We start from the raw sequence: 48,745 nt of genomic DNA, 5'->3' as shown, positions 1-48,745 counted from the left end.
GGCATAACACACCCTACTGAAATATTTTCAGAAATCAAATATGATTCCTATAGTAAGGATAAGTGTATCAAGCTTTGAGCGATTTACTTAAGTGGGTAGCGAATGCCCTCAACCCTACTCCTTACTTAGATATTTAGATAAATATGTGTGACAGTTATTAAGGCGATCGCTCCAATCTTGCCATCTAGATCAGATGTTTTATAATGTTATGATATAAAGATATGTTTTTGCATAAGTTAATCACATCAGTTTTTAACCCCAAGTTAATCGTTTATTAGCTTTGCAAAAACTAAAATTGTAGTAGTGGCAATTATGCCTCATCCATAGGTTTCGATGAGATGTCGCATTTTCGAGAATTAGGTGGGACGAAACCAATTATCTAAACAAGGTGTGAGGAGTAAAGAAAAAATGTCTAATCTATTATGGAAATCCTTAGTAGTTAGCCCAGCAGTTTTGGGAGCAACGTTGTTAGTCTCGACAACAGCGATTGCGGCTCCAAACAAAACAACTGTTGTATCACCAGTCGGACAACCAGGTGTAACTGAAGTTGCCCAACAGCCAGAAATATTGGCTCAAACAACCATAGATCAAGTTAATCGCTACAGCAACGAAGGTAGCCAAAATAACTCTCAGTCTCAAGTAACATCGGTTTCTCAATTTTCCGACGTACAACCTACAGACTGGGCATTCCAAGCATTGCAGTCCTTGGTTGAGCGTTATGGTTGTATTGCAGGTTACCCAAATGCTACTTATCGCGGTAACCGTGCTTTGACCCGTTATGAATTTGCCGCTGGTTTGAATGCTTGTTTGGATCGGGTTAACGAATTGATTGCCACAGCAACAGCTGACTTGGTGACCAAACAAGATTTAGCTACCTTACAACGGTTACAAGAAGAATTTTCCGCAGAATTGGCAACCCTACGTGGTCGCGTCGATTCCTTAGAAGCACGGACTGCTGAATTGGAAGCTAATCAGTTTTCCACTACTACCAAACTAGTCGGTGAAGCCATTTTTGCCGTTACTGACGTGTTTGGGGGTGACACTGGCGACAATAACAACACTGTCTTCCAAGATAGAGTACGTTTAAACTTGCAAACTAGCTTCACTGGTAAAGACGTTTTAACTACCCGCCTAGCAGCTGGTAATGCAAATGCCTTTTCGCAAGTGGATAACAACGGTGCTCCTATCACCACTGCTGAAGGCACACAAACATTTCAAGTTGGTAGCACTGGTGACAACAGTGTTAAGATAGACCGCTTGACCTATGAAGCTCCCGTAGGCCCAGCCCAAGTTTACCTTGCAGCTAGTGGGGGACGACACAGCCATTATGCAGCCGTCAATAATCCTTACTTTTTTGACAACACTGATGGCGGTAACGGCGCTTTATCTACTTTTGCTTCTGAAAGCCCCATCTATCGGATTGGTGGTGGTGCAGGTATAGCGGTCAATTTACCTCTTGGTAGAGGTACTGGCATTCTAGGAAATAGCTCAATCACTGCGGGTTACCTGGCATCGGAAGCTAACAATCCCAGTCTTAGTTCAGGTCTGACCAACGGCGACTATGCAGCTCTTGGACAGTTGAACTTTAGTGTTGGCGATCGCTTGGCTTTAGCTGCTACCTACGTCCACGGATATAATACAAGTGGTTCTTTATTCAACTCAGGTTCCACATCAGATGCAACTACTGGAGAAGTTCTAGTAGGTACTGGACAAGCTAACACTTTATTAAATGCATCTTCCACCAACTCCTACGGTGTGTCAGCTGCATTTAGACCTAGCGACAAGCTGTCAGTTAGTGGCTTTGTCTCTTATCACGATGTCACAGGCTTTGGTATAGGTGATGATTATGAAGCTTGGAGCTATGGTTTAGGGGTAGCCTTACCTGATTTTGGTAAACAGGGCAACGTTTTAGGGATTTTTGCTGGTGCACAGCCTTATTCCTTTAACCGTGCAGGTTTTACTGGTAATGATACACCTTATCAATTTGAAGGCTTCTACAAATATCGTGTGTCAGATAACATCTCAGTAACTCCTGGTGTAATCTGGTTAACCTCTCCTGGTCAAAACAGCGATAACGACGATGCAATTATCGGTACGCTGAGAACAACTTTTACCTTCTAGAGTGTTGACTATTCATTGACAATTTTGAAATCTATTTCTCCCCGCCTGATGGCGGGGATTTTTCTTTTAACTAGGAGCAAAAAATAAACCCCAGTAGGGAACCGGAGTATAATAGAAAAGTTAGGAGTTGTGAGTTAAGAACTAAAAATTTCTAACTCACCTAATGATTACGTAAAAATTGCTAAAAAGCTTAATTGATCAGAGATAGGTAGTGGCTTGCCACGGGCTACCGCCAAGAAATTTTCTCTAGGAGACGCGTCAACACGAACGCAAAACGTCTCTTACCCCATTTTCTACATACTCTGTACAGGTTGTGCATGGCAAATCCTACCTGATGATTTTCCTAAATGGCAAACAGTGTATTACTAATATTTTCCAAACAAACATCCTCTTACTGATTGCTGCTTGTGGAACTATCGTGTAAATCGGAATACGCAATTCTAGCCTTATTAGAGATGGCCACTCATTACGAAAGTGGCGAACCACTGCAAATTCGACAAATTGCAGCACAACAAAATATCCCTGATCGTTATCTAGAACAACTACTAGCAACCTTGAGACGCGGAGGTATAGTTAAGAGCCAGCGCGGGTCAAAAGGTGGCTATCTATTAACGCGAGAACCCCGTAAAATTATCCTTTTTGAAATTTTGGAATGTTTGGAAGGCTTAGAGATGCAGGCATGTGAAGAAGAAATTAATCCCAAAAGGGTAGACAGTTCTGTTATAGAAGAAATTTGGCAAGAAGCAAGCCGCGCGGCAAATTTAGTGTTACAAAAATATACGCTCCAGGAGCTTTGTGAAAAACGAGATTCACGGCGGCAATTGGATATCATGTACTACATTTAGTCAAGAGTCATTTGTCCTTTGTTGCTTGTAACTACTAACTAATGACTAATGACTAATAATTAATAATTAAGGACTAAATTATGCGAATTGCTCGTAACATTACAGAACTGGTTGGTCGTACACCCCTAGTGCAGTTGAACCGCATTCCCCAAACAGAAGGATGTGTTGCTGAAATTTTGGTGAAACTGGAAAGTATGAACCCATCAGCATCGGTTAAAGACCGAATTGGGGTGAGTATGATTAACGCCGCCGAAGAGGAGGGGCTGATTACTCCTGGGAAGACAGTATTGGTAGAACCCACCTCTGGAAACACAGGAATTGCCCTAGCAATGGTAGCAGCAGCTAAGGGTTATCGGTTAATTTTGACAATGCCAGAGACAATGAGTGCGGAACGACGGGCAATGCTGCGGGCCTATGGAGCAGAACTGGAACTAACACCAGGTATGGAAGGTATGAGTGGGGCAATTGGGCGAGCGCAACAAATAGTTAATAGTACGCCAAATACCTATATGTTGCAGCAGTTCCGCAATCCAGCCAATGCAAAAGTGCATCGGGAAACTACAGCTCTTGAAATTTGGGAAGATACCGATGGACAAGTAGATATGATCGTGGCAGGGGTGGGCACAGGTGGTACGATCACTGGTGTAGCAGAAGTGATTAAAGCACGCAAGCCGAGTTCTAAAGCGATCGCTGTTGAACCATCCAATAGTCCAGTTTTATCTGGGGGACAACCAGGACCACACAAAATCCAAGGAATTGGCGCTGGGTTTATTCCCCAAGTTCTCAAGATAAAATTGATTGATGAAGTGATTAGCGTCACCGATGAAGAAGCGATCGCCTACAGTCGGCGTTTAGCAAAAGAAGAAGGGCTATTATCTGGTATTTCCAGTGGAGCAGCTTTATGTGCAGCAATTCGCGTTGCTCAACGTCCAGAAAATAAGGGACGTTTAATTGTGATGATTCAGCCCAGTTTTGGTGAGAGGTATTTAAGTACAACGTTGTTCCAAGACCTGGAGACAAGGTTAGCCGCTAGCATCAGCTAACGATAAATTGAATTAATGGTCAATTCTAAGCACGTTTCTAACCATTACGAAACTCTCAAAGTTAGTCCAAGTGCCACCCAAGCGGAGATTAAGCAAGCTTATCGCCGCTTGGTTAAGTTATTTCATCCTGACAGTAATCAGGAAAGTGCCGATCGCGAGCAGATAATCCGTATCAATGCAGCTTATGAAGTCTTAGGCGACAATCAAAATCGCCGCAATTATGACCAACAACTGCAAGATGACTCTCAAAAATTAAATAGCGATCGCCAACAGCGTACAGCATCAGCGCAAAAGCATTACCAGACAACACGAAAAACTGGACGCGATGTTGACGAGCAAGTTGAGGAATGGCTGCGCCAAGTTTACCAACCAGTAAATCGCTTGCTTTGTACCATTCTTTATTCGTTAGAAGAACAAATGGAGCAATTAGCTGCCGATCCTTTTGATGATGAGTTATTAGATGAATTTCAGGAATACTTAAAAATCTGTCGAGATGACCTCAAGCAGGCACAAATTACTTTTCGTTCCCTCCCGAACCCTCCTAGTTTAGCAAGAACAGCCGCTCACCTCTACTACAGCCTCGATCAAGTAGGAGATGGACTTGATGAATTATGTTATTTTCCTTTGAACTACGATGAGCGTTATTTACACACAGGTCACGAACTATTCCGCATAGCTACGAGATTACATTGCGAGGCCCAAGCATCTGTTACCTAGTTGTTATTGGGAATTGGAGATGGGGCATCCCTTCCCTACGGGACGCTACGCGAACGGCTTCTCTACGAGACGCTGCGCGTTAGCGGAGCTTTCGCTTTAGCGATACGCTCAGGGCAAGTGGGCATTGGGCATTGGGCATGGTTCAATTTCGCTGGATGTCAAAGGGCTAATGACTAAGAAATTAGTTTATGCTGGAAGCAGAGAAAGATTAAGAAATTTTAAATTCTGCTCATAGTGTACTCATGCAATGTATTGTTAACCGCCGTGCTCAGTTTTCGGCAAGTCATCGCTATTGGTTGCCAGAATTGAGTGAAGCTGAGAATATTGAGAAATTTGGTGCTTGCTCTAGATTTCCGGGACACGGACATAACTATGTCTTATTTATCTCCCTTGCCGGGGAATTGGATGAATATGGGATGGTGCTGAACTTGTCTGATGTAAAACACGTAATTAAACGGGAAGTTACCAGTCAATTGGACTTCTCTTATCTCAATGATGCGTGGGCAGAATTTGAACAAACTCTGCCTACCACTGAGAATATTGCACGGATTATTTGGCAGAGGTTAGCACCCCACTTGCCTCTAGTCCGTGTACAGTTATTTGAACATCCTGAACTTTGGGCAGATTATACAGGAAACGCAATGGAAGCCTACCTCACCATCAGTACTCACTTTAGCGCCGCCCATCGGCTAGCTCACCCTAACCTCAGTAACGAAGAAAACACTGAGATTTATGGTAAGTGTGCCCGTCCTCACGGCCACGGACACAACTATCATTTAGAAGTTACCGTGAAAGGGGAAATTGACTCACGGACTGGCATGATTGTTGATTTAGGGGCATTGAACCAAGTAATAGAAGATTATGTGGTCGAGCCATTCGATCACACCTTTTTAAACAAAGACATTTCTTACTTTGCTGAAGTTGTGCCCACTGCTGAGAATATCGCACTTTACATTAGTAATTTGCTGCGATCGCCTATTCAAGAATTGGGAGCTAAACTTTACAAAGTAAAACTGATTGAAAGTCCCAATAACTCCTGCGAAATTTACTGTACTGAATCCGAATCAAATTCAGTCAGCGCAGCCGGGAATCAGCCAGTATTGGCAAGCGTTTAGGTAATTTAAAATTTAGGCATAGGACATAGGGAATTTATATCATCCCAATGCCCAATGCCCAATGCCCAACTAAAAAAGTTTACTAACTAAGCACTTGAAACCAGGTAGCAAAGGACTTGTTAACTCATCTTGACTAAATAAAGTAGCTGCTAACTTTAATGCAGCCTGTTCACGGCGATAAAGTTCAACTTTCTTCTGTATAGAATCGCAAATCCAATATTCTTGAACACCTTGGACTGAATAAAGCTTTAGCTTTGTTTCTTTGTCACGTTTCTGGTTTTTTTCACCGGGGGATAAAACCTCTACAACTAACTCCGGTGCGCCCGTGAGATGTCCAGCTTCATCTAGCAAGTTTTTTAAGCGTTCATGACTTGCCCACACCACATCAGGGATCACATTGTCAGAATCTGAGAAAATAATTCCAGGTGCGATCGCCGCTTTACCTAAACCAGTTTCATCTGACCAATTGTTAAGAACTGTAACAATATTGCCACAACTGGATTGATGATCCCAACTAGGTGATTTGGTCACAAATAGTTCTCCATCAATAATCTCATAGCGATTTTTGCGATCGCTAGCAAATAATTCTAAATCAGCAGTCGTCCAACGCACTGGAGTTGTTTGCATAGAAACCCCCTAGCATTTTTCTAAATCATATTTTAAAAATACCGACGACGGGCGGAATGTCGCAAATAGCGATAAATGCCCCAGGCTAAAACTCCGAAAAAGAGATTTAGTAAAATGCGACTAATTATAAACCATAAAATCTCAGGATCAAAAAGCTTCGACGGACTCAAGGGACTAAGAATCCTTGCTAAGAGAAACAGCCCAAAAATAGCATTTCCACCCAGCACGAGGGCAAACAGTACTAAACTCCTTTGCCAGTAACGCTGTTGGGGTGTATAGCCTGAGATCAGTGTAATGGCGGGTTTACCTTGCACTTTTCGCAGTAATTGTTCCAGTCGCCAAAACATCCACAAGAGAAACGGAAATAAACCATAACTCAGGAAACTTAAAGGTAGTGAGTAACGCCAAGCACTAGATAAGACATTAACTAGAGCATGACAGATTACAGAATTTAGCCAAGCTCTAAAAATGAACTTTTTGTCTCGATTTAAACGAGTGTTGGAGGAAATATAGATTCCTAAGGCATATCCCCAAGGTGCAGAGAACATGGCGTGGACTGGCATACCGATAGTACGGTCTAGAATGGATGCTGTATCGTGGAAAAGGTAAATCCAATTTTCTTCGGCAGTGAATCCAAGGGCAACAGCTATGGTGAAGAGGAAAACGGTAGATGCAAGTAATCGATACTTGCGTTGCAGATAGTAGGTTGGGAGAACAACCGCTACAAACTTGCAGCCTTCTTCAATTGGGCCTACTTCCACAAGCTGCCGCAAAGCTATACCAGGAAGCGATCGCTTAATCTGATGCCAGTCTACAAACCTGTTAGCTACAACTTCAAAAATCCATTCTAGGCTAAGGGCTAAAATACCACATATTGCCCCGATGATAAAGAACATCAGCAATCTCAACAGAGGCGGGGCAAATGGTATCCGATAGTAGTAGTAGCCTAATAGCAGCAAGGGTGGTATTGCTGCCCACAACAGTAGAGATAAATCAACCACTCACCTGAGCGATCACTGTACGATGACGGTGGGTATTATTAGTGATAATGGGAATTTGGAAACCCGCCTCAACAATAGCTTGCTCAATGTCCAAAGCAAAATATTCATCCAAATACGGTTCAGTACTTTTGAGCAAAGTCAAAATGTAAGCTGGCATTTTCTGGTAAACTTCAGATTTTGGATTCATATCCATGATTGCCAAGTAGCCACCTGGACGCAGCACGCGCCGCATTTCAGCTAAAATCTGTCGGGTTGGTGCTTGGGGTAATTCATGACACATCAGAAAAATGGAAACTAAATCAAAAGAGGCATCTGGTAGCCCAGTAGATTCAGCTTGGGCATGAAGCCAGTTTATTTTAGCTTGGCGTTGTTGGGTGCGGTAATGGGCAACGGCTAAGAAGTAAGGAGATAAGTCCAAGCCTGTGATTTTTGCATGGGGATAAATTTCTTGCATCGTAAAGGTACTCAAACCCACACCGCAAGCTAAATCTAGGATGTCTTGTGGTTGATTAGGGATTTGAACTTTGAGAATGTCGTGATAACTTTGGCGCAGTTTAGCATCTCCTTGTGCTCCAGCATCCTGCCAAATTCCGGCATGGACAGTACGAGCCGCAACTTCTAACTCGCAAGCAGCTTTCCAACTGAGGTTTCCACCTTCGTAGGCATGGAATGTCCTCAAATAGTATTCTGGGTAGGAAAGCTGAGGATTTTCTACTTGAGCTAGATCAGCTTTCCAATCACGCGCTTGTAGAGTTTTGACTTCTTGCGTCCAAGGCACGCCAATTCCTTCGGCACGTTTAATCATCATTTGTCTAGCTTGGTGCTTGGCTAGGTTAGCTAAAGGTTTGATTGCCAGTACGCCATTTACCAAGCGGGAAGTGAAGCCAGGATTAGTGTTTACAGCAGCAGTCATAAATCAGTTCGCATTTAAGAGCCTTTTCTACTTATGACATACTTGTTGAACTCCAGTCTAGAAGCAAATTGAATTGTGGGAGTAGGGAGTAGGGAGTAGGGGGAGCAGGGGAGCAGAGAAGCAGGGGAGCCGAGGAGAAGTTGCAGTAAGTTTTTCAGTTTTTTCCCTCTGCCCCTCCGCACCTCTGCCCCTCTGCCTTTTATGCCCAATGCCCAATACCCCATGCCCAATGACTAATGACCAATGCCCTATTTTGCAGTCTTCGGCTTGAGAGCTAACAGCATCTCTAATTCACTAGTAGATTTATCAGGGCTATTGGCGGTAAAACCAAGACCACGAATGGAACTTAGGATGGTGATAGTATTCGCGTTAGATGAAATTAAACTATTGACTAGTGGCACAGTTTTAGTTTTATCCATATCCAGATAGAAATAGCCGCCGTTGGGCTTTTGCAAAGAACCAGTAACGGCTTTGAAAGCGTCGCTATTGTTGAGAGATGGATTTTTGCCATTCGCAAGTGCGTCAGCAACAGGGCCACCAAGAGCTACAAATACAGTATCTTGATCCAGCCAACCATGTGCCAACAAAGCTCCTTGTCGGGGAATTTGCCATTCAGTTACGTCTTTACCACCGATATTTCTGTTGGCTACGTTAATTTGTTGGGTTTTGGCAAGGGTATCTAATTTTGTTAAGGTAGCTTCAGCAGTTTTGCGATCGCTAGTATCAAATACTAAAGCACCTCCAAAACCAACACTTGCTAACACGCCTTGATTTGATGGAATACCACCAAACGCGAATTCTCCATTCATCCACCCAAAAATATCCTTATCCAGGTCAATATTGGCAATTCTCAGTTGCCCACGTACCTGTTCAAAAGCTTGCTTCATTTCTGGATAATCTTTTGATTGTTCTACTAACGTTTCCCAGCCACGACTGATGCCACTGCCGCTAATCAGAGCAAAGGTATCAGTAGGAAATTGCCCGACTATATTTCCAGGACTTGATTGATACTGGAATTTATTTAGTTGCGGATCTAAATTAGCGATCGCTTTTACCCGCACTCCTGCATCATCAACACCAACACCCGCTACCACAGATTTTATCTGCTTCAGTTGTGTCAAGGCTTGTGGAGGTAACTGCTTTGCCTGCTGACTTCCGGCTGCTAATTGCTGTACCATACCTGCATAGTCTGGTACGTAAATTTGGGCGAGGCTGTTTTTGACATCCACTCCTTTGCTGAGAATGCTGCTTGCACCTTCTTTATTGGCAAAAGAAGACTGTCCCTTAAAGGTGTCAATTACTTTTTCTACAGCTTGCTTTTCGGGAGCTAATACCAAGTGACTATTATTTAAAACTACGCTATATGTTGGTTTGCCCTTTTCTGTAGTTTCGATAATTTTTTGACCTTGGTAGTCAGATTCTTGGAATTTCACTCCTTTTTGTGACTTCAATTTATTAGCAAAATTCAAGGCACTAAGTTTGTCCTTGATTCCCACTAGTATCAGGAGATTCGGTTCCTGCCGTAAATTTGTTGGTAAGTTAGGTGCTCCAGACGGCACTTTTAACTGCGCCGATTTCACAGGATTTGGTGGGAGTACAGCAATCATTACACCACCAGCCCAAGGCTTTATGTCTTTTTCATAAGAAATATTACTGTCACTGAACACTTGCTTATTAAAATCTTCCAGACCTTTTGCCACTAACTTTTGTGCTTCTGGAGTGCCAAATTGCTGTAACTTTGCCCAGGCTTGAGAGTCAGTAGCAATATAAGTTGCCATCAATGCTGTTGAAGGTACTAATTTCGCACTACCTAGAGCATCTGAGCTACTTTCTGGTGAACCTTTAAAATACGTATAAGCTGCTATACTTCCTGCTACAACTACAGCAGCACCAATAGCTGGAATGAAAAACTTTGATTTACTTTTGGGCATTTTATTATCCTCTTTTGCTCAGATTGTCACCGAGATTTATACAAGTGTCATTGTAGAGTTTTCGGATTTATTAATAATTTCCGCTCATTGATCGGTATTTACTGATAAAATTAGTAGTCCTATAAGTTAGCAGTCTAAAATAATTACTCTAAAAATACTTCAAGGGAATGAGGAGCGAATCCGCAAATGATATGCTGTTCATCTCAAACAAAATAGCCTGCTCAACAGCAGCAAGCTATCCTAAGTTATAAGAACGATTAGGAGTATTTGTACTTAATGAGAATCTATCGAGGTGCAAGAGACTCTTGACTCGATGACAAAAAAGTGCAAAACATCAAGACAAGTAGATGCGGGAGGGATATGGAAAAAATCCAAGGATCAGCAGCCGACCTTTGGAAATTCGGGTGAGATTAATTTCAATCCCCCAATCCCAAAGAGGAGTTCTCACCTCCATAATGCCCTGTTGTGGGAAATACATTTAGACACCGCTATTTTACTTAATTACATCCAGCCAAGCCAGACTTTTCAGGATTACAAGGTCAGTAAGGATCAATGTCGAAGTCTTATTTTGATACAGATAATAACGGACACAAACCTTTTGAGTTACCGGGAGCAAGACCACACTACAACCCCGATCGCCCCGGACAAGTGGAGCATATTTTTCTCGATCTCAGCTTAGATATTCCTAAGCAAAGCTATCAGGGCAGTTGTAGCATTCGCCTCTTGCCAATCCGTAATGGCATTGACCGTTTGACTTTGGATGCTGTCAACCTGAATATCGAGTCTGTGCAGGTGGACGAGGTGCCACAAAATTTTGACTACGACGGGGAACAGCTTTCCATCCAACTTTCTGAAGCGACCCAAATTGGTAAACGCTTACTGATTGCGATCGCCTACTCAGTGGCAAAACCGCAACGTGGTATTTATTTTATTCAACCAGATAAGCATTACCCAAACAAGCCAACTCAAGTTTGGACTCAAGGAGAAGACGAAGATTCTCGCTTTTGGTTCCCTTGCTTTGACTATCCAGGACAATTGTCTACTTCAGAAATTCGCGTTCGTGTTCCCAACCCTCTCGTTGCAATTTCCAATGGCGAACTAATTGATACCACAGAAGATGGTGATTACAAAATCTACCATTGGTCACAGCAACAAGTTCATCCTACCTACTTGATGACTTTGGCAATAGGTGACTTTGCCGTAATTCAGGATGAGTGGAATGGGAAACCAGTTACCTACTACGTAGAAAAGGGACGGGAGGAAGATGCTAAACGCAGCATGGGCAAAACTCCCCGCATGATCGAATTTTTGAGCCAAAAGTATGGTTATTCATATCCTTTCCCCAAATATGCCCAGGTTTGCGTCGATGACTTCATCTTTGGCGGGATGGAAAATACCTCTACAACTCTGTTAACAGACAGATGTTTGCTGGATGAACGTGCTGCTTTAGATAATCGCAATACCGAAAGTTTAGTCGTCCATGAACTCGCACACCAGTGGTTTGGTGATTTGGTGGTGATTAAGCATTGGTCTCATGCTTGGATAAAGGAAGGGATGGCTTCCTATTCTGAAGTGATGTGGGCAGAACAAGAATATAGTCTAGAAGAAGCAGCTTACTATCGTTTATTGGAAGCTCGTCGTTACATTAGTGAAGATAGCAGCCGCTATCGTCGCCCGATGGTAACGCATGTTTACCGGGAAGCTATTGAACTTTACGATCGCCACATTTACGAAAAAGGGTCTTGTGTTTATCACATGATTCGGGCCCAATTAGGAGATGAATTATTTTGGCAGGCTATCCAAACATTTGTTCAAGATAATGCCCACAAAACTGTAGAAACAGTAGACTTACTCAGGGCTATTGAAAAGGCTACCGGGCATAATCTTTTATTCCTCTTTGACCAATATGTTTTTCGTGGTGGTCATCCCGATTTTAAAGTCGCTTACTCTTGGGATGGCGATGCTAATTTGGCGAAAGTTACAGTAACTCAAACTCAAGCTGCTGAAGGTAAAAATGGCAGTAAAGATTTGTTTGATTTAAAAATACCTATTGGTTTTGGCTATAAGCAACAGGAAGAATCGATAAAACTGAAAACTTTCACAGTGCGGGTAAATGAACGTGAACAAAGTTTCTACTTTCCCCTAGAGAATAAGCCCCAATTTATCAGCTTTGATGTTGGGAATAATTACTTGAAAACAGTAACTTTAGAGTATCCAATATCAGAGTTAAAAGCACAGCTAGAATTTGATTCCGACCCGATTTCGCGGATCTATGCAGCAGAAGCTTTAGCAAAAAAAGGCGGGTTAGAAGCAACAAAAGCACTATCTGCGGCGCTCAAAAATGACCCATTGTGGGGCGTGCGTGTGGAGGTGGCTAAACAATTAGCCCAAATCAATTTAGACCAAGCCTTTGATGGTTTAGTTCTTGGGTTAAAAGATAAAAATGCTTACGTGCGACGATCTGTAGTGGAAGCACTTGTTCAAATTAAAACTGCTGAAAGCTATAAAGTTGTGAGAGGGTTAGTACAAAAGGGCGATCCTAGCTACTACGTGGAAGCAACAGCTTCTCGTGCGATCGGGGCGATCGCATCTGCAAACTTGGAAGAAAAACCCAAGGAAGACAAAGTATTAAAGTTGTTGAAATCGGTTTTAGAAGAGAGGGTGGGTTGGAATGAAGTAGTGCGGAGTGGTGCAGTTGCTGGTTTAGCTGAATTCAAAACCTCGGAAGCAGCTTTAAATCTGCTCATTGAATACACCAAACTCGGTGTACCACAACCCCTACGTTTAGCCACAATTCGCGCTTTAGGAAAAATTTCTGTGGGTCAAAGTCCGGTTAATTTGGAACGGATTTTAGAAAAATTAACAGAACTAGCCAAAGAAACCTTCTTTTTAACGCAAGTGGCAGTAGCAGCAGCATTAGGACAAATGGAAACACCCAAAGCAGTGGGGATTTTGCGATCGCTAGCTGAACAAACAGCCGATGGGCGGGTACGTCGCTATGCTGAAGAAGAAATTTCCAAAGTGCAAAAGAATATCGGTTCAGAAAAAACGCTGCGTCAATTACGTGAGGATTTCGACCAACTCAAACAACAAAATCAGGAATTGAGAAGCCGTTTAGAAAACTTGGAGGCAAAATCTAAATAGCATTAGATGATGCTTAAAAGTAGCTAATTGGTAATTGGTAAGTGTGGCAAAATCAGTACCACTTACCAATTTTATAGCATTTGTAAATAATAATTATCTTATGAAGTCAAAGTGTAGCGCTTATGCGATATCCCGCCCAGAAATTAAGTTCTGGGCTGATAGCTCAAGTCCACTCAAGTGGACTGAGATTTTACCTTTTACACATAGCTTTTCCTAATTAAATGAGAGGTACATCAGAGCAAGCTCCTCGCTTGCTCGGAAGAGGTGGTTGGTTACTGGGTACTCAACTGAGAACCGCTATAAGACAGCCTTCTACATGGCTGAACATTTTGTTTTTAGTCCTCTTGAGTGGACTTTAGCTATTAGCATTGGAATAAATTCCAATGCGGGAATGGTAACGAAGATTAAATCCAAGACAGTAATAGTACTACTACTCCATCTAACAGTTAGTATATAAAATTACTTCTGATCCCAATTTATTTAAATCTGCATAATCAGACACAAGTCGATATTTATATTTTATAAAAAATAGTTAAGAAAAGATAAAAACATCTGAAACTTGGATAAATAGTTGTAGTTTTATAAAGTATAATTAAGAAAAAGATAAATAAATCTAGGCAGCAACAATAGGCTAAAATCACCACGAACAGTATCCCAAAAGGGTAGAGTTCTTACTGTTTTAGATAAAAGATTACTGCTATCCTGAATCTGCAACTAACTTGTGGGTTAGGAGAAAAAAATCATTGTAAATTTTTCAGTTGAAGAGGCAAATAAAGGCGTGGGTCAGCATCAACCGGCTCTGCTAAAACTCTATAATCCAGAGGCGATCGCTCGCTACTATAGTTACCGTCCCTGGCTAGCCTGGGGGCGACTTTTGAGAATTCTCTTCTCTTTTGCAGCATTTATACTCAGTCTCAAGTGGGACGAATGGCAAGATAAAGTTGAGCAGAACAAGGGTAAACGAGCTATCCAGTTGCGAGAACTACTCACCCGCCTCGGTCCGACTTTTATTAAAGTTGGTCAAGCCCTCTCCACCAGGCCTGACCTAATACGTAAGGATTTTTTAGAAGAACTGATAAAGTTACAAGACCAGTTACCACCTTTCGATAATGCGATCGCTTACCAAATTATCGAAGCTGAACTAGACCGTCCCATTCATGAAAGCTTTAGCGAACTGTCGCCTAACCCAGTAGCAGCAGCTAGCTTGGGTCAAGTATATCGTGGTCGTTTACTCAGCGGCGAAGAAGTCGCAGTGAAGGTGCAACGCCCCAACTTACGCCCGACTCTCACCCGCGACCTTTATCTATTGCGTTGGGCAGCAGGTTGGCTAGCCCCTTGGTTGCCTTTAAATCTCGGTCACGACCTAACTTTAATCGTGGACGAGTTTGGCATAAAGTTATTTGAAGAAATCGACTATATAAATGAAGGCCGCAACGCCGAAAAATTTGCTAACAACTTCCGCAACGATCCGCAAGTAAAAGTTCCAGGAATTTACTGGCGTTATACCAATACCCACGTTTTAACGCTGGAATGGATTAACGGCTTCAAGTTGACAGATACTCAACGCATTCAAGAAGCAGGTTTAGACCCAGAGGCAATCATCCAAATTGGTGTTACCTCAGGATTGCAACAACTATTGGAACACGGCTTCTTCCATGCTGACCCTCATCCCGGTAATTTGTTTGCTGTGCCCGATGGTCGCATGGCTTATATTGACTTCGGTATGATGGATCAGTTAGAGGAAACCACCAAAGAAACGCTGGTGGATGCGCTAGTGCATTTGGTGAATAAAGACTACACCGACCTAGCCGAAGATTTTGTGAAATTGGGGTTTCTAACTCCAGACACGAATATTTGTCCAATCGTGCCAGCATTAGAAGCGGTGCTAGGAAACGCCATTGGTAAAAATGTCAAAGATTTTAACTTCAAAACTATCACCGATGAATTCTCGGAACTGATGTACGAATATCCTTTCCGAGTTCCGGCAAAGTTTGCTTTGATTATCCGTTCCTTGGTGACTCAGGAAGGTATTGCCTTAAGCCTCAACCCAGATTTCAAAATTGTTGAAGTAGGTTATCCCTATATAGCACGACGGTTGCTGACAGGGGAATCGCCCGAATTACGGCGGCGATTATTGAATGTGTTATTCAAAGATGGTAAATTTCAATGGCAGCGGTTAGAAAATTTAATTGCGATCGCTCGGACTGATAACAACTTTGATGTATTACCCACAGCCCAGATGGGGTTCCAATATTTGATGTCAGAAGAAGGGAAGTTTCTCCGGCGACAGTTGGTGCTTGCTCTCACTGAAGATGACCGCCTGCACACAGAAGATGTCCAACGCCTGTGGCACCTGGTTAAAGATGACTTAAAACCGGATCGTTTACTAAATATAGCGATCGGCATTTTAACAGACTTATCCAGACAAGGTGCAGCTGCTATCCTCCCCCAAGCTACATTCCTTGCGCCTTTTAATGAGAACCAGTCAGCAAATAAAAACTAAAAACCTTTAATATAAATCAGGAGTTTTCATGTATTATTTTCCTCTGCAACCGCCTTATTTTCTGCTGCTTGTTGGCTTTTTAACAGCATTAACCTCTGGTTTGGCATTATCTGGTACTTTAAAAGTAATTATGCAGAAATGGCCAAGCGAACGCACAGAAAATACTAAACCGCGTTCTTCACTGAAAGAATTATTTGTGCCATTTCTCGGCATAACTGGCGGTACTTCTCTATTTCTGTCTTCAGGTTTAGCAATATTTGGCTTTCCCACATCTTTAGCTTTAGGAGTCGGTTTACCAATTAGTCTGTTTACTTGTTTGCTAGTTTGGTTGCAGTTGGGAAGTATGATGACCTTTATAGAACGCGAAGGTATGCAATCTTTAGATTTAGATTCTCCTTCTTAGATAGTAGGACACCTCATAAACATCCAAATTACGTTAATATTCACCTCCAGCAAGATGCTCTACTAAAAATGAGAGCATTATCTAGTGGTGAATACTTATATTTTACTTAAATTTCATCACTCCAAATATAGGAATGATATTCGACTTTTGAAAAAACTCCGTACAACTAGAAAAGGCTGATTTCTTATTCCCCCTACTCCCCACTTCCTATTTACGCAAATAAGTATGGCTACACCACGCTGCGTGAACAAAAATCAAAGCGGATTCTTATAATTGCGTTAAAATTACGTACAAAGACCGAAACTTGCATTTACAGTACCTTGACTAAAAGGATAGCAACTGTGACTCAAAATATACTCAGCTTTGTTTAAAATTTTGGCGTTGACAATAAATAAACTACATCAATAACATTCAATTCCACTTTTGCTTAATTACTTAGTCATTCTACTCTTTAAATTCCGATAGTTAAGCTTAATATTGTTTACTTTTTGATTTAAAAAACTTGTAGTAGTCTTTTGTAGACGTATTAGCGGACTCTGACGCTTAAAGCTTTTGGGCCTTTGTTCTGGTGCTTTTAAATACCTATAATGCAAAAACACATCTCGATATGGAATATCGACATCTTCACCAGTGCAAAGCCTCGCAAAATCTGAAGAAGATACACTCATATAGTGAATGTAAGTCAGAGGTTGTCCTTGGTCATAAAGAATATTATCTACAACATCAAATTTAGAAGTCCAGTGGTTACCAGTGGCTGAAACATCTGCGGCGTAATTATAGTAAGAGATTCCACTTCGTAAAACTAAATAGTTGATAACTGTTTGATCGGAATCTGCCCACGCCAGTGCATCAGCTTCACCTGCTTCTAATTTTTCTAGTAAGTTTGCTAACATTACATCGTCAAAAACGCCCTTTTTAGAAGCAAACCAACCGGAGCAAAAGACGCGCTTACTAATATTTTCTAGAGAAAAAACTTTTTCTAGCTTATCTTCTGTCCAATTAAAAATATAATTTAAATCCGATTTATATTGAAAGTCATTTGTGATCCAATCATATTCATCTAACTTATGATAAACATCATCGAGTAGTTTCATTAACAGAGTATCTCCGTCAAAGAAGATAAACTTGTTAAAAGGGCCATCCAAACAGCAAAGTTTTCGATGCCTTTCTATGCGATAGTTTTCTGGTAAGCCATATTCTTGCCACAATTTTAAAGCTCTTGGATGAGCTTTCCAGATACGAGTGCCAAAATTCTCCCAGCGCGTTATAGAAGCAGAGTCTTCAAATAAGGTGACATTATCTCTAACTGCAATCTCTGCCTTTACTTGGTCTAACCGCTCATTATATGGAATTACACAAACAGGAATTTGTCTACCAGCATTAGCTTCTATACTGTTGAGCAACGCAACTAGTTGGTCATAGACGACATCATTAGCTAGGATGTAAATACCATCAATCATTGGGATATTCCTAATATTAAGTGCGGGCAGCAACAAAGGGAAATAAACGGCGAGTTAGTTTAGGGATAAAAGCAAATTTACCCTCATGGAGATAGCGATAGTGTTCCCACAATTGCCAATAGGGACTACCAGTTTTCATCCGCGTACCAGCCCAATGAAGATATTTTAGCCGTTGTCCTCGGTCATAAAGAGCGTAGTCTTGCTGTTGGAAGTTTTGCGAACCCGCCCAACTACCAGGGCCTCCTCCAGGAATTTTAACGAGATTTCCACGTTTGGAAATTAGTTTGAGAACAAGATAATTTAAAATTGGTTGGTCTGTAACTCCTTCAGAGAAATCAAAATATTCGCGATGTGCAGCACATTCGCGCAAAGCTTCATCCATCTGTTGTTCGGTAATAACTCCTTTTCGCGAAGCCCAAAAGCCACTGTTAAAAACGTCTTCAAGTTGGGAATCTGAAAAAATTTGCTGCTCTTTGACAAATGGTGAAAAGATATTTCGCAGTTTGTCATTAGCATGATGGTAATCACAACAGAAAAAATCAACTTCTGAAAGTTTGTCTAAATTATCAGCGATTTTTTCAAAAACGACAATATCAGTATCAATATAAATAAACTCATCTAAAGGGCCAAACCACGCCACTAGTTTACGCATTTTGTTAGGTAAAGCCAGAAAATCTCTATCAAAAATTTCTCCAATGCGTTTGGTAAATTTATCAATAAGTTCTAACTCTGGGAAAATTTGCGCTTTGTGTAAGGTAGCAAGCTGTTCTGCTACCTTGTGATAATTATCATTAAAAGGAATCAGATAAATAGTTACTTCTGGATCATAGCAACGAATGCTATTGAGTAAGGCGATCGCATTATCAATAACACGATCATTGGCAACAATATAAATTCCCCGGCTCATAAATTATCCTTGTTTAATTAACTTAAATTTTCGTAAAGCTCTTGTAAGTAGATTTGGTACTGGAGCATCATTATAATTTTTAGGAGGGTTTTTAAAGGCTGGACGCTTCTCTGGTTCGTGCAGGTAGCGATAGTAGAGAAATAAATCTCGATAAGGAAACTCAATATTTTCTCCAGCACAAACTGCTTGATTGATATTAGGAGGAATTCCTATGTAATGAATGTAAGTTAGCCTATTATCTTTGTCATAGAGAATATGTTCTCTTTCCTCAAAGTGCTTTGATGTAGCAGAACATCCAGTTGTTTCATTGTCTGGCAGTTGCCGAGCAAAGTTATAAATAGAAAGATTAGACCTCATTACCATGTAGTTGATCAGTGGTTGTTCACCAGCCCCCTCATACAAAATTTCTGCGTCACCATTTTGTAAATGGGATATCAGCAAATCTCTTTGTTCTGAGTTAAATATTCCCCGTTTCGAGCCATAGAAGCCTGAACAAAATATTTCAGAGTCAATGCGTTTTTGCTCGAAAACTTTTAGTAATTTAGGAGAATTAACATTGTATATTTTACTAACGTCTTTAAATTGAAAATCATAGACAACGAAATCATAACTATCTAACTTTTCAAACACTGTCTCTAGTGAGTTCATCACTAAGGTATCTGCATCTAAATAGATAAACTTATCGAATGGGCCATCAAAAGCGCAAAAACGACGGTGAGCGCCATACAAACGGGATTTACTACGATTCAATCGTTCTGGTGCTGCTGAGAGCATAAATTGATCCCAACGGTTGATTGATTCCTGATTATCGTAAATAAATACATTAGGGCGTTTAGCTATTTCATTAGCAATTCGCTGTGTCCGATCATCAAAAGGATAAATACAAACTGGAGTTTCTGGGCCTAAGATAACATCAATACTGTTGAGCAAAGCCACCAGTTGATCAAAAACATAATCATTGCCAAGGGTACAAATACCATTCATAATTTATGAGGATTGAGCAACAAAGTTTGATAACCAGTTAAGCAAGTTTAATTTATGTAAAATAATTTGACGTGCTTCTGCGATCGCATCTTTGGCAGCATACCAAGCATCAGGTGTAGCTGTCACTTCTTGGATGTAGGCAATGCCTTTTTCATCTAAACTGGGTAATCTTAAAAAACTACCAGGCGGCAATAATTTATCAGCAGCCGGGCCACCGTAATAAATTGGTAGACACCAGGCAAGCAAAGAATCCCATAATTTTTCACTCACATACCAATTATTGTCTGCATAGTTTTCAATTGCCAGATTGTAATAGTATGGTGCCATTCCATGCCATTTGTGACCAAGTTCTCCTTTCGTTGCCGACCATTCAGGTAAGTCCCGCCCATATAAATCGAACTTAGTACCGCTGGCTTGCAATGATTTCAAAAAATCTAAACGCTGGCGATGGTTAGCTGTCCGGCTAATTCCCGAAGTAATCCAACTGCATGGGGCAATTTTTTCTGGGATTGGCATCTCATTTAAATCCTCAAATGATTTGGCATGATACCAAATAGCAGGCATATAATCGGGATTAGGCGCAAAGTCATCGGGCCCGGAAACATGACCACAATACTTTTGAGCCTCCTGATAATTCCGCTTATTTATTTCTACAATCTCATCTAAGGGCGGTTCACGGAGAAAATAAATAATCCGCTCTTTCGGCACACCACATAGTAGAGATTCTATATTTATTTCTGGTTTTTGTTGTCGTTTACGAATAATATCTAACCAAGATTGCTGTGAGGATGGTTGGGGAAAATCAAACTGATATAGCAACATAAAGTCTGGCTTTTGAGCTATTTTCAACATTTGAATATTGTCCCAAACACCAAAGTGATGCGGAGTTTGTTGCCATAACCAATCTCTGGTTTTAGCAAGACCTGAATAGCTACTAATCATGCCAACAGTTTTGATAGTCATAAATCGTATTTATTCGTAGTTAGTTTTAAGTTAATTTCTGTACCATTACGCCAGAATTGGTGGACGTTGAGCTTCTTCTATGTAGCTTAATATTTTGGTGATTCTATTTTCCCAAGAAAATTGCTGGGCAAAATCTATACTAGCTGCATAACCCTCTATTTTACGGGGATAGGTTTCTAAAGTATGTAGAATAGATTGGGCAAGTTTATGCGGGTTATCTGGTGTACACCAACTAGCAATTAAAGGTGATGCCTTGAATTCCATTAAAGGTGGAATCTCAGTTGCAACTATAGGAGTACCAGCAGCCATGTACTGAAAAAACTTAACTGGATTCGTGAAATCTGCTGATTTTCCAGCGCAGTGAGGATGAGCCAAAATATCAGCGGCTTGAAACAAGCTGACTAATCGTTCTCGTGGAAGTATCCAGCCTAAAAATTTAACGTTTTCTACATTTTTATCTCTGGCTAGCTGTTGATATGCTTGTACCTGCGCTTCTGTGCCTCCTGTGATAACAAACTGAATTTCTGGCAATTCTTTAGCAGAATCAATTAAGAGATCGACTCCTTTGAAAGGATACAAAGCGCCTGAATAGACAACTAAATGCTTACGTCCATTTGTAAGCAATTCTTGACGCCATATTTCGGCTTCTTGGGGCTGTCTGATTAAAAACGATTCATTGAATCCGTTATGTAGCCAAATGGCTTTTTCGGGTGGCATTCCATATTCTATTAGGCTTTGCCTGATGGGTTCCGATTGAGTGACAGCTATTTTAAAATACGGACTGTGGACAATTTCCGGCTCAAACTTTTGGTCTTGATAGTAGTGACGTTCATAGATAGTAGGAATTTGATTTTTGACTGCGGCTTTGACAAAGTTCCAATCTCGTGTATGAACAAGTTGAGAATTAGGGCGGATATGAATCGGTAAAAAATACTTGGTTACTACTGTACTGGAGTTAGTAAACTTACCACCTATTTGATCAATGGGCCAAGGCATTGGCAATGCAGCAATTTTGAGCTTTTCTTGAACATCATAAAATTCTATAAATTCTCTGTCAGGGCTTTTGGGTTGTTCAAGATAAAATAACGATAATATATTAATAGAAGATTTTTTATCTGGATACATTAAAACTGAGGAGTAGCCTAAGTTAGCCGCTGCGTTGGCACAAAGAACATCATGAATTTCATGTGCTGTGTCCGGTTTTAGTGATAGCTCTCTGGTGTAAAAAATATATTGATTTTTTGTTGAAAAATTTATCATTGTTTTAGAGAATAGGTTTTTCAAGATTGTGGTAAAAAGGCTTTTGTTAATTACATTAACTAAAATTAAACTTTATCCTCAAAAACCTTTAATGTCTCTAGTAGGTAAATAGCAGATTTATAAGATTCTGTAATTAATTGATTTTGTTTTTGGGGTTCGGATTCTAATTTATCGGTTAGCAAGCGTAGAGAGCTAATGAGGGGATAGAGACGTGTGCGAAACTCATCGGAGATATTAGTGAAGTTTTGATACTGCTTATTTTGATTTTGATTTATATCTATATCTGACGATAACTGTGAGTTAATTTTCAGGTTAACCATATCGTCGAAGACTTCAATGGCGTTGAGAACTCTTAAAGCTGAATTATATGATTCGTCAATTAATTCGTGCCGTTCTTGGGAATTGTCTACCAAATCATCAGCTAATAGTCCGAGGAAACCAATCATTGAGTTAAGCCTTGTCCGTAGTTCGTGAGAAATTCGGTTAAAGCTGGGATTCTTTCTGGTGGAAATTTCAGCCTGATCAGCAAATTGCATTGAGTAGAGGCGTGAGTAGTAACCACCTTTTTGTAAAAGTTCTTCATGGGTGCCGATTTCTACTACACTTCCTTGGTCTAAAACGGCGATTTGATGGGCTTTTTGGACTGTGGAAAGGCGGTGAGCGATTACTAGGGTTGTGCGATCGCGACTTAGCTCATCAAGTGCAGCTTGTACTAAGCGTTCAGAAACTGTATCCAAGGCGCTAGTGGCTTCATCTAAAATCAGAATTTCGGGATTTTGCAGCAGTGCGCGAGCGATCGCTAATCTTTGCCTTTGTCCACCTGACAACATCACACCGCGATCGCCAATCTGCGTATCAAATCCCTGAGGTAATTTGCTAATAAACTCATAGGCGTTTGCTCGCTTTGAGGCTGTGAGAATTTCGTCATCACTAGCCTCTGGTCGTCCATAAGCAATATTGTTCCGCACCGAATCATTAAAGAGAAACGTATCTTGACTGACAATTCCCATTGCCTTCCGCACAGATTTCAAATCGAAATCTCGCAAATCTATTCCGTCTAGGGTAATACAGCCAGATGTAGGGTCATAAAATCTCGGTAACAGGTCTGCCATTGTTGATTTACCAGCACCAGAACTACCTACCAAAGCTAAAGTAGTACCGCGTGGTAAATATAAATTTACGTCTTGAAGTACTATATTTTGATGATTAGGGTAGGAAAAACAGAGATGCTTAAAATGCACTCCCTCTGTTAATTTCTCGTAAGGAATTGTACCGTTTCCCATGAACGGCTTATTATCCTCCCGTAAAAAATCAGCGACAATATCCACGCTAGAAGCAGTATTAGCAAAGCTACTACGAAGAGTATTTAACTGAGAAATAAACGGCAGTAGTCGCAATAGCAACAATAAATATGTAATCAAAACGGCTGAGACTGAACTAATCTGGTCGGCAAATAAGGTGCGACCCAAAAAGACAATGAATATTAAGGCTATAATGCCTGTCACCTCGCTGACTGGTGTAATAGCCTCAGAATTGACTTGCGATTGAAAATCTGCTTTTTCTCGGTCACGAATTAGCTTTTGAATCCGTTTATATTCTCTATCTTCATTTCCAGTTGACTTTACTAGGCGAATTCCATTTAGCATTTCTAACACAGAAATGGAATAAGCTTTAGACATCTCCGAAAGCTGGGCACCAAAATCTCTTGAGCGGTAAATTGCGTACTGATTTATTAACGTCACCAAAGTTAGCAATATTGTAGTAGCAATGGTCAACTGCCAAGAAATTGACAGCAACAAAGCCACAAAAACTAAAATTGTAATTGCCAGTATGATTAATCTGATGACACTGCCTATAGCACTAGCAGCACGACTAATTTCTCCCCCAAGGCTGTTGATTAGATCACCAACTTTCATTTTGGTGTAATAATCTATATCAATATCTAGTAATAGCTTTAAGCCTGCTTCTCGCATATCGGATGTCAACGTCCGCGTTAAAGAACTTGACACTAAACTACCGATATAGCCAGCTAAATTTTTTAAAATAATTATAAATATAATTGAGCCAGCCATCACCGCAAGACGGTAATCTCCTGGAACCTGATCAAAGGGAGAGATAATGGATTTAATAATTGGCGGAGCACCTGTCAAATCTACAGGTTGACCCACTATTTGAAGAATGACTGGTACAATTAGCGTCGTACCTACACCGTTAAATAAAGCGCCAGAAAATCCGAACAATATTGTAAAAAATATCCTTGATGGATAAGGTTTAGCAAATTTTACTAGTAGCTTGCGGTTAGACATTGGGGATTTAGATTATAAATTTATAATTTTATAGTGGCAATGAAAATTACTATAGAATTTTTATCAATCTAGAGCTATTCTTACGTAGAGATATACTCGCTGGTTACGATATTTTCAATTGAGTGAAATCTAGATTAATCATAGATTTGTAACCATACACCATCCTCATAAACGCGAAATTAACTCAGATAAAGTAGATGCCATAGTTTCTAAGCTGTATTTTTCTAAACATCTTTCTCTAGCCTTTCTACCTCGCTCCTTTGCTTGTTCTAAATCCGCAAATATCAGTTGAATTTGTGCAGCAATTTGTTGGGGACAACTAGGATCAACTAAATAACCAGTTTCTGCTAAAATTTCGGGAATATCTCCCACTCTTGTGGATAACACAGGTTTAGCCATTGCCATCCCATCTGTCAACTTTAGAGGAAATTGGGCACGAGCAATCACGCTATCTCTTTGGGGAACAACTACAACGTGAGCAGCTGCTACAACCTCAGGCATAACCTCCACAGGACACTTTGGTAATTTGATAATCCAGCGTCCCCATTTTTGAATCAGCTGCTCATCATAATCATCGTAAGGGCTGCCTCCCACAATGACTAATTTTAAATCTTGCTGATTCAACTGATCTAACGCTATTAAGACATCTTCAACTCCCTTATGAGGTCTTGGCGCACCAGGAAACATGAGAACTCGATACTTTGTTAAACCATAACGCTCTCTACTGACCTCTGGATTATATTTTTCAGGGTCAAACATGGCAGTATCTTTGCCATTAGGCAAATAAACACCCCCAAAGCGGTTTTGAAGAAACTGAGTATCTATCGTAATCCCATCGGCACGAGATACTAAACTTTCTATCCACTGGAGATAAAGTGGATGATCGGGAAATCTCAATGCACCATCTTTTTTTAAAATGTCCCTGGCAAATTGTTTAAGATTAGGGCGATACTTCCATTCAAAACCTCCATACCAGCTAAGTTCCCAATCATCCATATCTAAAAGCAAAGGACGACGACTAGCTAATTTATGCAGTAGAGATACACCAAAACTTGTCGGTTTAGGTTTGACTGCATAGATAATGTCGCCATCTAGTTTTTGCCAAAGTTTTTTAGCTGAAGCAAAAAACTCAGGATAGTTTTTGCCATCAATAGCAACTAACGGTATTCCTTTAGGAGGAATAGCATATAATTCCTGACCAAATAAAAATCCGACAATCTCAACTTTATAATTTATTTTTTTTAGAACTTGAGCTAGTAAAAAAGCTCGAACTGAGCCTCCACCAGACAAGTCACTCACAACTAACGAAACTTTTCCTTTCATATATTAGTTGCTTTAATCAGTATTGATATAACTGCTTTTTGGCTTTTTGAATAAGTTGATGAATTGGTAAAAAATCGAGATGATTTTTTGCGATCGCGGGCCTCGGTATTTTTCATATAGTACAAAGCTGGGAATAATTAGCCTAGTTTGATAGATTAGCTTGAGTAAATAGCTATGATTAATCTTGATTTTTTTGTTTAATAAGTACAAAGGAGGAGAAAACATTTTAATTAGCCGAGCAAAATTATCTTGCTCTTTTTCTCTAATTGCTTCTTTAAGCAAAAAACCTATACCTACTTGGCATAAAGGAATTAAATCATTATGCTTACTGCACACTGTCTCGTATAACAAAATGTAATAAGCTTTCATATAAGACCAGTTATTAGTTCTATTAGACTGATGTTTTGTGTAATATGCTCCTATCATAGATGTGTAGACAAAATTAACATTGGCAATTAAAAGGTCTATTGTAAAATCCCTATCTTGCAGAGCTTTTAAACGCTCATCAAATATTTTTTTCTCCTGCACATCTCTACTCATTAATAGACATTGCTGAAGTAAGGGAAATGGAGAATCAGCTAGAAAATCGGGTATGAGTAATCGCTCAATCAATTGCTCTCTTGATAAAGAACCAACTATATTTTCTTGTCTGCTAATAATTTGCTGATCTCTGTCTATAAATACCCGTTCATAATCTGTATATGAAACAGTATTTTCTTGAACATTCAAGGTACTTAAATGATCTAATTGAAATTTAATTTTATCTTGATGAATCCAATCATCTCCATCTAAAAACTGAATCCACTGACCTTGTGCCTGTTTAAAGCCAAAATTCCGACTTGAGGATACTCCGCCATTTTCTTTATAGAAGTAGCTGACTCTTGAATCTAGACTAATCAATTGTTGGGCAACTTCTTTTGTATTATCAGTAGAACCATCATCTACCATAATACATTCAAGGTCAGTAAATGTTTGTGATAGTACGCTTTTAACTGAGCGTTCTAGGTAGTCAGCTTGATTAAAACAGGTAACAACAATTGAAACAAGTGGAGTCATTGATTAAACATCCTTCTTGTTGAAAAGGTATAGTTCAAAATTCACGCTGGAGAAAATTAAGTATTGGTAAATAAACTAAGTTGGTATTTTGATTGAGATGTTGGCACGCTGCAAGTAATATTTTAGGAGTGCTGTATAGATACGGTCTATTGATGGCAATGCATACTCTTTATCAGGTTCACCGTCATGTGAACCCCAGATTACTGGGAAAGGATTTGGTTCCCAGACCATGAGGTTTCCCTGTTCGTCATAGCTGTAATCAAAAGCCATAAAATCAAAACCTAATGCTTTGCGTGCCTGCTGTAAAAGTTCGTGATTGGGGTCTTCTCCACTGAAATAAGCAATCTCCTCTGCTATTATTGATTCATTAATTACGCGATTATCGTTGTCGCGTACTTCCCAAGATTTGGAAACCATTAAAGGGCCAGGGATACCTTCATCTCCCATAGCGAAGTAGCGATACTTACGATACAGACCATCTTCTCCCCTAACATCCAGAAATTCTACTGCAATAGGGGCAATAAACTTTTCAAAAGGGACATTTGCCAAATCATCAAGATTTTGGACGAAAAAGATTTGGCAGCCATGCACCCAGTCTTCACGGATAAAGAAGGGGGTTGACAATCCTGCTTGTGTCTTTTTAAAAGCTTCTACATCAGTAATAGGTACTGTTTTGGCAGTACGAATACCTTTTATGCTACCAATTCGTTGTGCTGCCAGTGATTTAATTGAATTTGAGAGGTTATCAATGGGATTAACAATGGGAATGTTACGTTTTTGGCATTCTGCTTCTATTGGCTTGGCATATTGATAAATATGCGGAAATCTTTCTTTCAGGGGATCTTGTAGCCAAGGTAGAAATAGTGCATAGCGCTCCCAGTCATTTATCTCACAAGGGAGATAATGAAGTTCAAACAGATGTGCTGCTTCAGGTACATTTTGATTTACCCAATAAAGAAAGTAGTCATTGTATGTAGACTGGTGATCTTTCTGTCGCACCACAAGAATGCGCTTGGGATATCGGGCGTTGTTCATAGCGTCCCGAATTGCTGAAATTACCTGTTGCCGAAATTCTTTGTACATAGAAGATTTGTGTATGACGTTAAGATAGTCTTGGATGAAATTTTGATCAGATGTGGACTATTCGGCGCTAAAAATCTTAGTTGATTTTTGTTGGCAAAACTTTGTCAATTTTATTTAATAACTAAGGTTTTCTAGACTAGGAAATGGTTTTAATATAGGCTAGATATGACTTCTGAAGTTTTTCAATGCAAGGCTGAATCAGCCTTTAATTTGTCATTAATTATGGAAAAGGGGATATTTTTACCTAACCTCAGATATCAAGCTTCAATAAAAGCCTAAATAAACTTAACGCCATATTTGCTAGTTCGTCTAGCGAAATCTTACGTAAGTGTAGCATTTTTAGATACTAAGCATTTGCTCATAAGGGAGGCAAAGGTAATGCAGGTAATTCGTCTTGAGGCACTCTCAGACAACTATATATTTTTACTGTACGATCGCAAGCAAAATATCGCCGCTGTTGTCGATCCAGCGGAGTCTCAACCAGTATTAAAAAAACTGGCAGAGTTAAAAGCTGAGTTAGTAACAATTTTAAACACACATCACCATAACGATCATGTAGGTGGTAATAAGCAACTAATAGAAAAATTCCCCCAACTGATAGTTTATGGAGGAGCCGAGGATCGTGGTAGAATCCCCGGACAACAGGTGTTTTTAAATCAAGGCGATCGCGTCCAGTTTGCAGACCGCATAGCTGAAGTTATCTTCGTTCCTGGACATACCCGCGCTCATATCGTTTACTACTTCCCTCCCGAAAAAGCTGGCGAGACAGGCGATCTATTTTGCGGCGATACGTTATTTTCTGGCGGTTGCGGTCGCTTGTTTGAAGGAACACCAACCCAAATGGTGGACTCTTTGAGCAAATTGCGCTCTCTACCCGATGATACACGCGTCTGGTGTGCCCACGAATACACCTTAAAAAATCTCCAATTTGCCTTAACTGTGGATGGCGGCAATGCCGACTTACAAAGACGCTTCAATGAAGTGAAGGCTTACCGTAGTCGGGGAGAAGCTACCATCCCCTCACTGCTGGGAGCGGAGAAACGCACCAACCCCTTTTTACGTTGGGATCAGCAATCATTACAATTAACTGTCAAGAGTAGCGATGCAGTCCAAACCTTTGCGCGGATAAGGGAAATGAGAAATAACTTTTAAGTATGGGGCATTGGGCATTGGGCATTGAGCATTGGGCATTGGTTATTATATTGTTCTCCCTCATCTTCCCCTGCTTCCCCTGCTTCCCCTGCTCCCCCTGCTCCCTACTCCCTGCTCCACCATTAATTCAATTTTCTATCGCGAATAGTTGCGATCGCACCCTTCCTTTCGCTACGATCTGTAAGCTTTAGGGTATAGGCAAAGAAGCTTGGAATACAGCACTGACATTGTGAGCTATCTTAGCCAAACCCGAATTAATCAGATTTTACAGGAAAAACGATGGCGAAACGCGTACAGTTAGTTTTAAATCAGGATATCAGTAAGCTGGGAAAATCTGGCGACTTAGTGGAAGTAGCTCCTGGCTACGCTCGTAATTATCTGATTCCCCAGAAATTGGCAACCAATGCCACTCCTGGTATTCTCAAGCAAGTAGAACGCCGTCGTGAGCAAGAACGTCAACGGCAATTAGAACTCAGACAACAAGCTATTGAGCAAAAAGAATCTTTAGAAAAAGTTGGCAGCTTGACAATTGCTAAACCAGTTGGTGAAAACGAAGCAATTTTCGGTACTATCACCACCCAAGATGTTGCAGATGCAATTAAGGCAGCCACGGGTCAAGAAATTGATCGGCGTGGCATTACCATTCCCGATATTAACCACCTTGGTACTTATCAAGCTGAAATCAAGTTGTATTCTGAAGTAGCGGCACAAATCGATATTCAAGTCGTCGCTAGCTAGGAGACAGCAGAGGAAGCAGGCTAACTCTTGTACAGACGCGATTAATCGCGTCTCTTTCATCTCAAAACTAAAATCGTTTATGGCTGAAGAACTGAGTTTTCAAGGGCTAGGTAGCGAGCGCCTCCCACCCCAAAATATTGAGGCGGAAGAAGCGATTTTGGGGGGTATTTTACTAGATCCAGAAGCGATTAGTCGAGTTAGCGATCGCCTCCTTCCAGAAGCTTTTTACATTAGCGCTCACAAAGATATTTATCAAGCAGCTGTGAGGCTTCACACCCAAGGTAAACCCACAGATTTGCTCTCAGTCACAAGTTGGCTAACTGACCATGATTTGCTTGCCCGCATAGGCGGCAGAAATAAATTAGCAACTCTGGTAGACCGCACAGTGTCAGCCGTGAACATCGACGCCTTAGCAGGGTTGGTGATGGAAAAATACCTGCGGCGACAGTTAATTAAAGCTGGCAATGAAATTGTACATCTTGGTTACGAGACAGAAACCGAGTTACCACAAGTTTTAGATCAGGCAGAACAGAAAGTATTTGGAGTCACTCAAGAGCGTCCCCAATCGGGTTTAGTTCACATTTCTGATACTTTAATTAATAATTTTCAAGATATTGAAGATCGAAATCAAGGCATCGCCTTACCAGGTATTCCCTGCGGATTCTACGATTTAGATGCTATGACCAGCGGCTTTCAGCGTTCTGATTTGATTATTGTCGCGGGTCGCCCATCAATGGGAAAAACAGCGTTTTGCTTGAACCTTGCTCATAACATCGCTGCTTCTTATAAATTGCCAGTTGCTGTTTTCAGCTTGGAAATGTCCAAAGAGCAGCTGACGCAACGGCTATTAGCTAGTGAGGCGCAAATTGAAAGTAGTTATCTACGGACTGGTCGCCTCAGTCAAACACAGTGGGAACCTTTAAGCCGTGCTATTGGTATCCTTTCTGAAATGCCAATTTATATTGATGACACGCCGAATATTACAGTTACACAAATGCGTAGTCAGTCAAGAAGACTGCAAGCAGAAGTTGGAACTGAATTAGGATTAATTGTAATAGATTACTTGCAATTAATGGAAGGAGCCGGTGATAATCGCGTACAAGAATTGTCAAAAATTACGCGTCAACTCAAAGGTTTAGCGCGTGAATTATCTGTACCAGTTATTGCTTTATCTCAGTTGAGTCGCGGGGTGGAAGCACGTACTAATAAGCGTCCGATGTTGTCAGATTTGAGAGAATCGGGTTCGATCGAACAGGACGCGGATTTAGTAATTATGTTATATCGAGATGAATATTACTCTCCAGATACTCCCGATCGCGGCATTGCAGAAGTGATTATAGCTAAACATCGCAACGGGCCTACAGGTACTGCAAAACTTCTTTTCAATCCACAGTTTACAAAGTTTCAAAATTTAAAAATTTAGTCATTGAATTGGGCACTGGGAGCTTGGGGAGTAGGTGAAACCATGCCCAATGCCCAATGCCCAATTCCCCATACCCTAGTTTCTACTTAACTCCGAGCAATTCCACATCAAACAGCAGAGTTGCGTTGGGTGGAATCACACCACCAGCACCACGAGCGCCATAACCTAACTCTGGAGGGATAATTAACTGACGACGACCGCCTACTTTCATGGTGCTAAGTCCTTCGTCCCAACCTTTGATTACTTGTCCAACACCAATTTTAAAGCTGAAGGGTTGCCCGCGATCGCGTGAACTATCAAACTTAGTACCATCTTCTAGAGTGCCGACATAGTGAACTTCAACCGTTTGTCCAGATTGAGGAGTCGCTCCAGTTCCCTCTTTTAACTCGACATACTTTAATCCAGAGGGGGTAGTTACGGCATTAGCATCAGACATAGTATTGCTCGCAATTAGAGTATTATTTTCAGTTAAAGTTGTCAGCGCTGGCGGCGTTTGGGTTAACTCGGCAGCAATGGCAGTATTCTGTTTACTGCCTACTTGCCCTACAACCAAAAGCACAACACATACCAGCATGAACGCCACGCTGAGGAAAATTGGTTTCAAAATCAGTTCTCCTTACTTAGGTATCCTGGCAAAAAAATTACCAATAGGACACATTTAGTTTAAATCACAAATGACATCTTAACGCCAAAGCTTATTTTCCAAATCGCGCAATTGACGCTCTAGACGGTCAATTCTACCCCGTAGTTCATCCACTTCCGACTGGCGAGCTACCCCCAAATCTTGCATCATATTTCGCATTTGCCGTTGCATTTGGACATCGAAGTTTCCCTGCTCCGACTTTAACTGCTGGGCAATATCATCTATAACTGCCTTGGCTTGCTCAGGATTGAGCTTACCGTCTTTAACTAAATCATCGCTGACTTGGCGCAGTTTTTCTGCTACTAAAGACGTTGTGCCAAGACCTACCATCATTAGCTGTTGCAACCAGTTGTTGTTGCTGTCCATACTCCCTTCCTCTTACTTATTTCAAACCAGCCGATCCTTGCTCCTGAGTGTAAGCAATCAAGCTATGCTAAAAGCGCAGTTATTCTAGCCTACATCTCTATTTTGGCAAATTCGCAAACACAGAGATCACAAGGTATGTTTATAGAACTACTCAACTTTAAGGTTGCCCCCAATTTAAGGGAAAATTTTATCCAGAAGGACGCATAAATTTGGACAATAGCGCTGGCTTAATATCCTAGATTTATCGCTAAAGAGGTTTGGATTAGCCTCAATGACCACACAAAAGTTATCCTCATCATTTGTTGGGCAATGCAGAAGCAGTGGAAAGCCATGCCCCAAGCAGATTTACAGACTAATGAAGATAAATCCATCCAAGCACTTAGAGAATCTTATCTAAGAGTAGAGTTAGCAAAGTATCAAGTACGGAAATTTCCCCATTTTTGGGTGAAAGATTACTCTCAACTCGTAGATAAACAGCCAACTTCCGCCATAGTGTATAGTGAAGCGATCGCCCCAAAAAATTATAGGAATTAAACTTAGCTTATTTCACGACAATTTAAGTCATTGGTACTAATGACCAATGACTAATGACTAATGACTAATGACTAATCCCCATCTTTAAAAGTAGGAATAAGTAAAATTTTTGCACGCCATTTCTGAAAGGCTATCTCGTAATCTTCTGATTTACTCTGATAAACGCTCCACCAATGAAAAAATAGTCCTAACCCCCATCCTAATATTGGGAAGATAGCCCAAAAATAACTAGGACTAGTTATTAGATTCAAAAGAATAAGGAATAAGTTCACAGCTATAAATGAAACAAAGTGTGTCCAAAATGCTTTGCGTCGGAAAGTATTAAATGTAAGTTGCGATCGTTCCTCTTCTTGTTGAATTAACCAGTTCTTTTCAGTTTTTCCCAAAATATCAGAAGAAATACCTAACTCAGATGCCATTTCTATAAGTTCTTCTCGTGAAAATTCACCTTCCTGTCTACGAGTGAGCGCTATTTGCAGGATTTTTTGTACATCTTCAGAATCGTAAGTCATTTTAACTACCTTATAAGTTTGTGTGTAAATGCGCCTTTGATTTCACGAATTGTTTAACATATTTCGTTCAATTCAGTTAGCGAATGGCTCCACATTTTGCACCCAATAATTAGCTAAACTTGCATCCCTATTATTTTCTCACAATTAGTTTATGGCTACTGTATTTGTCAATACCTCTATGTTGCTTTTCAAATATTCAGTCAAAGATTATTTTTAGCCATATCAAAAAATATTGACAATTACAAAAGTAAAGTTATCCTTTTTAATGAGGGTTCTTATATTAACTAATAAAACCTATATCTGCATCTGATTTGGAGGCAATAGACACATAAATTTTATAAAAATAGTTATCAAGCTTTGCCTAGTCTAAATTTTAATTTGTATAATCTGACCGACAAAAACTCATGACATCAGAGCAACTAAATTTATTTATGGTGATTCTTAATTTTAGATTTTGAATTTTAAATTAAAAGCAAAGTGACGTGACGCACCTTCCTGTTGAGGTTGTATGGCGATCGCTCCTACCGATGTATAGAAAAATGAGCGATACCTGCGGCGGTAAACTACGTATCCTAGAAGTGCTGCCAACTCATCCACTCAGACAATGTACATATTTGTATAAAAATATAGAGAATTATTTATGCTATCGATAAAAGTTTTTATTCGCCCTACGTCTAACGATAGATAGATTTTATTAAATAAATAGTTTAGATTTGTAACAAGTTACACAGAACTAGGTAAAGCACATGGCCAATATTGTTGACACCGCCACTAATAATGGTTCTTTCAACACACTAGTTGCAGCAATCCAAGCAGCTGGTTTAGTAGATACACTGAAAGGCCCTGGGCCATTTACCGTCTTCGCACCTACTGATGAAGCGTTTAATAAGCTTCCAGCAGGTACAGTAGACGCATTACTGAAAGATATTCCTAAGCTCAAAAAAATCTTGACCTATCATGTTGTATCAGGCAAGGTACTAGCTGCTGATGTAGTTAAGCTCAAGTCAGCTAAAACAGTTGAAGGTTCAGATGTAAAAATTGACGCTTCTAATGGCGTTAAGATCAATGATGCAACTGTTGCAGCAGCAGATGTTGCTGCTGATAACGGCGTCATCCATGTAATTGACACAGTTTTGATTCCTGCATAAGCAAACGTCAGAATAGCGAATGCTATTTGTGGGGCTGCAACTAACTATAGTCGTTTCTCCATTAAAGTCTGGTTGAATGTTTTTTATTTAGTAAACACCAACTACCAATAAATCCATCTAGACAGTATCTAGATGGATTTATTGTTTTATGCGTTTATAGACGTTGCATTGCAATGTTTCTAGTGGATCAAATTTTTAGTTTTGCCAAACCCAAATAACGGATACCTTCGGGGGAAATGTCAAAACGGCAAGGTAAAACTTCTAAACCAAGAGCGATCGCATCCCGTAATAATCTACCATATACAGGATCTGTGCGATCGCCAGGGGAGAACTCAGTACAATCACTGCGATTGATAAAATAAAGCATCACCGCACGAGTTAGAGGTAGCAGTGCCATTAGTTCTCGTAAGTGCTTTTGTCCTCTTGTAGTCTCCGTGTCGGGAAATAAGGCTAGTCTCCCCTCAGACAAAGTTGTATTTTTCACTTCTAAATAAATCGGGCGTTCCTCATCACTCCCCGTTAAGAAAAAATCCACTCGACTTTTTTTATCTAGTCCATAAACTACCTCACCCTTGATTTGGCTATAGTCACCCAATTCTGGGAAAAGATGTTTCGCCAAAGCTAGCTTTACAATCCGATTGGGTAAAAAAGTATTTATGCCTACCCAAGTCGGTTCGTTGTCATGTACCTGAATTAGTTCTAAAGTGTAAGCCAATTTGCGGTTAAGATTATCACTTTTAGAAAGCTGTACCGCACTTTGGGGAGTAGATACTCCAGTCATTGGCCCTGTATTTGGACAGTGTGCTGTCACTATTTCGCCAGAAGTAAGTTGAACGTCAGCAAAAAACCGCTTGTAGCGTTTTAGCAGAATACCCGAATACAAAGGTGGGTAACGGTAAAGCCAATCTATCATTATAAAACCTTGTTGCTGCTAGTAAATATACGTCGATTCCTTACCCACCTATCTCTCAACAGCAAATCTTTTCAGCAACTACTCCGCCCTATAACAGAAATTGAGTAAATCTATATATCACAAAGTGTCAACTTTTGTAGTTAAAATGACAACATTTTAATAAAAAGTAGCATATACTAAGTGTTATAAGCCTCCCATAAAGAAAAATCCGGGAGAATTTCAACATGCAAGGAGGTAAATCCTATGCAAAAAGTGTGGACAGCAACGGAATTAGAATATGCTTTTCTGTTTACTCTAAGAAAAGTAAATTCGATCAATCCAGAAGGTTTCAAGCCATTTTTTAGTAATATGCCTGTTGATCCTTATATCGAAGGCAACTATCGTTCGAGAAGATTATCTCGGTTCACAGTTTCTGGAAATCATTTAATCAAATTACCTCATGGACACTTCTTTCAAAGTAAAGAATATAATCCATTAATGGGCGATAGAAAAAGAGAGTTTGCAGAATTAGATGATGCACTCATAGAACTTGATATTTTTAGAAATCTTGTCTTGGCATTTAGTGATTCTTGTAAACTCCATCCTGAAGCTGAAATCGGAGTTCATCAAATTAGAACTATTTGCTCACAAGATAATTTGGGTAATCCAGCGCCTGAAGGTATCCATCAAGATGGTACTGATTTTATTGGTATATTTTCAGTAGATAGAGATAATATTCAAGGTGGAGAAACACATCTGTATGTCGCCAAAGAAGAAAAACCTGTGTTAAGCAAAGTTCTAAATCCGGGAGAACTTTTATTAGTTAACGATCATGAGTTTTTCCACTTTACAACCCCCATCAAACCACAGATTGGCGCTCAAGGAAGTAGGGATGTTTTTGTACTGACTTCTCCTAGCTTGCTTTCAGAATAATTCTAGTTAACTGCAAACATTTTATAATTTATGAGAGATGGGGAATTGAATGTAGTCATTTCCCCAGTTTTTTTAGTTGTGCTGATAGTGGTTTATCTAAATTGATGGCTAAAGTTGCCATATCAATTAATAAAGCTACATTTTTTATAAACAAATGCCATGAATGACGAATTTTACAATAGAGGATTAGAAAAGGCTAGGCGAAAAGACTACGCTGGAGCAATTCAGGAATTTAACCAGGCTTTACAACTGACACCTTACTTTCCCGAAGCCTACTTACAACGGGGTTTGGCACATTATGACACAGGAGAAATCCTTAAGGCTGTTTCAGATTATACAGAAGCCCTGAAGATTAATCCTGAGAGTGTAGAGGCATATTATTGTCGTGGATTAGCAAGGGTGGTGCTGAAAAATTTACCTGGGGCGCTAGACGATGTTGAACGCGCTATTCGTCTTAATCTCAATTATGCTCCTGCTTATAATCTGCGGGGGATAGTACGGCGTAAACAGGGTAGCATTCAAGACGCGATCGCTAACTTTAAAAAAGCTGCACAATTATATCTAGAACAACAGGATAAAGATAATTGTCGTCTGTGTCTGGAACAAATTAAACAGTTACAACCGCAAGAAAAAGCTGTTATACAGCAATCACATTCTCCAAATGCGCCCATTTTATCCACAAATGAATATTTCACGCAATTATTAGAAAAGGCTGAAAAGGGAGATACGCAAGAGGCACTCGCCGATTTAAACTGGATATTAAAAGCTGACCCACAAGATGCCCAAGCTTACTGTTGTCGTGGGGTTGTGCGTTGCAAAATGGGTAATTATCGAGAAGCGATCGCAGATTTTAATCAAGCATTGCGACTAAATTTTCAAGATGCCATTGTTTATCGCAACCGAGGTAAAGCACGTTCTGTATTAGGCGATCATCAAGGTGCGATCGCAGACTTTAACCAAGCACTTCAGATGCAACCCAAAGATCCCTTAGTCTATATTGCCAGAGGCAATGCCTATCGGGCAATGGCTAACTATCTCGGTGCAATCCAAGATTATACCCAAGCGCTGCAAATAAACCCTGATGATGCTCAAGCTTACTACAATCGCGGCATTGCCTATACTTGCATAGAAGAAATGCAAAATGCTCTGGAAGATTATCAACGGGCGGCGAGTATTTTTTGTGAACAAGAAGACTGGGCAAATTATCAACAAGTCTTAAGTAGCCTAGAAAAAATCCAAAAATTTAGTCCAGAGTCAAAAAAGCAAAAATATAACCTGCTACGTCAGCGACTTTTGCGAATGGTTGGGGGATATTGGGAAATTGCCGAACGATTAATTCAGCAGAAGCAAGATTATTATCCTGGGATGTCAGACGAGTGGTATTTGCAAAAAGTGATTGATGACTTAGAACGCGATCGCAATAGATAAAATATAAATGCCACTATATATATGTAAATTCACCCGTATAATTGTACGGGTGAAAATGTCAGCAATTTCTTATTATTTTATAACTAAACTAAAAGCATATTATATTAACATGGTTTCAAAGTTTAGTTAGAAGTGCGATTTTGACGGCGACGACGTAATCCAAACATACTAACTGCTCCTAGAGCGAACATTGATAGAGTAACAGATGGTTCAGGAACTGTAGCGCCAATTAACCCTCTAACATTTGCCTCGCCGATATCAAGAACGACGACAACATCATTAAAGTCACGGTCAGAACCTTCGTTTAACTTACCAGTTGCAGAATCTATCCCTGAAGCGCGTAAATCACCGTATAAATCCTCGAACGCCAGTAAGATGTAATTATTATAAGCATAAGCAACAGTGTGCTGTAGTTTGTCAGGATTTGAGGCAGTTTTAGTACCAAAGATATTGGCATCGTTGCCACGGTTCAAACCATCTGATCTCAGCCAGAAGTCGAGTTGAGTACCTGCGGTAATATTACCAAGTTTGACGCCATCCCCTAGTTTTAGTGCATTACCGCCCCAGTCGCCAACACATCCAGTTCCTTGACAAGAAATATCATTAAAAATCAGCCCAGACTTGTTAGTAGTTCCTACGGCATCGAAAGCTAACTGATTTCTATAACCAGCGCCCTCATTGATAAAGTAAACAGAAACATCGTAGTCGTATTTTAGGTTTAATTGAGTGGGATCTAATTTAAATTGTCCGCTGTTTGGAAGGATAACACTTTCAGCTTGGACAAATTCCTGAAAAGGAGTGTCGTTAAAACCTGTTTGAGACTTGTTATATACCGTTGGTTGAGTCCAGGAACTATCCCAATTAAAGTCAGCAGCAGATGCAGCTTCTACTTGGGAGAATAATCCGGTTAAGGTAGCGCTAGCAGCAAGTAAGGCAGTAAATAAAACAGGTTTCATATCAAGAGTCATTAAATAGGCAAAACAATGTAGACAGTAATCTTTTGAAAAACTGCCTGTGTCGTTCCTTAATTTCTAACAGCTATGCTTTACGAAAGTCAATGTTTATTGGAGCTTTTATTTATATATTTAAATAGCTTTTTATTTAATGTATTTATACTGATAAATCACATTAATTTATAACTTTATTCGCTGTTATTAGCATTTAGAGTTTAAACTTAAATATAAGGAAACCTTTATGATAAATTTATACTTTTCCTTAAAATAAGATGTGTAATTTTGATATTTAAAAGCCAAAACCTTAACCTATATAGGTTGTATTGGGATACGTAGATACTTAATGATTTTAGGCAAAGTAACCCATTACGCACAGTAGTTTTGATAAAGAAGCTGAAACAAAGCATTGTCTTATCTACGCATTACCTAATTTTATAAACCCTCTGGGTTAATCCTCCAATTCTGCAACCTTTGCTCTAGCTGTTGGGCGCATTGTCATTCTTGCTGCACTAATTCTTGTAGTCTAGGTAGAAATTAGCATAAAAAATTAGGGGTATTATGAGTACCCCTAACTTTATAGCCCTACCTCTTCTGTAATTCTCAAATCATACGCCGCAATTATAGACTTACAGAAGAAAATAGAGTCTTACCATTACCTATTAACCGTTACAACACCTAACTGACAACTGCTTCAGCTTTTTCTTCAACTTTTTCCTTCACTAGGACATATGGCTTTTCTGCACCTTGTGCGAGATATTCAGCTAGCTGACTTTCAATTTGATCGCGCACAATTTGGCGATACTCTAGAAAATGCTCGTTGTGGGCACAAGCGGCGAGGTAATGCTCAAAAACTCCAGGGTTACGCTTGAGAATACTAAACAAATGGTGCCAGAACTTCCAACGAGTTTCTCGTTTGATTCCTTGTCGCCAAATCACAATCAGCAACGCTTTCACAACCAACCACTCTGGCATTTTCGCTGGCGCTTTCCAACTCGGCAAACCCATCATCAAGAAACAACGGTAGGTGCGATCCAAGTACTGTACTGGGTCGTATAAAGTACAAAATGCTTCAATATATTCTCTGGCGAGTTCTTCCAGGGGACGGGTGGGCAGAAAGTTCATCAATGTTGTCTGGTTGATGTTGCCATCTTGATTTTCCCGCAGTCTTCCTTCTTTTTTCAGACGATGCCAAAGCGCGGTGTTAGGTAACGCTTGCAACATGGCAAAGGTAGTAGATGGAATAGCTGCTTGTTCTGCAAAGCGAACAATGCGATCGCCTGCACCCGCTTTTTCGCCATCAAACCCGATAATAAACCCAGCCATTGGGCGCAATCCGGCTTTGATGATGGTTTCCACTGCCTCAGTTAGAGAACTGCGAGTATTTTGAAACTTCTTGGTCATTTGCAAACTATCCTCATCCGGCGTTTCGATTCCCAAAAACACCGCCGAGAAACCACACTCAACCATCAACTCCAACATTTCTGCGTCTTGGGCTAAGTCAATTGAAGCTTCAGTGTCAAATCGGAAGGGATATTTATGTTCTGCCATCCAGACTTTTAACTCTTTCAGCAACAATTTCACATTTCGCTTGTTGCCAATAAAGTTGTCATCCACCATGAACACACCCCGCCGCCAACCCAATTCATAGAGGTAATCTAACTCTGCTAACAGTTGTGCTGGGGCTTTAGTGCGCGGTTTGCGCCCGTAGAGAACAATAATGTCACAAAATTCGCACTGGAAAGGACACCCGCGCGAAAACTGCACCGACATCATGTCATAGGCATCCAATTCTAATAAATCAAAGCGGGGTATTGGTGTGCTTGTCACATCAGGTTTTTCTGTGGCGCGGAAAGTGCCAGATGTGTCTCCCCTTTTTATTGCCTCAATAAACATGGGCAACGTGATTTCCCCTTCATCCAGAATTAGAAAATCTGCACCAACATTTTCAACTTCGTGAGGTACAGAGGTGGGGTAGGGACCGCCGACTGCGACTAACTTGCCACGTTTTTTAGCTTCCTGGATTTGGTCAAGTAAATCTTGTTTCTGGACAATCATGGCGGAGAAGATGACTACATCTGCCCATGCCCATTCTTCTTCTGTTGCTGGGCGGATGTTGCGATCAACCAGTTTAAATTCCCATTCTTGGGGCAGAATCGCGGCTACTGTTACTAAACCCAGAGGTGGTAATAAAACCTTGCGATCAACTAACTCCAAGATTTTTTCATAAGACCAAAAGGTTTTGGGAAATATTGGATACACTAACAAGATTCGCATGTAGTATCAATCCTCACACTTTGATTGTTATCCCACTCTAACGAAAATAAAGAGTTATTGACTTTTTATTAAAGTTGTTTTATTTTACCATTGATATTTTTCCTTCAAATGGGCCTGACTTTTCACGGCATCTGGAAAACCTCTCTCTAAATCTCTCTCCTAAAAGGAGAGAGACTTTGAATTTCCCCCTTCCCGATGCGGGAAGGGGGTTAGGTTTTTCGTGGACTTTTCCACATAACGTGAAAAGTCAGCAAATGGGCAACTAGGGACTGGTATTCTGGTCGCTTGTGTCGGCTTATCTTTGCAAGAAATGACTGCCATCATTAGCAAAGAATAGATATCATGCACGTTTAACGTTACTAATTTTTAAAACATCGCTCATGGTTGCACAATAATTTGACAAGCCAAAGCTATCGGGGTTGACAAATTTTTCATAGGTGAAATGCCGATAGTTCATGCAAAATCTATCCCAAGCAGCCATCCGAATGCGGAACAGAACAATAATCAAATTAGCCAATGCTATAGATATGGGAATACGAAAATAAATCTTTTTGCCCAAATAAGCACAAACTTGTTTCACTGCTTGATTAGCAGTTAACGGTGCTTGGCCTAAAACAAGCCGACGTGGTTGATTGTTTTCGATAGGATGATCAATTAAATATCGCACTACAGTAGCAATATCTCGTGCGTGGATAAAGTGAAAACTGCCATCTGCTTCCAAAAAGCGAATCACATTAATATATTTCGTCACTTCTGGAATACCAAATGTGACAGCAGAATAGGGTTTATTCGCATCACCGCCCAATACTACAGTCGGAAAAACTGTGGTAATTTTGGGTGTGATCGCTAATTTTTCTTTTTTCTCTAAGCAGTCATATTTGGAACGGATGTAATCTGTCCCAATTTCCCCGGCTTCTTTTAATGGTTGATTATACCGATTCAAAACGCTAGCTGTCGAAAAATAAATCACCTGCTGGCAACGTTCTGGATCTAGCAGTTCCATCAACTCTATAGTCTTGACGACATTAATATCAAATGTCTCCTCACCTCCCCAAGCTGTGGCTGTGAGTACTGCTGTATCAATTGTGGATAGCAAATCGGCAAACTGCCGAATATTTTGCATATCGCCTTGTAGAACGTTGATACCTGAACGTGCCTTGGTATCAAGTTGCAGTTTGCTTGGGTTCCTAACTAGTAGATACAGTTCATGATCTGTTTCTTTAATTAAGGCTTCTGTTAAATAATGACCTACACAACCACTTGCACCAGTCACTAAAATCCGTTTCTGGCTCATAAAAAATTTATTAAAAGTAAGGAGTTAACAGTGAAGAGTTAAAAATGAAGTTAAAAGTTCCGAATCACGAGTTAAAAATAAGTTTGCACCTGACAACTGATCACTCGGTAAATTTTAGATTTTTAATTTTGGATTGAAGAAAAAATCTAAAATCTAAAATCTAAAATCTAAAATTGAATGACTCCTAACCCTTAACTCCTGCAAGATTTAATTCCTTTGCTGTTTCAAAGAAGAAAGCGACATTTTCTTCTGGAGTTTCTGGTAAGACACCGTGACCGAGATTAAGAATGTGACCCCAATTACCAGCTTTACGAACGGTATCAAGAATGCGATCGCGGATAAACTGTTTAGAGCCGAATAGCACGCCTGGGTCAAGATTTCCTTGAACTTTCATTTGCTTACCTAATCTGGCTCGTGCGTCTGCCATATCCACTGCCCAGTCTACACTGACTATATCAGCGCCTGATTGTCCCATTCTTTCCAACACACCCGCACTACCGCTAACTAGCAAAATCAAAGGTGTATCGGGATGGGTTTGCTTGACTTGCTGGAAAACTCGCTTCTGATAGGGGAGAGCAAAGGTGTCATAATCTTGAGGACTCAGTTGACCCGCCCAAGAATCGAACATTTGCACAACTTGAGCGCCACAGTCAATTTGATAACGGGCATAGATTGCGATCGCATCTGCTAATTTAGTTAACAATTGATGCAGTATCGTCGGATCTGAAAATGCCATGTTTTTGATAATGGAATAGGTTTTAGAACCTTTTCCCTCAACTGCGTAAGCTGCTAACGTCCACGGCGCACCCACGAAGCCCAACACCGTTGATTGATTGCCCACTTCAGAGCGCAACGCCTGCAAAATTGTCTTAATAAATGGTAGAGCTGCTTCTGGTTCTAAGGGATGCAGACGATCAATTTGTTCTTGAGTCCGCAGGGGCGAGTGAATGATTGGCCCTTTACCTTCGGCAATATCCATGTCAATACCCAAACCAGGTAATGGGGTGACAATATCAGAAAATAAAATTACTCCATCTGGTTGGAAGGCTCTCCACGGTTGCAAGGAAACTTCAATTGCTACTTCTGGAATTTCCGAGCGATCGCGAAACGAAGGATACTTATCTCTTAAGTCTCGATATGCTTTCATATATCGTCCCGCTTGTCGCATCATCCATACAGGGGGACGATCTACTACTTCACCACGAGCAGCCCGTAAGAGATGAGGAGTCGTTGAAGAAACACCCATTTATTACTTCATCCTAAAAGAGTCACTTTTTTATGCCACTGTTTAGCTTATCATTCTGGGATTACGCTTTATTAGCAAGTTGTCAGCAAAAGCCCTAGTCCCTTTACACCAAAGGGAAATCGAGTCGGAAATGGGATAAAACAAGAATTAACAAAGAAAGTGGAATATAAAAGAATTTCGTCACTCTTTTGTGTTGTCTCCACTCTCTACTCCCCTAACTTGATATGCAAACTGACTCTAACAGTCCAGATGGTGTTGCATCTGCTAATAGCGAGCCTAATCCAGGAAAGTATTTGATTCCGCGATCGCAGCGACAGAGGTTCTTTATTCAGTTTACCTTAATGACCCTGATTGGATGGGTTGTGGGTGGCGTTGCCAGTATCGCCTTAGAGAAAATTATTCTCCAAAGCTTACTTAGTGCTGGAATCCAACCAGAAACATGGAGTATTTTGGTCAGAAGTCTCAGTAACGTTGTATTTGCCTTGATTTTCGCTGCCGACCAGAGCCTTGTCCTTTACCAATATTTACCGGGTTGGCAGTGGCTATTTGCTACTAGTGTCGGTTGGCTAATTGCCAATGGTGTTTCTACAGCCTGGATTAACTATATTTCAACTATTGCCTCATCGTTAAATGAAATTTTATCTCCTGAACAAACTTTTATTTTTGGATTTCTGTCTGCGATCGCATATATGATTTCTGGTATTTGGCTGGGACTTTGCCAATGGATGGTACTGAGGCGATATACAACAGGCATTTGGTGGTGGAATTTTTTACCCTCAATCTCTTTCTTATTAATTACTATTTTGGTTTGGTTGCTTTTTCTTGTGCAAAATTTGATTCCAGAAACCTACCGTGTCTCCATATTATATTGGAGTGGACAAGGACTTACAGCACTAATACTAGGAGCCATACCAGCAATTGGCTTGTGTACCTTGAAAAGAAATTCACCAGCCCCGTTGGGGCGGGGGTAGGGTATTGGGTGTTGGGTGTAGGGGAAAAAATAGCCCCAACAACTATTGGGTCAGAAGCCCCGCCTTCTTCAAGGCGCTTGCATTGGGCGAGGTTAGAAGCCTCGTCCAATGCCGTACTCCCTACACCCAACACCCTGTCCCCTACACCCTTCTTTTCACCTCGCCGGAGTGGAATTTCTAGTTGATCATAATTAAGCATCGGGTTTGAAACTTAGTTTTTGCAAGGCTAAGTAAAAACCTTAGTTAAGATTTTAGATTTCATCTAGATTGTAGGGAATCCCAAATTGAATCGAGGTTTGCTTGAGCTTGTTTAAGTGCTGTTTCTGGAGATGCCCCTAGCATAGTGGCTTCGATGGCTCGACCTAAACTGTCAGACAAGCGACTATAGCCAGGAATAATTGGTCGATAACCTGCTACAGATATTTGGTCTATAAAGGCTTTTAAGATAGGTTTTTGCTGAAGAAATTCTTGATAAACCTGACTTTGGGCAGATTTAATATTAACTGGTAAAAAACCCGTCCCCATACTCCATTCTGTTTGGAATTCTTCACTTAAAACATACTCGAAAAATTTGCGTGCAGCTTGCTCTCTTTCTGGTGTAGTTTTCATCAAATACATATTTCCAGTGGCTGTCACTGTAGCAGGTTTCACACTTACAGGTATGGGGAATACTTTAAAGTCAACATTGGACTTCAATATATAACTCCAAGGGCCTGTAATTTGCATGGCAACGCGACCTGAAATAAAAGCATCTTCTTCATAACCACGCTCTGGGGAAGAAAGGGTTGCTGAACCATCTTTTAATATATCTTGCCAAAATTGTAAAGCTGCGATCGCTCCTGCATTCGTCAAATTCGGACGGTTATTTGTGACAATCTCTCCCCCAGCACTCAATAAAAAAGGAAACCAACTAAAGACAGTCCATTCTTCTTTTCCTAAAGGCAGCAACATTCCGTACTGTTCAGGTTTATTATCACCATTTCGGTCTATGGTCAATTTTTTGGCAACTTCCCTTAACTCTTCCCAAGTTTTAGGAATTTGCGTAATCCCCGCAGCTTGAAAAAGTTTAGGTCGGTAAAAAATACCTAAATTGCTCGTGGAGAGTGGGATTGACCAAAGATGACCGTCTAATTTTAGTTCCTCTAATAGGTTGGGGCTAATTTCTGACTTCAATGACAATTTGTCCAGCCATTCTTCTAAAGGACGAATTGCCCCTAGTTCCATAAATTGACCTGTCAATTGAGGATCGAATGAGAGGATATCTGGAGGTGCATTCCCCACAACAGCTGTTAATATTTTTGGCAACTGGGGTTGACCTACGAAGATAGATTCAACTTTAATATCATTATGAGTCTGATTAAATTTATTTACTAGTTTGTTAAATACATCCCGATTAGCAGGGGGATTGATTGATTGCCATAGACTCAAATGAATTACTCTGTCATTCTTATAAACTGTCCCTTGACAACCATATAAGAATATGAAAAATATACTAAGAATAATCCTTATCACCGAAAGCCACCAAGTAGAATTGTTTAACTGGCGGAAAAAATTCGGAATTTGGGATGGGAACATAGAAACTTTCATACCAAATGTGTGCTTGATTATTAAGCTAAACGTAGAGACTCCACCCAGACGTACACTACGGTCAAAATTACCTCCACAAAAAATATACAAGATTTTATTGACTCAGTTTTTTGCCATGCCATCTTACAAAAAAACTTTGTATTATCTAGGCTTCTTCTATGCCAAGCCTCGTAACTTGGCGAAGGTATTGTTTTCAATAATTTTCTTTCTCCCCCAGCCTCAAGAGTTTTTTTCCTTAATTATTAAAAATACTAACTCGGCAGTCTGGGCTTGCCAGTTAAAATCTAGAGTCTTTACAAGTCAGTTCATGCATCGAATCAGATTGCTATAAATTCATATTTATCATGTATAATTTCCCAAATGTACAGATAAAATACTAACTGGATAAATCTATCATGGCAAGTCATTATGTCACTAGCAGTTTTTTGCAAGTGCAAAATTCAAAATTGTATGCGGTTTTTGGCTGGAGTCAACGTCCAAAACAGATGATTTCTTCAAAACTGTGGCTGACGATATTGGAAATATTTGTTCATGAACATGATATAGAAAAAGCTCATAACATATATTGCAGCAAACAGGGTGCTCCAATTGATGAAAAACTTTATTTGAAAATCCAAAACTATTATGATTCATTAAAACATTCTGATAATTTTGTTGTATCACTTTTAGATAAACAAATTAATTTATATGATAGTGGTTTTAAGGGTATAGTTGATCTAGATCCTGTAATTGATCTAGGTGTAGTCAGCCGAGAAACTTATCAAGTTCTTCCCCTGTTATTCTACAAACAGCAACTTGAAGAAGATTTAGATACTGTTGATAGCCTAAAATCATTTACTCAAGTAGTTGAACTGATGAATGATATCGGTCTTTTATCCCCAGCTATAGGTGCAATTGATTGGGGTAGCTTTAATAGAAAAAATCCTATTTGTCATGCTTGTGGATTTACACGGGGTACTCCCATAGACAGATATTATCTGAGTAAGTTTGTTGAAGAAATTAAAGACCAAGTGGTTGGTAATGTCCTAGAAATTGGTTCAGTACCTAAAGATCGAGAGTTTTATAACTTTTCCGACCGTCCAGGATATCGTGTACTCAATTTAGAAGCAAGTCCAGGGGTTGACATTGTTGGAGACGCTCACGATCAATCACTAATTGAGCCGGAATCTTATGATTCAATTATTATATTCAATGTTTTAGAACATTGTTATGCACCTTGGCAGGTAGCCCAAAACATACATAGTTGGCTAAAAGTTGGTGGTAAGTGTTTCTGTTTAGTGCCTAATGCCCAACGACTTCATGATCGTCCGGCAGATTATTGGAGACCTCTACCTGATGGACTTTCTTTGTTATTTAAAAATTTTGCCAGACACAAATTATATGTTTACGGTAATACCAAGTCTGTAGTTGCTATTTTTCATGGAATTACTGTCGAGGAAATTACAAAAGAGGATCTAGATGCTTTTCATCCAGATTACCCAGTAATATCTTGTATAGTGGCTGAAAAATAAACCCTTCATCAGTGTTTTATTTCTTTTGGGTGGAGCCATAGCGAAACCCAATAATTGCTTTGTTTATGTGAAACAAATGATATTTATAAAAATACATCAACGGTGAAAATGTCCCAGAAATTATTATTTATGTCTACCCCAATGGGCCCGCTAGGTTCAGGATTGGGAGGCGGAGTAGAATTAACCCTATCTAATATTGCTACAGAGATGCTGCGGCGAGGACATAAATTAGAAATTGTTGCACCACAAGAGTCTACCAGCAATAGCTTAACTATTAAAGAAATTACCGGTGAACTAATACAGATACCAGCGCAAAATCAGAATCGTAGCGATCCAATTTTGCTGCATAAAAATTCTGTTTTAGCGAATATGTGGGATTATGCTCGTCAAGTCCAAGCCGATTATGATTTGATTGTGAATTTTGCTTATGATTGGTTGCCATTGTATTTAACACCATTTTTTCAGATTCCGATCGCACATCTGATCAGCATGGGTTCTTTGACAGATGCAATGGATCACATTATTGAACAAGTAGCAATCAATTTTCCTGATACTATCGGTGTTCACAGTCAAACACAGGCAGCAACTTTCACATTTGCAAAACGGTGTATTTGTCTGTTAAATGGTTTGGATTTATCTATTTATCAGTTTTGCCAAAAACCAACTCAGAGTTTGGCGTGGGTAGGTAGGATAGCTCCTGAAAAAGGACTAGAAGATGCAGTAGCAGCAGCAGGAATCACTGGTATTACACTAAAAATATTCGGGTTCAAACAGGATATATCTTACTGGGAAAAGATTTGTCAAGAATATCCTAATGCTCCCATCGAATATGTAGGATTTTTACCAACGGTTGAGCTACAAAAAGAGTTAGGTCAATGTCGAGCACTTTTAGTAACTCCTCGTTGGGTAGAAGCATTTGGAAATGTAGCAATAGAGGCGCTTGCTTGTGGAGTACCTTTAATTGCTTATCGTCGGGGTGGTTTAACAGAAATTGTCCAAGAAGGGAAAACTGGTTTTTTGGTGGAACCTGATAGCGTTCAAGGTTTAGTAGAAGCGATTAAGCATTTGGATGAAATTGACCGCCAAACTTGTCGCCAGCAAGCAGAAACTCTATACTCTTTAGAAGCTATGGGCGATCGCGTAGAAGAATGGTTTCAAAAAATTCTCATTGAAGAAGGCAGGAGGCAGAGGGCAGAAGACAGAAGGTTCAATGTTTTGTAGGGGATTCAAACCCCTCCTAAATTGGGGCCACAAAACAAGAAAATTGGGTGGGGGTCTTAAACCCTTACGGACTCCGGTCGTACCAGATAGCGTTGGCGTAGCCTCTCGTAGAGAAGCGTTAGCGAGTCTTGTCTACGACACGCTCCGCGAACGAGCGTCGGGCAGGAATCAGAATTCCCTTCTGCCTTGTCTACGACACGCTGCGCGATCTGCC

Annotated in this window: 42 protein-coding genes; 19 read left to right on the top strand and 23 right to left on the bottom strand. The window is 40.3% G+C overall.

Going from position 1 to position 48,745, the window contains the following annotated elements:
- Window positions 1-408: 408 nt before the first annotated feature.
- From VB740_RS22640 to VB740_RS22615, 6 genes are all read left to right on the top strand, one after another.
- Window positions 409-2,121 carry an iron uptake porin gene (locus VB740_RS22640; RefSeq protein ID WP_323202155.1) on the top strand — a complete coding sequence of 571 codons (1,713 nt, stop codon included), beginning with the start codon at window positions 409-411 and terminating at the stop codon, window positions 2,119-2,121.
- 216 nt (window positions 2,122-2,337) lie between these two features.
- Window positions 2,338-2,490 carry a transposase gene (locus tag VB740_RS22635; RefSeq protein ID WP_323202154.1) on the top strand — a complete coding sequence of 51 codons (153 nt, stop codon included), beginning with the start codon at window positions 2,338-2,340 and terminating at the stop codon, window positions 2,488-2,490.
- A 38-nt stretch (window positions 2,491-2,528) separates the two neighbouring features.
- Window positions 2,529-2,966 carry an Rrf2 family transcriptional regulator gene (locus tag VB740_RS22630; RefSeq protein WP_323202153.1) on the top strand — a complete coding sequence of 146 codons (438 nt, stop codon included), beginning with the start codon at window positions 2,529-2,531 and terminating at the stop codon, window positions 2,964-2,966.
- 80 nt (window positions 2,967-3,046) lie between these two features.
- Window positions 3,047-4,009, top strand: coding sequence for a cysteine synthase A (gene cysK, locus VB740_RS22625; RefSeq protein WP_323202152.1), 963 nt, complete (start codon window positions 3,047-3,049; stop codon window positions 4,007-4,009).
- A 15-nt stretch (window positions 4,010-4,024) separates the two neighbouring features.
- Window positions 4,025-4,726, top strand: coding sequence for a J domain-containing protein (locus tag VB740_RS22620; RefSeq protein ID WP_323202151.1), 702 nt, complete (start codon window positions 4,025-4,027; stop codon window positions 4,724-4,726).
- 242 nt (window positions 4,727-4,968) lie between these two features.
- Complete coding sequence (locus tag VB740_RS22615; protein WP_323202150.1) at window positions 4,969-5,841, top strand: 6-carboxytetrahydropterin synthase; 873 nt, start codon at window positions 4,969-4,971, stop codon at window positions 5,839-5,841.
- Between the two features lie 69 nt (window positions 5,842-5,910).
- On the opposite strand, the gene VB740_RS22610 is transcribed toward VB740_RS22615, so the two are convergent.
- The 4 genes from VB740_RS22610 to VB740_RS22595 form a co-directional block, all read right to left on the bottom strand.
- Window positions 5,911-6,468, bottom strand: a complete 558-nt coding sequence (locus VB740_RS22610; protein ID WP_323202149.1) for a Uma2 family endonuclease — start codon at window positions 6,466-6,468, stop codon at window positions 5,911-5,913.
- A 32-nt stretch (window positions 6,469-6,500) separates the two neighbouring features.
- A complete protein-coding gene (locus tag VB740_RS22605) occupies window positions 6,501-7,469 on the bottom strand; it encodes a PrsW family intramembrane metalloprotease (RefSeq protein ID WP_323202148.1) in 969 nt (322 codons plus the stop codon).
- A complete protein-coding gene (locus tag VB740_RS22600) occupies window positions 7,462-8,382 on the bottom strand; it encodes a class I SAM-dependent methyltransferase (RefSeq protein ID WP_323202147.1) in 921 nt (306 codons plus the stop codon). The genes VB740_RS22605 and VB740_RS22600 overlap by 8 nt, the downstream gene beginning before the upstream one ends.
- A gap of 248 nt (window positions 8,383-8,630) precedes the next feature.
- Entirely contained in the window at window positions 8,631-10,313 is a 1,683-nt protein-coding gene (locus VB740_RS22595) for a DUF3352 domain-containing protein (protein WP_323202146.1), read from the bottom strand.
- A 552-nt stretch (window positions 10,314-10,865) separates the two neighbouring features.
- Here VB740_RS22595 and VB740_RS22590 point away from each other — a divergent pair.
- The 3 genes from VB740_RS22590 (at window position 10,866) to VB740_RS22580 (ending at window position 16,363) form a co-directional block, all read left to right on the top strand.
- Window positions 10,866-13,457, top strand: coding sequence for a M1 family metallopeptidase (locus VB740_RS22590; RefSeq protein WP_323202145.1), 2,592 nt, complete (start codon window positions 10,866-10,868; stop codon window positions 13,455-13,457).
- A gap of 778 nt (window positions 13,458-14,235) precedes the next feature.
- Entirely contained in the window at window positions 14,236-15,960 is a 1,725-nt protein-coding gene (locus VB740_RS22585) for an AarF/ABC1/UbiB kinase family protein (protein WP_323202144.1), read from the top strand.
- A gap of 28 nt (window positions 15,961-15,988) precedes the next feature.
- On the top strand, window positions 15,989-16,363 hold the full coding sequence (locus tag VB740_RS22580; protein WP_323202143.1) for a hypothetical protein: 375 nt from the start codon (window positions 15,989-15,991) through the stop codon (window positions 16,361-16,363).
- A 431-nt stretch (window positions 16,364-16,794) separates the two neighbouring features.
- On the opposite strand, the gene VB740_RS22575 is transcribed toward VB740_RS22580, so the two are convergent.
- From VB740_RS22575 to VB740_RS22535, 9 genes are all read right to left on the bottom strand, one after another.
- Complete coding sequence (locus VB740_RS22575) at window positions 16,795-17,823, bottom strand: Npun_R2821/Npun_R2822 family protein (protein ID WP_323202142.1); 1,029 nt, start codon at window positions 17,821-17,823, stop codon at window positions 16,795-16,797.
- A gap of 16 nt (window positions 17,824-17,839) precedes the next feature.
- The gene (locus tag VB740_RS22570) at window positions 17,840-18,730 is read right to left on the bottom strand and encodes an Npun_R2821/Npun_R2822 family protein (RefSeq protein WP_323202141.1); all 891 of its coding nucleotides are present in this window, start codon (window positions 18,728-18,730) and stop codon (window positions 17,840-17,842) included.
- 3 nt (window positions 18,731-18,733) lie between these two features.
- Window positions 18,734-19,714, bottom strand: a complete 981-nt coding sequence (locus VB740_RS22565; RefSeq protein WP_323202140.1) for an Npun_R2821/Npun_R2822 family protein — start codon at window positions 19,712-19,714, stop codon at window positions 18,734-18,736.
- A gap of 3 nt (window positions 19,715-19,717) precedes the next feature.
- Entirely contained in the window at window positions 19,718-20,677 is a 960-nt protein-coding gene (locus VB740_RS22560) for a glycosyltransferase family 10 domain-containing protein (protein WP_323202139.1), read from the bottom strand.
- 45 nt (window positions 20,678-20,722) lie between these two features.
- Window positions 20,723-21,937, bottom strand: a complete 1,215-nt coding sequence (locus tag VB740_RS22555; RefSeq protein WP_323202138.1) for a glycosyltransferase — start codon at window positions 21,935-21,937, stop codon at window positions 20,723-20,725.
- A 65-nt stretch (window positions 21,938-22,002) separates the two neighbouring features.
- Window positions 22,003-24,243, bottom strand: coding sequence for an ATP-binding cassette domain-containing protein (locus tag VB740_RS22550; protein WP_323202137.1), 2,241 nt, complete (start codon window positions 24,241-24,243; stop codon window positions 22,003-22,005).
- A gap of 165 nt (window positions 24,244-24,408) precedes the next feature.
- Window positions 24,409-25,566 carry a glycosyltransferase family 4 protein gene (locus tag VB740_RS22545; RefSeq protein WP_323202136.1) on the bottom strand — a complete coding sequence of 386 codons (1,158 nt, stop codon included), beginning with the start codon at window positions 25,564-25,566 and terminating at the stop codon, window positions 24,409-24,411.
- Window positions 25,567-25,578: 12 nt separating this feature from the next.
- Window positions 25,579-26,622 (bottom strand): glycosyltransferase family 2 protein, encoded by a 1,044-nt coding sequence (locus VB740_RS22540; RefSeq protein ID WP_323202135.1) that lies wholly within the window; start codon window positions 26,620-26,622, stop codon window positions 25,579-25,581.
- A 75-nt stretch (window positions 26,623-26,697) separates the two neighbouring features.
- A complete protein-coding gene (locus VB740_RS22535) occupies window positions 26,698-27,705 on the bottom strand; it encodes a hypothetical protein (protein ID WP_323202134.1) in 1,008 nt (335 codons plus the stop codon).
- A gap of 378 nt (window positions 27,706-28,083) precedes the next feature.
- Between VB740_RS22535 and gloB the strand changes: the two genes are divergently transcribed.
- The 3 genes from gloB (at window position 28,084) to dnaB (ending at window position 31,018) form a co-directional block, all read left to right on the top strand.
- Window positions 28,084-28,857, top strand: coding sequence for a hydroxyacylglutathione hydrolase (gene gloB, locus VB740_RS22530; RefSeq protein ID WP_323202133.1), 774 nt, complete (start codon window positions 28,084-28,086; stop codon window positions 28,855-28,857).
- 279 nt (window positions 28,858-29,136) lie between these two features.
- A complete protein-coding gene (rplI, locus tag VB740_RS22525; protein ID WP_323202132.1) occupies window positions 29,137-29,595 on the top strand; it encodes a 50S ribosomal protein L9 in 459 nt (152 codons plus the stop codon).
- A gap of 79 nt (window positions 29,596-29,674) precedes the next feature.
- Complete coding sequence (dnaB, locus tag VB740_RS22520) at window positions 29,675-31,018, top strand: replicative DNA helicase (protein WP_323202131.1); 1,344 nt, start codon at window positions 29,675-29,677, stop codon at window positions 31,016-31,018.
- Between the two features lie 82 nt (window positions 31,019-31,100).
- On the opposite strand, the gene VB740_RS22515 is transcribed toward dnaB, so the two are convergent.
- Entirely contained in the window at window positions 31,101-31,622 is a 522-nt protein-coding gene (locus VB740_RS22515) for an FKBP-type peptidyl-prolyl cis-trans isomerase (RefSeq protein WP_323202130.1), read from the bottom strand.
- Between the two features lie 78 nt (window positions 31,623-31,700).
- Complete coding sequence (locus tag VB740_RS22510) at window positions 31,701-32,027, bottom strand: phasin family protein (protein WP_190910156.1); 327 nt, start codon at window positions 32,025-32,027, stop codon at window positions 31,701-31,703.
- Window positions 32,028-32,336: 309 nt separating this feature from the next.
- Between VB740_RS22510 and VB740_RS22505 the strand changes: the two genes are divergently transcribed.
- Window positions 32,337-32,561, top strand: a complete 225-nt coding sequence (locus VB740_RS22505) for a hypothetical protein (protein WP_323202129.1) — start codon at window positions 32,337-32,339, stop codon at window positions 32,559-32,561.
- Between the two features lie 71 nt (window positions 32,562-32,632).
- Here the strand turns inward: VB740_RS22505 and VB740_RS22500 are convergent, their stop codons facing one another.
- Both VB740_RS22500 and VB740_RS22495 read right to left on the bottom strand, forming a co-directional pair.
- Window positions 32,633-33,073, bottom strand: a complete 441-nt coding sequence (locus VB740_RS22500; RefSeq protein WP_323202128.1) for a 2TM domain-containing protein — start codon at window positions 33,071-33,073, stop codon at window positions 32,633-32,635.
- Between the two features lie 447 nt (window positions 33,074-33,520).
- Complete coding sequence (locus VB740_RS22495; RefSeq protein ID WP_323202127.1) at window positions 33,521-33,661, bottom strand: hypothetical protein; 141 nt, start codon at window positions 33,659-33,661, stop codon at window positions 33,521-33,523.
- Window positions 33,662-33,819: 158 nt separating this feature from the next.
- On the opposite strand from VB740_RS22495, the gene VB740_RS22490 reads away from it, so the two are divergent.
- Window positions 33,820-34,221 carry a fasciclin domain-containing protein gene (locus VB740_RS22490; RefSeq protein WP_323202126.1) on the top strand — a complete coding sequence of 134 codons (402 nt, stop codon included), beginning with the start codon at window positions 33,820-33,822 and terminating at the stop codon, window positions 34,219-34,221.
- Window positions 34,222-34,408: 187 nt separating this feature from the next.
- Here VB740_RS22490 and sfsA read toward each other — a convergent pair whose 3' ends face one another.
- The gene (sfsA, locus tag VB740_RS22485) at window positions 34,409-35,134 is read right to left on the bottom strand and encodes a DNA/RNA nuclease SfsA (protein ID WP_323202125.1); all 726 of its coding nucleotides are present in this window, start codon (window positions 35,132-35,134) and stop codon (window positions 34,409-34,411) included.
- 243 nt (window positions 35,135-35,377) lie between these two features.
- Here sfsA and VB740_RS22480 point away from each other — a divergent pair, with 243 nt between their 5' ends.
- A complete protein-coding gene (locus VB740_RS22480) occupies window positions 35,378-36,046 on the top strand; it encodes a 2OG-Fe dioxygenase family protein (RefSeq protein WP_323202124.1) in 669 nt (222 codons plus the stop codon).
- 159 nt (window positions 36,047-36,205) lie between these two features.
- A complete protein-coding gene (locus VB740_RS22475; RefSeq protein WP_323202123.1) occupies window positions 36,206-37,474 on the top strand; it encodes a tetratricopeptide repeat protein in 1,269 nt (422 codons plus the stop codon).
- Window positions 37,475-37,596: 122 nt separating this feature from the next.
- On the opposite strand, the gene VB740_RS22470 is transcribed toward VB740_RS22475, so the two are convergent.
- From VB740_RS22470 to hemE, 4 genes are all read right to left on the bottom strand, one after another.
- The gene (locus VB740_RS22470; protein ID WP_323202122.1) at window positions 37,597-38,430 is read right to left on the bottom strand and encodes a DUF4114 domain-containing protein; all 834 of its coding nucleotides are present in this window, start codon (window positions 38,428-38,430) and stop codon (window positions 37,597-37,599) included.
- A gap of 672 nt (window positions 38,431-39,102) precedes the next feature.
- The gene (locus VB740_RS22465; protein ID WP_323202121.1) at window positions 39,103-40,701 is read right to left on the bottom strand and encodes a B12-binding domain-containing radical SAM protein; all 1,599 of its coding nucleotides are present in this window, start codon (window positions 40,699-40,701) and stop codon (window positions 39,103-39,105) included.
- A gap of 340 nt (window positions 40,702-41,041) precedes the next feature.
- Window positions 41,042-41,995, bottom strand: a complete 954-nt coding sequence (locus tag VB740_RS22460; RefSeq protein ID WP_323202120.1) for an NAD(P)-dependent oxidoreductase — start codon at window positions 41,993-41,995, stop codon at window positions 41,042-41,044.
- Window positions 41,996-42,179: 184 nt separating this feature from the next.
- On the bottom strand, window positions 42,180-43,241 hold the full coding sequence (gene hemE / locus VB740_RS22455; protein ID WP_323202119.1) for a uroporphyrinogen decarboxylase: 1,062 nt from the start codon (window positions 43,239-43,241) through the stop codon (window positions 42,180-42,182).
- Between the two features lie 224 nt (window positions 43,242-43,465).
- On the opposite strand from hemE, the gene VB740_RS22450 reads away from it, so the two are divergent.
- Entirely contained in the window at window positions 43,466-44,212 is a 747-nt protein-coding gene (locus VB740_RS22450; protein ID WP_323202118.1) for a hypothetical protein, read from the top strand.
- A 258-nt stretch (window positions 44,213-44,470) separates the two neighbouring features.
- Here VB740_RS22450 and VB740_RS22445 read toward each other — a convergent pair whose 3' ends face one another.
- Entirely contained in the window at window positions 44,471-45,787 is a 1,317-nt protein-coding gene (locus VB740_RS22445) for an ABC transporter substrate-binding protein (RefSeq protein WP_323202117.1), read from the bottom strand.
- A gap of 407 nt (window positions 45,788-46,194) precedes the next feature.
- Between VB740_RS22445 and VB740_RS22440 the strand changes: the two genes are divergently transcribed.
- Both VB740_RS22440 and VB740_RS22435 read left to right on the top strand, forming a co-directional pair.
- Window positions 46,195-47,310, top strand: coding sequence for a class I SAM-dependent methyltransferase (locus VB740_RS22440; protein ID WP_323202116.1), 1,116 nt, complete (start codon window positions 46,195-46,197; stop codon window positions 47,308-47,310).
- A 129-nt stretch (window positions 47,311-47,439) separates the two neighbouring features.
- Entirely contained in the window at window positions 47,440-48,531 is a 1,092-nt protein-coding gene (locus tag VB740_RS22435) for a glycosyltransferase family 4 protein (RefSeq protein ID WP_416290413.1), read from the top strand.
- Window positions 48,532-48,745 lie beyond the last annotated feature (214 nt).

This window comes from Nostoc sp. UHCC 0251 (assembly GCF_034932245.1).
In the GTDB taxonomy this organism is placed as follows: domain Bacteria; phylum Cyanobacteriota; class Cyanobacteriia; order Cyanobacteriales; family Nostocaceae; genus Nostoc.
This window is presented reverse-complemented; position numbering and strand designations above follow the sequence as displayed.

Coding starts and splice junctions, on each gene's coding strand:
- VB740_RS22640 (WP_323202155.1), top strand. CDS start 409: ATGTCTAATCTATTATGGAAATCCTTAGTAGTTAGCCCAGCAGTTTTG.
- cysK (WP_323202152.1), top strand. CDS start 3,047: ATGCGAATTGCTCGTAACATTACAGAACTGGTTGGTCGTACACCCCTA.
- VB740_RS22620 (WP_323202151.1), top strand. CDS start 4,025: ATGGTCAATTCTAAGCACGTTTCTAACCATTACGAAACTCTCAAAGTT.
- VB740_RS22615 (WP_323202150.1), top strand. CDS start 4,969: ATGCAATGTATTGTTAACCGCCGTGCTCAGTTTTCGGCAAGTCATCGC.
- VB740_RS22610 (WP_323202149.1), bottom strand. CDS start 6,468: ATGCAAACAACTCCAGTGCGTTGGACGACTGCTGATTTAGAATTATTT.
- VB740_RS22600 (WP_323202147.1), bottom strand. CDS start 8,382: ATGACTGCTGCTGTAAACACTAATCCTGGCTTCACTTCCCGCTTGGTA.
- VB740_RS22595 (WP_323202146.1), bottom strand. CDS start 10,313: ATGCCCAAAAGTAAATCAAAGTTTTTCATTCCAGCTATTGGTGCTGCT.
- VB740_RS22590 (WP_323202145.1), top strand. CDS start 10,866: ATGTCGAAGTCTTATTTTGATACAGATAATAACGGACACAAACCTTTT.
- VB740_RS22580 (WP_323202143.1), top strand. CDS start 15,989: ATGTATTATTTTCCTCTGCAACCGCCTTATTTTCTGCTGCTTGTTGGC.
- VB740_RS22575 (WP_323202142.1), bottom strand. CDS start 17,823: ATGATTGATGGTATTTACATCCTAGCTAATGATGTCGTCTATGACCAA.
- VB740_RS22570 (WP_323202141.1), bottom strand. CDS start 18,730: ATGAGCCGGGGAATTTATATTGTTGCCAATGATCGTGTTATTGATAAT.
- VB740_RS22565 (WP_323202140.1), bottom strand. CDS start 19,714: ATGAATGGTATTTGTACCCTTGGCAATGATTATGTTTTTGATCAACTG.
- VB740_RS22560 (WP_323202139.1), bottom strand. CDS start 20,677: ATGACTATCAAAACTGTTGGCATGATTAGTAGCTATTCAGGTCTTGCT.
- VB740_RS22555 (WP_323202138.1), bottom strand. CDS start 21,937: ATGATAAATTTTTCAACAAAAAATCAATATATTTTTTACACCAGAGAG.
- VB740_RS22550 (WP_323202137.1), bottom strand. CDS start 24,243: ATGTCTAACCGCAAGCTACTAGTAAAATTTGCTAAACCTTATCCATCA.
- VB740_RS22545 (WP_323202136.1), bottom strand. CDS start 25,566: ATGAAAGGAAAAGTTTCGTTAGTTGTGAGTGACTTGTCTGGTGGAGGC.
- VB740_RS22540 (WP_323202135.1), bottom strand. CDS start 26,622: ATGACTCCACTTGTTTCAATTGTTGTTACCTGTTTTAATCAAGCTGAC.
- VB740_RS22535 (WP_323202134.1), bottom strand. CDS start 27,705: ATGTACAAAGAATTTCGGCAACAGGTAATTTCAGCAATTCGGGACGCT.
- gloB (WP_323202133.1), top strand. CDS start 28,084: ATGCAGGTAATTCGTCTTGAGGCACTCTCAGACAACTATATATTTTTA.
- rplI (WP_323202132.1), top strand. CDS start 29,137: ATGGCGAAACGCGTACAGTTAGTTTTAAATCAGGATATCAGTAAGCTG.
- dnaB (WP_323202131.1), top strand. CDS start 29,675: ATGGCTGAAGAACTGAGTTTTCAAGGGCTAGGTAGCGAGCGCCTCCCA.
- VB740_RS22510 (WP_190910156.1), bottom strand. CDS start 32,027: ATGGACAGCAACAACAACTGGTTGCAACAGCTAATGATGGTAGGTCTT.
- VB740_RS22505 (WP_323202129.1), top strand. CDS start 32,337: ATGCAGAAGCAGTGGAAAGCCATGCCCCAAGCAGATTTACAGACTAAT.
- VB740_RS22500 (WP_323202128.1), bottom strand. CDS start 33,073: ATGACTTACGATTCTGAAGATGTACAAAAAATCCTGCAAATAGCGCTC.
- VB740_RS22490 (WP_323202126.1), top strand. CDS start 33,820: ATGGCCAATATTGTTGACACCGCCACTAATAATGGTTCTTTCAACACA.
- sfsA (WP_323202125.1), bottom strand. CDS start 35,134: ATGATAGATTGGCTTTACCGTTACCCACCTTTGTATTCGGGTATTCTG.
- VB740_RS22480 (WP_323202124.1), top strand. CDS start 35,378: ATGCAAAAAGTGTGGACAGCAACGGAATTAGAATATGCTTTTCTGTTT.
- VB740_RS22475 (WP_323202123.1), top strand. CDS start 36,206: ATGAATGACGAATTTTACAATAGAGGATTAGAAAAGGCTAGGCGAAAA.
- VB740_RS22470 (WP_323202122.1), bottom strand. CDS start 38,430: ATGAAACCTGTTTTATTTACTGCCTTACTTGCTGCTAGCGCTACCTTA.
- VB740_RS22465 (WP_323202121.1), bottom strand. CDS start 40,701: ATGCGAATCTTGTTAGTGTATCCAATATTTCCCAAAACCTTTTGGTCT.
- VB740_RS22460 (WP_323202120.1), bottom strand. CDS start 41,995: ATGAGCCAGAAACGGATTTTAGTGACTGGTGCAAGTGGTTGTGTAGGT.
- hemE (WP_323202119.1), bottom strand. CDS start 43,241: ATGGGTGTTTCTTCAACGACTCCTCATCTCTTACGGGCTGCTCGTGGT.
- VB740_RS22450 (WP_323202118.1), top strand. CDS start 43,466: ATGCAAACTGACTCTAACAGTCCAGATGGTGTTGCATCTGCTAATAGC.
- VB740_RS22445 (WP_323202117.1), bottom strand. CDS start 45,787: ATGTTCCCATCCCAAATTCCGAATTTTTTCCGCCAGTTAAACAATTCT.
- VB740_RS22440 (WP_323202116.1), top strand. CDS start 46,195: ATGGCAAGTCATTATGTCACTAGCAGTTTTTTGCAAGTGCAAAATTCA.
- VB740_RS22435 (WP_416290413.1), top strand. CDS start 47,440: ATGTCTACCCCAATGGGCCCGCTAGGTTCAGGATTGGGAGGCGGAGTA.